Source organism: Burkholderia ubonensis subsp. mesacidophila, from assembly GCF_002097715.1.
Lineage (GTDB): Bacteria > Pseudomonadota > Gammaproteobacteria > Burkholderiales > Burkholderiaceae > Burkholderia > Burkholderia mesacidophila.
This window is the reverse complement of sequence record NZ_CP020737.1, coordinates 1,356,813-1,411,652: the sequence shown is the minus strand read 5'-3', so window position 1 is coordinate 1,411,652 and position 54,840 is coordinate 1,356,813. Positions and strand designations below refer to the sequence as shown.

Below are 54,840 nucleotides of genomic sequence, written 5' to 3'. Positions count from 1 at the left end.
GCGCGGACCGATAATGGAGCGCGCCGCCCTGCGGCAGCCCGTCTTCCAACCGTCCATTCCCGATTCGCCATGCCGATCTTCCAGCAACACGAGATTCACGAACTCCACGCCGGCGCGTCGCTCGTCCGGATCGCCCCGCAATTCGGCGGACGCCTGCTGTCGTGGCACGTCGACGGCGAACCCGTCATCTTCTGGCCGGACACCGCGGACTGGAGCCAGCTCGCGCGCGTGCGCGGCGGCAACCCGCTGCTGTTTCCGTTTCTGGGCCGGCACCGCGTCGACGGCGAACTCGGCCGCTGGCGCGACGCGTCGGGCGTGGTCCGCGACCTGCCGATGCACGGCTTCGCGCGCGACCTGCCGTTCGCGGCGCAGCCGTCCGCCGACGGCGCGGCGCTCGCGATGACGCTCGACGCGAACGATGCGCTGCGCGCGGGCTACCCGTTCGATTTCCGTTTCGAAGCGACGTACCGCCTCGTCGACGCGCACACGCTCGACGTCGCGCTGACGACGTCCAATCGCGGCGACGCGCCGCTGCCGTACTACGCGGGCCATCACTTCTACTTCGCGCTGCCGCACGCGGAGCGCGCGCAGACAACGCTCGAACTGCCGCCGACGCATCGGCGCGAACAGCGCCCCGACGGCGCCATCAGCGCGCCGGAGCCCGGCGAAGCGCGCTACGCGCTCGACGACGCGCGCATTCACGACCGCTTCCACTGCCTTGACGGCGCGCCGTCCGCCCCCGTGCGGATCGTGATGCCGGGCCGCCGCCGCACGATCGAGATCGCGCTCGACGTGCCGGGCTCGATCCCGTGGTACGCGGTCACGACCTGGACGGAAAAGCCGGAATCGGACTTCTACTGCGTCGAGCCGTGGCTCGGCCTGCCCGATGCGATCCACAACGGGCTCGGGCTGCGCATGCTCGCGCCGGGCGCGACCGAAACCGCGGCGCTGCGGATTCGCGTCAACCCGCTTGCAGCCTGACGTTTCGCGCACCGAACGGATGCCCGGCGGCGCCAAACTGCGCGCCGCGGGTCGAACCCGTTAAAATCTGACGTTTTGTGTCACCTGCCGCGCCCGCGCGCGGCGGGGTTTTGCGAGGTTCAATGTTCGGAACAACAACGAAGCGACTCATCGCGGCGTCGTTCGCCGCCCTGCTCGCCGCCTGCGGCTCCGCGCCGGTCGGCCCCGGGTTCTACCGCGTCGAGCGCGGCGACACGCTCTACAAGATCGCGCGCGAGAACCGCCAGTCGATGCAGAACATCGTGCGCTGGAACCAGATCTCGAACCCTGATGCGATCGAAGTCGGCCAGGTGCTGCGCGTCGCGCCGCCGCCCGGCACGACGACGACGTCGTCGGCGAGCGTCGGCACCGGCAGCGCGGGACGCAGCCGCCCGGCACCGTCCACGCCTTCCGCACCGGTCCAATCGCCCGTGAAGCCGGCCACCAGCATCGCGCTGATCTGGCCGGCCGCCGGCAACGTGGTGCGCACCTTCGACGGCGCGAAGTCCAAGGGAATCGACATCGCCAACTCGGCGGGCACGTCGGTGATCGCGGCGGCGCCGGGTGTCGTCGTCTACGCGGGGAACGGGCTTCGCGGCTACGGCAACCTGATCATCCTCAAGCACAACGCGGATTACCTGACGGCGTACGCGCACAATCGCGCGCTGCTCGTGAAGGAAGGCCAGTCGGTGACGCAAGGGCAGACGATCGCCGAGATGGGCAACACCGACAGCGATCGCGTCGCACTGCATTTCGAACTGCGCTACGGCGGCCGCTCGATCGATCCGTCGCGCTACCTGCCGGCCCGCTGACAGCCTGACGGATAGCGCCGGCGCGCATCAGGTGCGGTCGGGCTTGCGCGTGTTCGGGAGGGGGCGAATCAGCGCTTGCGCAGCCGGTCGAACACGCGACCGGTCAAGTGGCCGGACAACGGGTCGACGTGGCGCGCGAACGCCACCAGCGCCCCGATTCCGATCAGGCTGAACCCCGCAGCTATCAGAAGCATATCCATGGTCATTACAAGTATCAGCAGTGATCTTATGCGTCATTTCGGAATCGTGCATTGAACCGCGCATGCCGGCCGCGTCGGCATCGTGTCGAAGATCGCTTACAGTGTGACTCCGGACGCATGAATGCCGGTGCATGTCCGCACCCCGGCCTTCACGATCCGCGCCACGGAGACACCCGATGCTGCCCGCCGCCGACTGCTACGACACGCTGCTCTCCCGCTTCGCATGGGCCGTTCCGGCCCGCTACAACATCGCCGTCGACACCTGCGACAAATGGGCGGACGGCAGCGGCCGGCTCGCGCTGATCCACGAAACCGCGCAAGGCGACGTCTCGCGGCTGACGTTCGACGATCTGAAGAACGCCTCTAATCGACTCGCGAACAGCTTCGTGCGCGCCGGCCTGCGCCGCGGCGACCGGATCGGCATCTTCCTCGCCCAGGGCCCGGAAACGGCGGTCGCGCATCTCGCCGCCTACAAGCTCGGCGCGATCGCGGTGCCGCTGTTCACGCTGTTCGGCGCCGACGCGCTCGAGTACCGGCTTGCGAACAGTGACGCGGCGGCGCTCGTCACCGACGCCGCCGGCTATGCGAAGATCGCGCCGCTGCGCGCGCGGCTGCCGGCGCTGCGGATGCTCTATTGCATCGGCGACGATGCGCCCGACGCTGCCGGCGTGCTGCGCTACGACGCGGCGCTGGCCGCGGAACCCGCCGATTTTGCGCCGGCCGACACGGCGGCCGACGATCCGGCGGTGATCATCTACACGTCCGGCACGACCGGCAAGCCGAAAGGCGCGCTGCATGCGCACCGCGTGCTGCTCGGCCATCTGCCCGGCGTCGAGATGTCGCAGCAGTGCTTTCCGCGCGACGCGCGCCTGTTCTGGACGCCCGCCGACTGGGCGTGGATCGGCGGGCTGCTCGACGTGCTGCTGCCGTCCTGGCACCACGGCGTGCCGGTGCTCGCGCGCCGCTTCGAGAAATTCGACGGCGCAGCGGCATTCGACCTGATGGCCCGTCACGGCGTCACCCACGCATTCCTGCCGCCGACCGCGCTGAAGCTCATGCGCACCGTGCCGCGGCCGCGCGAGCGCTACGCGCTGTCGCTGAAATCGGTCGCGAGCGGCGGCGAATCGCTCGGCAGCGAGCTGACGGCCTGGGGACGCGACGCGCTCGGCGTCACGATCAATGAGTTCTACGGGCAGACCGAATGCAACATGGTGCTGTCATCGTGCGCGGCGCTGTTCGCGCCGCATCCGGGCGCGATCGGCAAGGCCGTGCCCGGCCACCGGGTCGCGATCGTCGACGCGCACGGCGCGCCGCTGCCGCCCGGCACCGAAGGCCGCATCGCGGTGCGCGGCCCGGACCCGGTGATGTTTCTCGAATACTGGCGCAACCCCGACGCGACGCGCGACAAGTTCGCCGGCGACTACCTGCTGACGGGCGACACGGGCGTGCTCGATGCCGACGGCTTCGTGCGCTTCGTCGGCCGCGACGACGACGTGATCACGAGCGCGGGCTACCGGATCGGTCCCGGCCCGATCGAGGATTGCCTGCTCACGCATCCCGCGGTGCGGATGGCGGCCGTGGTCGGCGTGCCCGACGCGACGCGCACCGAGATCGTCAAGGCGTTCGTCGTGCTGAACCCTGGCTACGCCGGCGACGACGCGCTCGTGCAGGCGCTGCAGGCGCACGTGAAGACGCGCCTCGCGGCGCACGAGTATCCGCGCGCGATCGCGTTCGTCGACGGCCTGCCGATGACGGCGACCGGCAAGATCGTGCGGCGCGCGCTGCGCGACGCCTGAGCCCGCGACCGGATGGTTTATAGTGGCGCACACGCAGTTTTTTGCAGAAATCCATGTCCTCCGAACACGAATCCGCTGCGGGCGCGTCGCATAGCCCGCTCTACGTCAAACTCCTCGGCGAAACCGCAAAGATCGACTGGTGCGATCTGGAGCGTTTCTTCGCACAGGGCAAGCTGCTTGCCGTCGCGCGCGACCTCGATCTCGTGAGCGTCGCCGAGGCGATCGCCGGCGACGACAAGGAACAGGTCACCCGCTGGCTTGCCGCCGGCCACGTCGCCCGAATGGAGGCGGACACCGCGCAGGACTACGCGGCGCGCAATCCGGAACTGTGGGCGGTCGTCGTCTCGCCGTGGATCTGCGTGCAGGAACGCGCCTGACGCGTTCGCCATGTCCGACTCCGCCTTATCGCCCGCGGCCGGCGCGCGCCCGACCGATGTGACGCATCGGCGCGTGCTCGCGCTCGCGTTCCCGATCGTCCTCGCGAACCTGACCCAGCCGATTCTCGGTGCAGTCGACACGGCTGTCGCCGGCCACCTCGACGGCGCACAGTACCTTGGCGGCGTCGCGCTCGGCGGACTGGTCTTCAATTTCGTGTTCTGGGGCTTCGGCTTCCTGCGGATGGGCACGACGGGCCTCGTCGCGCAGGCGCACGGCGCGCGCGACGACAACGGCATCCGGCTGAACGTGCTGCGCGCGCTGATCGCCGCGTTCGCGCTCGGCGCCGCGGTGCTGGCGCTGCAGGCGCCGCTGCTGTCAGTCGCGCTCACCGCGCTGGGCGGCAGCGACGCGGTGCGCGCCACGGCGCTCACGTACGGCCACGCGCGGATCTGGAGCGCCCCGTTCGCGCTCGCGAACTATGTCGTGCTCGGCTACCTGCTCGGGGTGCAGCGCGTCCGGCTCGCGCTCGTCGCTCAGGTGTTCATCAATGCGGTGAACATCGGCGCGGTGCTGCTGTACGTGTACGGCTTCGGCTGGGGCATCGCCGGCATCGGCGCCGCGACCGCCACCGCGGACGCGTGCGGCTTCGCGCTCGGCGCGTGGATGCTGTGGCGGCTGCGGCCGCGCGGCCTGCCGCCGCTCGCGGCGCGCGCGCTCGTCGACCGCGCCGCGCTCATGCGCCTCGTCGCGCTGAACCGCGACATCTTCATCCGCACGCTGTGCCTGCTGACCGCGTTCGGCTGGTTCGCGCACCTCGGCGCGAACCAGGGCGATGCGACGCTCGCGGCGAACGCGCTGCTGCTCAACTTCCAGACCTTCATGGCGTACGGCCTCGACGGCTTCGCGCATGCGGCCGAAGCGCTCGTCGGCGCGGCGGCCGGTGCGCGCGATCGCGCGGCGTTCCGGCGGGCGGTGCGCGTCACGCTGTTCTGGTCCGCGCTCGGCGCGCTGGCGTTCACGCTCGCCTACTGGACGGCGGGCGGCTGGATCGTCGCGCGCCTGACCGACCAGGCGGCGATCCGCGCGGTCGCGGACCGCTATCTGCCGTGGGCTGCGCTCTCGCCCGTCGTGTCCGTGTGGGGATTCCTGCTCGACGGCGTATTCATCGGCGCGACGCAGACACGCGCACTGCTGCGCGCGATGGTCGTGTCGTTCGCGGTGTTCGCCGCCGCCGCGCTCACCCTCGTCGGCCCGTTCGGCAACCACGGCCTCTGGCTCGCGCTGCTGCTGTTCATGGCCGCGCGCGGCGCGACACTGGCACGCTACCTGCCGGGCTTGTCGGCGCGGATCGGCGGCGACGCGCGGGCGACGCCGGCATCCTCTGCATAGGCGTTACTGCGTGGCGGACGGCGGCTCGGCCAGCATCGACGGCGGCGTCATGTCGGTCGGCACGCCGTGATAATCGGCCGGGTCCTGCGGCGGGTGGCCGCGGCGGGCCTGGCGGGGGTCGCTCGCGCAGCCGGCGAGGATCGCTGCGGCCAGCACGACCAGCACGAAACGGGTCATCAGGTCTTGCTCCGGAAAGGAACGCGCGCCTGCGGCGCGCTCGGGTCGGGCCGAGTCTAACGGATTTCCGCCTTCGAAGTGGCGACGCGCATGTCCTACTATGTACTGATGGCGCTGTGCCGTTGAAAGGAGGCTGCCATGACGTCTGAGGAAATCGCCGGCCTGATTGGCCTGTTCATCGGCCTGATGGTGCTGGTCGCCCTGTCGTACTTCGAGGCGCGCGAATACAAGCGCACTCACGGTGGCGAGGGCATGATCCACCACTGGATGGCAGAGCACCACCTGCTCGACTGGCGGCGCAAGCACTAAGCCATCCCGCCGCCCTTCCCGTCCCGACCGCGCGGAAGCGAGGTCGTCCTGAGCCGTGCCGTTCGGGCACGAAGGTTACGTCATATCGCGCAAAACAATGGGGGCTGGATTCGTCGTCACCGGCACTGTAAGGACTAGTACACAAACGAACACCGCCGTGCGGTCTGCCGCCGGCGGCGTTCTGGCGTGCGCCCGCCGCGCGGGCGCACGTCCGATCGATGCTCAGCCCAGGAAGTGGCGGGCGTAGCGCGCGTTGATGTCGGACAGGCGGAACAGCGTCAGGAAATCCGCGCAGTTGAAGTCCGGATCCCAGGCGGGTGCGCCGCAGATCTTCGCGCCGAGCCGCAGATAGCCCTTGATCAGCGGCGGCGGCGCGACGGCGGCGCCGGTCTGCAGTTCGTCGACCGGCAGCGCCGTGTGCGGGAACGCGCGATATTCGGGATCGGTCAGTGCGCTGGCCGGCAGCGACTGGTACAGGTTCGCCGCGTAGTGGCCGCCGTCGGCCATCGACACGCTCGCGCAGCCGAGCATCGTCTCGTAGCCGTTCTGCATCATGTACGCGCCGAGGCCGCCCCAGAGCGCCATGATGACCGCGCCGCTGCGGTAGTCGCTATGCACGCACGAGCGGCCGACCTCAACCATCTTGCCGCGCAGGTGCGTCAGGCGCGACAGGTCGAATTCCCCTTCCGCGTACAGGCGGCCGACACGGGCGGCCTCGTGCGGCGGCAGCACGCGATACGTGCCGACGACCTTCAGGGTATCGAGATCGCGGACCAGCAGGTGGTCGCAATAGGCATCGAAAGAATCCACGTCGAGACCGGCGGGACCGCTGACCTGCGCGCCCATCTCTTCGGCGAACACGCTGTAGCGCAGGCGCTGGGCCTCGCGCAGCTCGTCTTCCGTGCGCGCCCACTGGGCGCGCAGACGGAACTCCGCCGTGACGGTTTCAGCGGCGCGCGGCAGGTGGCGCCGCGTCGAGTCGAGGGGCAGCGAGGCAAAGGGGAGCGTAGGCGTCGGCAGTTCTCGCATTAGGCTTTCCTGATCGTAAGGAATAAGACGACATGCCCGCCAATGTAGTAATCGGCTGTGACCGTTACGTGGCAAGTCCGTGTCCGTTCAGTGACGTGTCGCCAAAATGACTTTAGCAGAAAGCTTGCCGAAACGTATGATCAAACCCTTCAAACCAGATCGGGCGTCAAGACAGCGCGCAGAAGGGCCTGCCGATTGCCGTTCCGCGTGCGGCTCGCGAGCCATACGATACCGCCTTTCTTGACGCTCCAGCTATCGTCGCTGCCGGCCACCAGCCGCGCGGCGACGCTGCCGAGCGTCGGCTGGTGGCCGACGATCACCACCGTCGGCGCGATGCCGTCCGGCCAGCCGGCCGCCGCGAGCACGTCGTCGACGTCCGCGCCGGGCGCGAGCGCTTCGACGGTCCGGTACTGGTCGGTCAGCGCCTCGACCGTCTGCACGGTGCGCGCCGCCGGGCTCGCGAGGATCACGCTGCTGGCTTCCAGCCTGCCGCGCAGCCACTTCGCCATCGCCTGCGCCTCCTTGCGCCCGCGAGCGGTCAGCTGGCGCGCGAGGTCGCTGGTCGCGTAGTCTTCTGCCTCGGCATGGCGCCACAGGATCAGATTCATCATGGTCATCTCCGTTGTTCGTGTCCGGTTTGCGCTCGCGGCGCGATTTCTTTCTTCGGGCGATTGACCGGATACGCCGTTCAAGGCTAGAATCTCTGGCTCGTCGGAGCGTAGCGCAGCCTGGTAGCGCATCTGATTTGGGATCAGAGGGTCGTAGGTTCGAATCCTATCGCTCCGACCACCGTACAAAAAGGGTTATAAGCCATCCAGCTTATAACCCTTTTCCTTTTTGTACGGCTTCCCGCCCCTCTCCGGCAGACCTGCCACCGCCCGCGCCGGAACACGCGATAATGTCCGCCAACAACCGTCACGACCGCATGAAAAACGTTCTTCGGACCGCTCTCTTCGGCGCGCTGCTGATACTGGCGGCGGCGCCGGGCATCGCATCCGCCAAATCGCTCGACGACGCGCTCGACTGCCATTCCAACGGCCACAAGTTCGTCGCGCCGCTGCTCGCCGCCGGCGACATCGAACGGGATCCGATGCACGTCGAGTCGAATTCGGTCAACGCGTTCCACACCGAGCACGATCTGACCGCCTACGGCTTCGGCGTCTACGTCGTGCTCGGCTATCAGGCGAACGACCCGATCTTCCGCCAGGGCAGCGGCACGCCGATCGGCGAATGGGCGTACGGGGTCGTGGTCAAGGGCATGAAGAGTTCGGTCGAGGCAGCCGTGCGCAAGGCCGGCAGCGACGCCACCGTCAAGCAGGCGTTCCCGTTCCTGACGGCGATCGTCTGCGCGTCGGACTGAGCGCAGCCGGCAGCGCCATCGCCCCGGGCCGCGCCGCCCGCGTCACGCGCCCGTGTACACCACGCGATACGGGATGCCGACCTTCTCCCATTCCGCCGCCTCCTGGCTGAGGCTGTAGTCGGTCAGCGGATTCTGCTCGACCCACGCGCCCGGCAGGCGCACTTCGTAGCCGCCCTTCTTCATCTGCGTGACCGAAATGTCCGGCAGCCCCGCATCAGTACGGCGCCGGCACAGCAGCGAGGCCAGCCGCAGACAGAACAGCAGCGGCCATTCGACCTCGCGCGCCTGCGACAGCTTGCCGAGCTTGCCCGCATGGCCGAGCACGAGCGCGGCGAGCCGCGCCTGGTCGGTGCGCGAGAAACCCGGCATGTCCGCGTTGCTCGCGATGTACGAGGAATGCTTGTGATACGCGCTGTGCGAAATCGACAGGCCGATCTCGTGCAGCGCCGCCGCCCAGCCGAGGAACATCCGGCTTTCCTCGCGGCGCTCGTCGTCCGGCTCGTCCTCGAGCTGGTCGTAGAAGCGCACCGACAGCGCGGCGATCCGCTCGGCCTGCGCACGATCGACGCCGTAGCGGCGCGTGAAGCCCTCGACGGTCACCGCGCGCATGTCCTCGTGCTGCGCGCGGCCGAGCAGGTCGTACAGCACGCCGAGGCGCAGCGCGCCGTCGGTCGTGTCGACGTAGTCGATGCCGAGCTCCTCGAACACCGCGAGCATGATCGCCAGCCCGCCCGCGAGCACCGGCACGCGATCGGGCTTCAGCGCGACGAGCTTCAGCCGGTTAACGTTCTCGGACTTGATCAGCGCGCGCTTCAGGCGTTCCAGCCCGCCGCGCGAAATCCCGTGCGACACGCCGGGATCGTTGAAGCCGTTCGCCTCGACGAGCTCGGCAAGCGCGCGCGCGGTGCCCGACGAGCCGATCGCCTGGTCCCACCCTGCCTTCTTGTAGTCGCCCGAGATGATCTGGATCTCGCGCTTCGCGGCGAGCTCGGCCTGCCGCATCGTGTATTCGTCGACGTTGCCGGCCGGGAAGAACGCGCGGCTGTGGCTCACGCAGCCGATGTACAGGCTTTCCATCACGAGCGGCGTGTAGTGCGAGCCGATGATGAATTCGGTCGAGCCGCCGCCGATGTCGACGACGAGCCGCTTGCCGGCGCTCGCCGGCACCGAATGCGCGGCGCCCGCATAGATCAGGCGCGCTTCTTCGCGGCCCGCGATCACCTCGATCGGGAAGCCGAGCGCCGCTTCGGCCTCGACGAGAAATTCGCTCGCGTTCTTCGCGACGCGCAGCGTGTTGGTCGCCACCGCGCGCACCTGATCCGGATGGAAATCGCGCAGCCGTTCGCCGAATCGCTTGAGCGCCTCCCAGCCACGCTCCTGCGACGCGCGATCGAGCATCTTGTCGCTCGACAGGCCCGCGGCCAGCCGCACCGGCTCGCGCAGGGCGTCGACAGGATAGATCTGGCTGCCCGCCGGCGTCTCCTCGATGCGCCCGACGATCAGCCGGAAGCTGTTCGAGCCGAGATCCACGGCAGCCAGCAAGTGGGGGTTGGTAACCATCAGAAGGGGGCTCCGTGCGCATGCGCCCGCGGCAACCGCCGCCGCGAGGCAGTGATTCAAAGGCGACATTTTAAGCGTGGAACGCCTGCCGGTGTCACGTTCGCCGGGCATGCACCCCGCAGCATTGTATATAGGCGAAACATTTATGAGACGAAAGGTTTCCAGCGTAGAATTTGCCGAATCCTTTCGACCCTTGTCATCTGCACGTCATCCCACCGTGAGAGTTTCCGAGCGTCCTTTCGAGTCATCGCCTGATCAGCCCCCTACTTTGCCGATGTCCGTCCGCTACCCGCTTCTCAATCGTGAACTCGGCATCCTTGGATTCAACGAACGCGTGCTCGCACAGGCGGCCGACCCGCATGTCCCGCTGCTGGAGCGCCTGCGCTTCATCTGCATCACGAGCAGCAATCTCGACGAATTCTTCGAAGTCCGGATGGCCGGCCTGCAGGAGCAGATCCGCGACAATCCCGGCGCGCTCACGCCCGACGGCATGTCGCTGCAACACGCCTACGATCTCGTCGTCGAGCGCGCGCAGCGGCTCGTGCACCGGCAATACACGATGCTGCACGAAACGGTGCTGCCGGCGCTCGAGCAGGAAGGCATCTACTTCCACAGCAGCGACACGTGGAACGACGAGCAGACCGAGTGGGCGCGGCGCTACTTCTTCGACGAGCTGCTGCCGGTGCTGACGCCGATCGGCCTCGATCCCGCCCACCCGTTTCCGCGCGTGCTGAACAAGAGCCTGAACTTCGTCGTCGAGCTCGAGGGCCGCGACGCGTTCGGCCGCCAGGCGGTGCTCGGCATCGTGCAGGCGCCGCGCGCGCTGCCGCGCGTCGTGCGCATGCCGCAGCCGCTGTCCGGGTTCGAACACGGCTTCGTGCTGTTGAGCTCGTTCATGCAGCGCTTCGTCGGCGAGCTGTTCCCGCAGCTCGTCGTGAAGAGCTGCAACCAGTTCCGCATCACGCGCAACAGCGAACTGTTCGTCGACGAAGACGAAATCACGAACCTGCGCGTCGCGCTGCAGGGCGAACTGCCCGCACGCCACCTCGGCAACGCGGTGCGCCTCGAGGTGTCCGCCGACACGCCGCCGCACATCGTGCGGCGCCTGCTCGAGGAAGGCGGGCTCGGCGAGAAGGACTGCTATCGGGTGATCGGTTCGGTGAACCTCGTGCGCCTGATGCAGATCCCCGATCTCGTCGACCGGCCTGACCTGAAATTCGCGCCGTTCACCGCGTCGATCCCGCCGGCGATCGCGAATGCGGCGACGATGTTCGACGCGATCGACGACGGCGACCTCCTGCTGCATCACCCGTACGAGAGCTTCCAGCCCGTGCTCGAGCTGCTGCAGCAGGCAGCGAAGGATCCGAGCGTCGTCGCGATCAAGCAGACGATCTACCGCACCGGCACCGACTCGCCGCTGATGGACGCGCTGATGGAAGCCGCGCGCAACGGCAAGGAAGTGACCGTCGTCGTCGAGCTGCTCGCGCGCTTCGACGAGGAAACCAACATCAACTGGGCCTCGCAGCTCGAAGCCGTCGGCGCGCACGTCGTGTACGGCGTGGTCGGGCACAAGTGCCACGCGAAGATGATGCTGATCGTGCGGCGCGTCGTGCAGGGCGGCAAGGCATCGCTGCGCCGCTACGTGCACCTCGGCACCGGCAACTACCATCCGCGCACCGCGCGCCTCTATTCCGACTTCGGGCTGATGACGGCCGACCAGAAGATCTGCGAGGACGTGCATCACGTGTTCCAGCAGCTGACCGGCATCGGCGGCGAGCTGACGCTGCACGAGCTGTGGCAGTCGCCGTTCACGCTGCATCCGCGCATCATCGACGGCATCCGCGCCGAAACCGAGAACGCGCGCGCCGGCAAGCGCGCGCGCATCGTCGCGAAGATGAACGCGCTGCTCGAACCGTCGGTGATCGCCGCGCTGTACGAAGCGTCGCAGGCGGGCGTGAAGGTCGACCTGATCGTGCGCGGCGTCTGCGCGCTGAAGCCGGGCGTGCCGGGGCTGTCGGACAACATCACGGTGCGCTCGATCGTCGGCCGCTTCCTCGAGCATCACCGCATCTACTACTTCCACGCGAACGGCGCGGAAGACGTGTACCTGTCGAGCGCGGACTGGATGGACCGCAATCTGTTCCGCCGCGTCGAGGTCGCGTTCCCGATCCGCGAGCGCAAGCTCAAGCGCCGCGTGATCGCGGAAGGCCTGTCGGTGTTCCTCGGCGACAACCAGTCCACATGGCTGATGCACAGCGACGGCCACTATCGCCGCCGCCGCGCGGGCAAGACGACGCGCAACGCACAGCTCGGCCTGCTCGCGAAGTTCTGCCCGTAACGCACGGCGCGCGGCCAAGAAAAAAGCGCAGCCTGGAAAACAGGCTGCGCTTTTTTGTCATCCCCGCCGGATCAGGCCTCGAACGCCGCCGGCTTCACGGTGACGGTCCGCACCGCCGGAAAGCGCGCGGTAAACGTGCTGCCGCGCCCTTCCTCGCTCTGGATGTACAGGTGCGCATCGTGCCGCTGCAGCACGTGCTTGACGATCGCGAGCCCGAGGCCGGTGCCGCCCGTGTCGCGCGACCTGCTGCGGTCGACGCGGTAGAAGCGTTCGGTCAGCCGCGGCAGGTCGGCGGCCGGAATGCCGAACCCGCTGTCGGTCACCGAGAACACCGCCTGCGCGCCTTCGCGCCGCCACGACACGATGATCTTGCCGCCCTCCGGCGTATAGCGGATCGCGTTGATCACGAGGTTCGCGAACGCGCTGAAGATTTCCGTCTGCGCACCGGCCACCGCAAGCGTGTCGTCGAGCGTGAACGAGACGTCGTGATGCCCGTTCGACAGCGACTGCGCATCTTCCTTCAGGTGGTCGAACACGGAACGCATGTCGATCGCGCGATCGGCGGCCGGCTTGCTGTCGCCTTCGAGCTTCGCGAGCACCAGCAGGTCGGTGACGATGTGCCGCATCCGCGACGCCTGCTGCTCCATCAGCTCGAGGTAGCGCGCGCGGTCCTCCTCGTTCAGCGGCAGCTCGCGCATCGTCTCGAGGAAGCCCGACAGCACGGTGAGCGGCGTCTTCAGCTCGTGCGACACGTTGGCGACGAAGTCGCGCCGCATCGCGTCGATGCGCTCGAGCTCGGTGATGTCCTGCGTCAGCAGCAGCTTGCGGTTCTCGCCGTACGGAAACACCTGCACCGCGAGCACGTTCTGCCGCGCGTCGCCCATCCCGTGCATCACGAGCATCTCCTCGTAGAGCTGAGCATTCAGGTAGCGGACGAAATCCGGATGCCGGACGAGGTTCGTGATGTGCTGGCGCAGGTCGCGCTTCGCATCGAGGCCGAAATGCACTTCGGCGATCGCGTTGCACCACTCGATCGTGTCGTGCTCGTCGAGCATCGCGACGCCGTTCGGCGACGCCTGGATCGCCTGGATGAAGCGCGAATGCTGCTGCTCGACCTGCCGCACCTGCGCATGCCACTGCTTCGCGAGCTTGTGCAGCCGGTAGTAGATCTCGCCCCAGATGCCGGGCGCGCTCGGCACTTCGCCGTACACCGGCGCGTCGAGCAGCCGCCACAGGCGCTGCGTATGGAACGTGCTGAAAAAACCCTGTGCGGCCAGCATCACGGCCGCGAACACGAGTCCGGCGGTCGGGCCGGCGAAGAAGCCGACCAGTACGCTGATCAGCACGAGCAACACGAGCGACACCAGGAAGCGCGCCCAGATGATGTTCATGATTCAGCGTCCGAAAAGTTGAAATGCCTGCGCGGCGCACGATGCGCCGCCCATGTGCGTCACGCGTGCTTCGCGAGCCGGTAGCCGCTGCCGCGGACCGTTTCGATCATGGCATCGCAACCCGCCGGCTTGAGCGCCGCGCGCAATCGTTTGATATGCACGTCGACGGTGCGTTCCTCGACGAACACGTGGTCGCCCCACACCTGGTCGAGCAGTTGCGTGCGGCTGTGCACGCGCTCGGGGTGGGTCATGAAGAAGTGCAGCAGGCGGAACTCGGTCGGGCCGAGATCGAGCTTGATCTCGCTGCCGTCAGCGTGCGCGGCGACCCGGTGCGTGGCCGGGTCGAGACGCAGCCCGTTGATCGACACGACGTCCTCGGTCAGCTGCGGCGCGCGGCGGCGCAGCACCGCCTTGATGCGCGCCATCAGCTCCTTCGGCGAGAACGGCTTCGTCACGTAGTCGTCCGCGCCGATCTCGAGGCCGAGCACCTTGTCCTGCTCGTCGCCGCGCGCGGTCAGCATGATGATCGGGATGTGCTTGGTCCGCTCGTTGTTGCGCAGGTCGCGCGCGAACGCGATGCCGGACTTGCCCGGCAGCATCCAGTCGAGCAGCACGAGATCGGGCAGCACGTCGCTGATCAGGTTCGCCGCCTGCTCCGCGTTGTACGCGCGGATCGGGCAGTGTCCGGCATGCTGGAGATTCACCGAGATCAGCTCGGATATCGCGGGTTCGTCTTCGATGACGAGAATGTTGCTGGGCATCGGCACCTCGTTGTTCGTCTTGTACCTGGACGGGTTAGCTGTTGGCTTCGCGATCGAGCGTGTCGCGCGGCTGGTGCCGCACGTCGGTGCCCTTCACGATGTAGATGATGAATTCGGCGAGGTTCTTCGCGTGGTCGCCGATCCGTTCGATCGCCTTCGCGATGAACAGGTATTCGAGGCCGACCGAGATCGTGCGCGGATCTTCCTGCATGTACGACACGAGCTTGCGCACGAACGCGCGGAATTCCTGGTCGATCTCCTTGTCGTCCTTGACGATCTGCGCGGCGGCCACCGTGTCGAGCCGCGCGAACGCGTCGAGCGCGCGGCGCAGGATCGTCACGGCCATCTCGCCCGACACCTTGATCTCGGCGATGTTGACCGCGCGCGCGGCCGGCTCGTCGATCAGGCGGCGCACGCGTTTCGCGATCTTCTCCGCCTCGTCGCCGGCGCGCTCGAGGTTCGTGATCGTTTTCGAGATCGACATCAGGAGGCGCAGGTCGCGCGCGGCCGGCTGGCGGCGCGCGATGATGTTGCCGCACTCCTGGTCGATCTCGACTTCCATCGTGTTCAGGATCTCTTCGTTCGCGATCACCTTCTCGGCCGCGTCGCGGTCGAATTCGTTCAGCGCGTGCATCGCGCCCGTGATCTGCGCCTCGACAAGCCCGCCCATCTCCAGCACCTTCGACGACACGGCATTGAGATCGGCGTCGAACTGGCTCGACAAATGTTTATCCGACATGGCTGTTGTTCTCCGTCATCAACCGAAGCGGCCGGTGATGTAGTCTTCCGTTTCCTTGCGTACCGGCTTGATGAAGATCTTCTCGGTCTCGCCGAATTCGATCAGCTCGCCCAGGTACATGTAGGCCGTGTAGTCCGAGCAGCGCGCCGCCTGCTGCATGTTGTGCGTGACGATCACGACCGTGTAGTCGCTCTTCAGCTCCGCGATCAGCTCTTCGATGCGGCCCGTCGAGATCGGGTCGAGCGCCGAGCACGGCTCGTCGAGCAGCAGCACTTCCGGACGGATCGCGATGCCGCGCGCGATGCACAGACGCTGCTGCTGGCCGCCGGACAGGCCGTAGCCGCTTTGACCCAGCTTGTCCTTCACTTCGTTCCACAGCGCGGCCTTCGTCAGCGCCCACTCGACGCGGTCGTCCATTTCCGAGCGCGTGAGCTTCTCGAACATTTTCACGCCGAACGCAATGTTGTCATAAATCGACATCGGGAACGGCGTCGGCTTCTGGAACACCATGCCGATCCGCGCGCGCAAGAGCGAGATGTCGCGCTTGGTGGTCAGCAGGTTCTCGCCGTCCATCAGGATCTCGCCTTCGGCGCGCTGCTCCGGATAGAGCGCGTACATCTTGTTGAACGTGCGCAGGAGCGTCGACTTGCCGCAGCCCGACGGGCCGATGAACGCCGTCACCTTCCCTTCGGGAATGCGCAGGTTGATGTTCTTCAGCGCGTGAAACTTGTTGTAGAAGAAGTTGAGGTTGTTGACCTCGATCTTCGCGTTCAGCGGCTCGAGCGGACGGCCGTCCGCCGCGCCATGCGTACCGGCAGGCGCGGCGACACGTTCGATGGGATTCAGGTGGCTTTCTGCCATATTCATCGGATTGCTCCGCCGTTACTGTTTCGAGAAGATCGAGCGCGCGAGGATGTTGAGTCCGAGCACGCCGAGCGTAATCAGGAACACGCCCGCCCACGCGAGCGACTGCCATTCCGCGAACGGGCTCATCGCGAACTTGAAGATCGTGACGGGCAGGTTCGCCATCGGCTGGCTCATGTCCCACGAGAAGAACTGGTTCGACAGCGCGGTGAACAGCAGCGGCGCCGTTTCGCCGGCGATCCGCGCGACCGCGAGCAGCACGCCGGTGATGATGCCGCCCACCGACGCGCGCAGCGTGATCTTCAGGATCATCCGCCACTTCGGCGTGCCGAGCGCGAAGGCCGCTTCACGCAGCGCGTTCGGCACGAGCTTCAGCATGTTCTCGGTCGTGCGGATCACGATCGGGATCTGCAGCAGCGCGAGCGCGATCACGCCGGCCCAGCCGGAGAAGCGGCCCGATTTCGCGACGACGAGCGCATAGACGAACAGGCCCACGACGATCGACGGCGCCGACAGCAGGATGTCGTTGATGAAGCGGATCGTGCTCGCGAGCGGGTTCTTCTTGCCGTATTCGGCGAGGTAGACGCCCGCCAGGATGCCGATCGGCGTGCCGACCAGCGTGCCGAAACCGACCAGCAGCAGGCTGCCGACGATCGCGTTCGCGAGACCGCCGCCCTCGGTGTTCGGCGGCGGGGTCGATTCGGTGAACATCTGCAGCGACAGGCCGCCGATGCCGAGGCGCAGCGTCGTGTAGAGGATCCACACGAGCCACATCAGGCCGAACACCATCGCGCCGAGCGACGCGGTGAGCGCGATCGCATTGACGATCTTGCGCTTGCGCTGGAGCCGGCTGCGCATCGCGTCGAGCACGGCGCCGTCCGGGCCGGGGAAGTTCAGTACAGGCTCGCTCATTTCTTGCCCTCTCCTTTCTCGAGACGCAGCAGCAGCAGTTTGGAGATGGCCAGCACGATGAAGGTGATCACGAACAGGATCAGGCCCAGTTCCATCAGCGCGGACGTATGCAGGCCGGGCGACGCTTCGGCGAACTCGTTCGCGAGCGCCGACGTGATGCTGTTGCCGGGCGAGAACAGCGACACGTTGTCGAGCAGGTTCGTGTTGCCGATCACGAACGTCACGGCCATCGTTTCGCCGAGCGCGCGGCCGAGGCCGAGCATCACGCCGCCGATCACGCCGGTCTTCGTATAGGGCAGCACGATCTTCCACATCACTTCCCAGGTCGTGCAGCCGATCCCGTAGGCCGATTCCTTCAGCAGCACGGGCGTGACCTCGAACACGTCGCGCATCACCGACGCGATGTACGGGATGATCATGATCGCGAGGATCACGCCGGCGGCGAGAATGCCGATGCCGATCGGCGGGCCGGCGAACAGCGCGCCGAGCACCGGCACGCCGTCGAACAGGCGGCCGATCGGCTTCTGGAAATAGGTGGCGAAGATCGGCGCGAACACGAGCAGCCCCCACATCCCGTAGACGATCGACGGGATCGCGGCGAGCAGTTCGATGGCGATGCCGAGCGGGCGGCGCAGCCAGACGGGCGACAGCTCGGTGAGGAACAGCGCGATGCCGAAGCTGACCGGCACCGCGATCACCAGCGCGATGACCGACGTCACGATGGTGCCGTAGATCGGCACGAGCGCGCCGTAGACATCCGAATTGGGATCCCATTCGGACTGCCACAGGAAGCCGAGGCCAAACTTCTGGATGGTCGGCATCGACGCAATGATCAGTGAAACGATGATGCCACCGAGGAGCAGCAGGGTGACGATCGCGGCGAGCCGGGCGAGGCCGCCGAACAGGATGTCGCCGAGGCGGCCGGGCGCGTGTTGCTGCGCGTTGCCGGCGGACCGGGAGGACACGTATGGAATATCAGACATGGGCGCCTGCTTCTGAATGCCGGGCGCCTTGACGCCCGGCCTTACCGCACAACACTGCCCGGCCTGCGCGGCCGGGCAGCGAACCGCTGTGACGCTTACTCCGTGGCGACCGGCTTGCCCGCCGCGTCCGTCACCTTGGTCTTCCACTGCTTGCGGATTTCCGCTTCGACCGCCGGCGGCAGCGAGATGTAGTCGAGGCTGTCAGCCGCCTTCTCGCCGTTCTTGAACGCCCAGCCGAAGAACTTCAGCGTTTCCGCGCCCTGCTCCGGCTTGTCCTGCTTCGCGTGCAGCAGCACGAACGTCGCGCCGACGACCGGCCATGCTTCCTTGCCCGGCTGGTTCGTCAGGATCTGGTAGAACGACTTCGACCAGTTCGCGCCGGCAGCAGCGGCCTTGAAGGTTTCCGTCTTCGGCTCGACCACCGTGCCCGTCGAATTCTTCAGCGCGGTGTAGACCATGCTGTTCTTCTTCGCGTACGCCCATTCGACGTAGCCGATCGCGCCCGGCAGACGCTGCACGAATGCCGCGACGCCGTCGTTGCCCTTGCCGCCCGTGCCCGTCGGCCAGTTGACCGTCGTGCCTTCGCCGACCTTCGACTTCCACTCGTCGTTGACCTTCGACAGGTAGTTCGTCCAGATGAAGCTCGTGCCCGAGCCGTCCGCACGGCGCACGACCGCAATGTCGGTATCCGGCAGCTTGACCTTCGGGTTCAGCGCGGCGATCGCCGGGTCGTTCCACTTCTTGATCTTGCCGAGGTAGATGTCGCCGAGCACCGGGCCCGACAGCGTCAGTTCACCTGCCTTCACGCCCGGCACGTTGATGACCGGCACCACGCCGCCGACCACCGTCGGGAACTGGAACAGGCCGTCCTTCGCGAGCTCGTCGTCCTTCAGCGGTGCGTCCGAACCGGCAAAATCGACCGTCTTCGCATTGATCTGCTTCAGGCCGCCCGACGAGCCGATGCCCTGGTAGTTGATCTTCGCGCCGCCGGCCTGCTGGTAATCGGCAGCCCATTTCGTGTAGATCGGCATCGCGAACGTGCTGCCTGCGCCCGTGATGTCGGCAGCGTGCGCAGCAACAGCGAAGAGTGCGCCAGCCAGGCCGGCAATCGCGGTTTGCATCAATTTCATGAGACCTCCAGTGTGTGAGCGGATGACTACGGCACCGCGAAGGTTAGGGGCTGCTCATGACGGTAATGTGACAATCGATGAAACTGGCGTGACAGTAACATGACTACTTGAAAGGCAACACAGGGCGGCGAAACGGACGTGCGCGGGCGGCGCCGGCACCGGCACCGGGAGAATAGGCAATAAATGCCGGGGAGGGAAAGGCGGGAAATGTGCGTCCGATCCCGCTTCGACAGCGGTCGATCAGGCGGGCGGATTGTACCCTGCTCGCGCCGACACGCGGCACATCCGGACCCGACGCGCCCCGCCCCGGGATTCAGGGGTCGGAAGCGGACTTCGGCGCGGCGTCGGGCTGGCGGCAACGATGCGGCCGTCATACTGGCCTTGATGCGGGCCTGCGTGCGACGCACGGCCGACAGGCAACCGGCGGCCGTGCGCACATGCGTCGGCCGCCGGCCAGGTTCAGGCGGTCGCGGCGCGCACCGCGTCGGCGATCGCCTCGGCGTGACGACTCGCGTCCGCCGCCTGCTCGGCCTCGACCATCACGCGCAGCACGGGCTCGGTGCCCGATGCGCGGATCAGTACGCGGCCGCTGCCGGCCAGCGCCTGTTCCGCGGCCTCGATCGCGGCGCGGATCGACGCATTGCCCTTCCAGTCCGCGCCGGGCTTCATCCGCACGTTGATCAGCTTCTGCGGGAACAGCGTGACGCCTTCGAGCATCTGCGCGAGCGTGCGGCCGCTGCGCTTCAGCGCCGCGAGCACCAGCAGCGCCGAGACGATACCGTCGCCGGTCGTATGGCGGTCGAGCGACAGGATGTGACCCGACCCTTCCGCGCCGAGCTGCCAGCCGTGCTCGCGCAGCTGCTCGAGCACGTAGCGGTCGCCGACCGCCGCGCGCACGAACTGCACGCCCTCGCGTTTCAACGCGACTTCGACGGCGAGATTCGTCATCAGCGTTCCCACCGCCCCTTCGACTTGACCGTTAGTCGCGATTCGGTCCTTGACCAGCACGTACAGCAGTTCGTCGCCGTTGAACAGCCGCCCGGTCGCGTCGACGACCTGCAGGCGGTCCGCGTCGCCGTCGAGCGCGATGCCGAGGTCGGCATGATTCGCCCGCACCGCGCGCACCAGCGCATCGGGCGCGGTCGCGCCGACGCCGTCGTTGATGTTGAAGCCGTTCGGCGCGACGCCGATCGGGATCACGTCCGCACCCAGTTCGTGGAACACGTGCGGCGCGACCTGGTACGCGGCGCCGTGCGCGCAGTCGACGACGAGCTTCATCCCGCGCAGGTCGAATGCCGCCGGGAACGTGCTCTTGCAGAACTCGATGTAGCGGCCGGCCGCGTCGTCGAGGCGGCGCGCCTTGCCGAGCCCGTCCGACGGCGCGCACTCGAGCGGCTTGCCGAGCCACGCCCCGATCGCGGCTTCGGTTTCGTCGGGCAGCTTGTTGCCGTCCGCCGAGAAGAACTTGATGCCGTTGTCGTGATACGGATTGTGCGACGCGCTGATCACGACGCCCGCCGACAGGCGCAGCGCGCGCGTCAGGTACGCGACGCCCGGCGTCGGCATCGGGCCGGCCAGCATCACGTCGACGCCGGCCGCGGAGAACCCCGCCTCCAGCGCCGCCTCGAGCATGTAGCCCGACACGCGCGTGTCCTTGCCGATCAGCACGGTCGGGCGCGCACCCGCTGCGACGTCAGCCGAGCCGGCCAGCACCTTGCCCGCCGCATAGCCGAGCCGCAATACGAAATCGGGCGTGATCGGCGCTTCGCCGACGGTGCCGCGGATGCCGTCCGTACCGAAGTATCGACGTCCCATAATGAGTGTTCCTCCTGTTTTGACTTATCGCTGCCGCGCGGCCCCGCGCACGGCATTCCAGATCTTCAGCGCGTCGACCGTTTCCGCGACGTCGTGCACCCGCACGATCGCGGCGCCCCGCTCCACTGCGCACAGCGCAGCCGCGACGCTCGCCGTGACGCGCTCGCTCGGCGGCTTGCCGCCGATCACCGCGCCGAGCATCGACTTGCGCGACATCCCCGCGAGAATCGGGTAAGGCCGGCCGTCGGGCCGCGCGGGCGTCGTATCGGGCAGCGCGGCGAGCAGCGCATAGTTGTGTTCGATCACCGCCTTGCCGAACCCGAAACCGGGGTCGACACAGATGCGTTCCGCCGCGACGCCGGCGTCCATCAATGCTTGCGCACGCTCGGCGAGGAAATCGCGCACGTCGGCGACCACGTCGCGATAGTCGGGCTCGTGCACCTGCATCGTCCGCGGCTCGCCGAGCATGTGCATCGCACACAGGCCGCAGTCGCCGTCGCGCACCGCGTCGATCGCGCCGGCCTGGCGAAAGCCCCAGATGTCGTTGATCAGGTCCGCGCCGGCGGCCAGCGCCGCGCGCATCACGGCTGGCTTGTAGGTATCGATCGACAACGGCACGTTCAGCGGACGCAAGGCCTCGACCAGCGGAATCACGCGCGCGAGCTCCTCGTCGAGCGGCACCGGCGGCGCGCCCGGGCGGGTCGATTCGCCGCCGATGTCGAGGATGTCGGCGCCGTCGGCAAGCATCCGCTCGGCCTGGCGCAGCGCATCGTCATGGGCGAGGAAGCGGCCGCCGTCGGAGAACGAGTCGGGCGTCGCGTTGAGGATGCCCATCACGAGCGGGCGTTCGAACGTCAGCGTGAAGCGGCCGCACCGGAGCGGCGCCGGAATGAATGTGGGGGATGCTGGATCGGACACGAGCAACAAACGTGGAATGAATGCAAAACGGGCCGGTGTGAAAGCCACACCAGCCCGTGAACGGTACGACAGCGGAGATTAGGCCGGCGACGCAGGCGCCGGCGCGTTGCCCGGCTTGACCTCGGCGCCGGTGCCGCCCGACGATGCATCGCCGCCGACGGTCGGCGAGCTCTTCGGCGAGCGCGGCGGACGGCCCTCCATGATGTCGTTGATCTGATCGGCGTCGATCGTCTCCCACTCCATCAGCGCGGCGGTCATCGCCTCGACCTTGTCGCGGTTCTCCTCCAGCAGGCGGCGAGCAAGGCTGTACTGGTCATCCAGCACGCGGCGGATTTCCGCATCGACCTTTTGCTGCGTCGCTTCCGAAATCGTCCGCGTGAAGCCGCGGCCGAACGGGCTTGCGTCGTTCTCGTCGTCGACATAGACCATCGGGCCGAGCGCGTCGGTCATGCCGAACCGGGCCACCATCGCACGCGCCGTCTGCGTCGCCTTGTTGAAGTCGTCCGACGCGCCGGTGCTGACGAGGTCCATGAACAGCTCTTCGGCCACGCGGCCACCGAACAGGATCGCGAGGCGGTCCAGCAGGTAGTCCTTCGAATATGTCTCGTTGTCGTGCTCCGGCAGCTGCCACGTGACGCCCAGCGCACGGCCGCGCGGGATGATCGTGACCTTGTGTACCGGATCGGCCTTCGGCAGCAGCTTCGCGATCACCGCGTGGCCCGACTCGTGGTAGGCGGTCGCGCGCTTCGCTTCCTCGCGGATCACCGCGGACTTGCGCTCCGGACCCATGAAGATCTTGTCCTTCGCGTCCTCGAAGTCCTGCATCTCGACGATGCGCTTGCCGCGACGCGCGGCGAACAGCGCCGCCTCGTTGACGAGGTTCGCGAGATCGGCGCCCGAGAAGCCCGGCGTGCCGCGCGCGATCACTGCCGCGTCGACGTCGTTCGCGATCGGCACCTTGCGCAGGTGGACGCGCATGATCTGCTCGCGGCCGCGGATGTCCGGCAGGCCGACGTAGACCTGGCGGTCGAAACGGCCCGGACGCAGCAACGCCTTGTCGAGCACGTCGGAACGGTTGGTCGCGGCGATCACGATCACGCCCGAATTCGCTTCGAAGCCGTCCATCTCGACGAGCATCTGGTTCAGCGTCTGCTCGCGCTCGTCGTTGCCGCCGCCCATGCCGGCGCCGCGATGACGGCCGACCGCGTCGATTTCGTCGATGAACACGATGCACGGCGCATGCTTCTTCGCCTGCTCGAACATGTCGCGCACGCGGGCCGCGCCGACGCCGACGAACATTTCGACGAAGTCGGAGCCCGAGATGCTGAAGAACGGCACCTTCGCTTCACCCGCGATCGCGCGGGCGAGCAACGTCTTGCCGGTGCCCGGAGGGCCGACCAGCAGCACGCCGCGCGGAATGCGGCCGCCAAGCTTCTGGAATTTCTGGGGATCGCGCAGGAAGTCGACGAGCTCGGACACTTCTTCCTTCGCTTCGTCGCAGCCCGCGACGTCGGAGAAGTTGACCGCGTTGTTGTTCTCGTCGATCAGCCGCGCGCGCGACTTGCCGAACGAGAATGCGCCGCCTTTGCCGCCGCCCTGCATCTGCCGCATCATGTAGAACCAGAAACCGATGATCAGGATCGTCGGCCCGAGATAGTACAGCGCGGACATCAGCGCGCTCGGCTCGTCGTCGGCCTTGCCGCTGACCTGCACGCCATACTTCATCAGATCGCCGACCATCCAGATGTCGCCGGGCGACACGATCTGGTATTTCTGGCCATCAGCCGGAGTGACGGTGAGGTTGCGCCCCTGCACGACGACAGTCTTGACCTTGCCGTTCTTGGCGTCGTCCATGAACTGCGAATAGGACACGCCTTCCTGGACGCGGGGCTTGTCGAACTGCTTGAACACCGTAAACAGCACCAGTGCAATCACCAGCCACACTGCTGCCTTCGAAAACATATTGTTGTTCAAAGCACCACTCCTTCACTCGTAGACGAGCGCCTACATTTTCCTTGCGGCGCCCCTCAGGCATTCTAATCCAGTCCGACCACCCCTGCCATAAGCATTGACAACCGTCGCGATAGCGAACGGCTTGTCTGGCAAGGGCCGGAGCCCGTTTACGGCCCCCGGCTCCGCGTCAGCGCGGATGCTTCAGGTGCCGCCCCAAGATGAACGTTTCGGACGATTTGTCGCGGGACGCCTTGGGCTTGCGCGGCGCGACAACCTTAAACTGCTGCTTGAATTTCTCGACAATCTGGCTGTAGCCGCTGCCGTGGAAGCACTTCACCAGCAGCGCGCCATCCGGCTTCAGATGATTCTGCGAGAATTCGAGCGCGAGATCGCATATGTGCTCGATGCGCGCCGCATCCGCGGAGGCGACCCCGGACAGGTTGGGGGCCATGTCGGAAATTACAAGGTCCACCGGCCGGCCTTCGAGGACGGCCTCCAGTTGATGAAGCACCTCGTCCTCGCGGAAGTCGCCCTGGATGAAGTGCACGTCGGCGATCGGCTCCATCGGCAGCATGTCGAGCGCGACGATCGTGCCGTCGATCCCGCCTTCGCGCGCCGCGTCGCGTTTCTTGCCCTGCGCGAGCTTGTTGCGCGCGTACTGGCTCCAGCTGCCGGGCGCCGCGCCGAGGTCGACGATCACCTGGCCGGGACGAATCAGCTTGTCCTGTTCGTCGATTTCCTTCAGTTTGTAAGCGGCGCGCGCGCGATAGCCCTCCCGCTGCGCCATTTTGACGTACGGGTCGTTGATGTGGTCGTGCAGCCAGTGCTGGTTGAAGCGGTTCTTTGCCATTCGAGAGAGAGATTACTGCCATTTGCTTCGTGAAGCCGCGCTTTTGGCGGATAATACGCGTCTTCTTCGCGCGGCTGCGGCCTCAATCAGGCCCAAGCCGCGATTTTACGTGGTTTCGGCGCGCGGCTGACACGGCAGATGCCGGTGTTGCGCGCCCTTATTTTGAATTCGACATTCCATGCCAGCCCTTTCGCTTACTCCCGCCGAGCGCTCCGCGCTGCGCTCCGAAGCCCATGCGCTCAAGCCCGTCGTGCTGATCGGCGCCGAGGGGCTCACCGACGCGGTCCTGAAGGAAATCAAGGTGCACCTCGACGCGCACCAGCTGATCAAGATCCGCGTGTTCGGCGACGAGCGCGACGCACGCATCGCGATCTACGACGAAATCTGCGACCGGCTGAACGCCGCGCCGATCCAGCATATCGGCAAGCTGCTCGTGATCTGGAAGCCCGAGGCAGCCGAGCCGGCGCCGGCTCGCGGCCGCCGCAGCGGCGCCCTGCCGAGCGCGGCCGAAGCCGCCGCCGACACGAAGGGCCGTGCACCGCGCACCGTGAAGGTCGTCAAGGTGTCGCCGAACGCGAGCCCGGTGCGCCGGCCGAAGCCGGTGAAGGTCACGGTGCGCGGCAACGAACGCGTGACCGCAGGCGGCACCGTCAAGCGCGCGAAAAAGCGCCAGGCGAGCACCAAGCGGCCGTTCCAGGACAAGTAAGCCCGTCCGGGCGCCCGGCCCGCGGCGCTTATGCGTCGCGCGCCGGCAACCGCCAGATCAGCATCAGCCCGAGCACGCTCTCGACCAGGTAGAACAGGCTCGAGACGCCGTGCAGCATCCCGAAGCGGCTCGCATACGGCGAGTTCGCGATGTCGGTGCCCGCCTCCATCGCGGCCACGCGCAGCGCGTTCATGAACGGCTGCAGCGCGAAATACCCGATCAGCACGCAGCCGATCATCGCCGCGAGAATCCACCGCACGCGGCGGTATTCGTCATGGCCGCGCCGCACCTGCTGGTTCGACAGCACGAGCAGCAGCACCCCGCACACCACACCGAGGACCGCTTCGATGCGGAACAGCTGGGCAGCCACCGAGCCGGCCGTCATTCGCTCCAGCGAACGAAACAGCACGGGCGCGACCGCATACCCGATCGTCAGCAGGCTGCCGACCCAGACGGCCGACAGCAGACGGAACACGCGATGCGGCATCGTGTCGCTCCGCGTCAGATGTAGCTGACCGAGATGATTTCGTATTCGCGCACGCCGCTCGGCGCCTGCACGGCCGCGACGTCGCCCTCGGACTTGCCGATCAGCGCACGCGCGATCGGCGAGCTGACCGAGATCAGGCCGTGATCGAGGTCTGCCTCGTCGTCGCCGACGATCTGGTACTTGACGGTGTCACCCGATTCGAGATCCTCGAGCTCGACCGTTGCCGCGAACACCACGCGGCCGTCGGCATCCAGCGAGGACGGATCGATGACCTGCGCGGCCGACAGCTTCGATTCGATTTCCGCGATGCGGCCCTCGATGAAGCCCTGCTTTTCCTTGGCTGCGTCGTATTCGGCGTTTTCGGACAGGTCGCCCTGTGCGCGCGCCTCCGCAATCGCATTGATCACGGCCGGCCGCTCGACGGACTTGAGGCGCTGCAATTCATCGCGCAGTTGGTCTGCGCCACGCTTTGTCAACGGAATGGTGCTCATAAACGGCTCAATCAATAAAACGGCTATAAAAAAAATCACCGCGATTAAGCGCATTCCCGATACACCGGGAACGCCGCTTAATCGCGGCACGTGTTGCTTCGACAGGTAACTGACCGCTTAGTTTAGGCGAGCGTGAAGACCTTGTAAATCATAGACTTCCAGGTTCTTCAGGTAGCGCAAGCCTTCGACGGCCGCGCGCGCGCCCGACATCGTCGTGTAGTACGTGACCTTGTGCGCCTGCGCGCTCATCCGGATCGAACGCGAATCGGCAATCGCCTGGCGGGTCTCGTCGACCGTCGTGAAAACGAGCGCGATTTCGCCGTTCTTGATCATGTCGACGATGTGCGGACGGCCGTCCTTCACCTTGTTGACGACCTTCACCGGCACGCCGGCCGCTTCGATCGCGGCTGCCGTGCCCTTCGTCGCGACGATCGGGTAGCCGAGGTCGTGCAGCATGCGCGCGACTTCGACCGCCTTCGGCTTGTCCGCGTCCATCACGGTCAACAGCACCGTGCCCGACTCCGGCAGGCGTGAACCGGCCGCGAGCTGCGACTTGAACAGCGCCTCGCCGAACGTCTGGCCGACGCCCATCACTTCACCGGTCGAACGCATTTCCGGTCCGAGCACCGGGTCGACGGTCGGGAACTTGACGAACGGGAACACCGCTTCCTTCACGCTGAAGTACGGCGGCTCGACTTCCTTCGTCACGCCCTGCTGCGCGAGCTTCTGGCCGACCATCGCGCGTGCCGCGATCTTCGCGAGCGGCAGGCTCGTCGCCTTCGACACGTACGGCACCGTGCGCGATGCGCGCGGGTTCACTTCCAGCACGTAGATGATGTCTTCCTTCGAGCCGTCAGCTTGCGGCACCTGCTGGATCGCGAACTGCACGTTCATCAGGCCGATCACGTTCAGCGCCTTCGCCATCGCGGCCGTCTGGCGCTTCAGCTCGACAACGGTTTCCTTCGACAGCGAGTACGGCGGCAGCGAGCATGCCGAGTCGCCCGAATGGACGCCCGCCTGCTCGATGTGCTCCATCACGCCGCCGATGAACACGGCTTCGCCGTCGCAGATGCAGTCGACATCGCACTCGATCGCGTCGTTCAGGAAGCGGTCGAGCAGCACCGGCGAATCGTTCGACACCTTCACGGCCTCGCGCATGTAGCGCTCGAGGTCGCGCGGCTCGTGGACGATTTCCATCGCACGGCCGCCCAGCACGTACGACGGGCGCACGACGAGCGGGTAGCCGATCTCGGCCGCCAGTGCGAGCGCTTCGTCTTCGGCGCGCGCGGTGCGGTTCGGCGGCTGGCGCAGGCCGAGGTCCTGCAGCAGCTTCTGGAAGCGTTCGCGGTCTTCGGCCGCGTCGATCATGTCCGGCGACGTGCCGATGATCGGCACGCCATGCGCCTCGAGATCGAGCGCGAGCTTCAGCGGCGTCTGGCCGCCGTACTGGACGATCACGCCGACCGGCTTTTCCTTGTCGACGATCTCGAGCACGTCCTCGAGCGTCAGCGGCTCGAAGTACAGGCGGTCGGACGTGTCATAGTCGGTCGACACCGTTTCCGGGTTGCAGTTGACCATGATGGTCTCGTAGCCGTCCTCGCGCATCGCGAGCGCCGCGTGCACGCAGCAGTAGTCGAACTCGATGCCCTGGCCGATCCGGTTCGGGCCGCCGCCCAGCACCATGATCTTCTTGTTGCTGGTCGGCTGCGCCTCGCACTCTTCCTCGTAGGTCGAGTACATGTAGGCCGTCTTCGTCGCGAACTCGGCCGCGCAGGTGTCGACGCGCTTGTAGACCGGGCGCACGTTCAGCTCGAGACGGCGCGCGCGCACGTCGGCCGGCGTCGCGCCGAGCAGCTTCGCGAGGCGGCGGTCGGAGAAGCCGCTCTGCTTCAGGTAGCGCAACTCGTCGAACGACAGCGACGCGACCGTGCGGCCCGCCAGCGCCTTTTCCTTCAGGACGATCTGCTCGATCTGCGCGAGGAACCACGGGTCGATCGCGGTTTCCGCGAAGATTTCCTCGGCCGTCATGCCGATGCGGAACGCGTCGCCGACATACCAGATGCGGTCCGGGCCCGGCTCGTGGATCTCGATCGCGATCTCGTCGCGGTCGGTCGACTTCTCGTCGAGACCGTCGACGCCGACCTCGAGGCCGCGCAGCGCCTTCTGGAACGATTCCTGGAACGTGCGGCCGATCGCCATCACTTCGCCGACCGACTTCATCTGCGTCGTCAGGCGCGAATCGGCTTCGCGGAACTTCTCGAACGCGAAGCGCGGGATCTTCGTGACGACGTAGTCGATCGTCGGCTCGAACGACGCCGGCGTCTGGCCGCCGGTGATCTCGTTCTTCAGCTCGTCGAGCGTGTAGCCGACCGCCAGCTTCGCCGCGACCTTCGCGATCGGGAAGCCGGTTGCCTTCGACGCGAGCGCCGACGAACGCGACACACGCGGGTTCATCTCGATGACGACCATGCGGCCGTCCTTCGGGTTGATCGAGAACTGCACGTTCGAGCCGCCGGTGTCGACGCCGATCTCGCGCAGCACCGCGAGCGATGCGTTGCGCAGGATCTGGTATTCCTTGTCGGTGAGCGTCTGCGCCGGCGCGACCGTGATCGAGTCGCCGGTGTGCACGCCCATCGGATCGAGGTTCTCGATCGAGCAGACGATGATGCAGTTGTCGGCGCGGTCGCGCACGACTTCCATCTCGTATTCCTTCCAGCCGAGCAGCGACTCTTCGATCAGCAGCTCGCGCGTCGGCGACAGGTCGAGGCCGCGCCGGCAGATCTCTTCGAACTCTTCGCGGTTATACGCGATGCCGCCGCCCGAGCCACCGAGCGTGAACGACGGACGGATCACGACCGGGTAGCCGCTGCCGCCGGTGGCCGCCATGATCTCGGCGTGCACCTGGGTCGCCTCTTCCATCGAGTGCGCGACGCCCGACTTCGCGGAGCCGAGACCGATCTTGGTCATCGCGTCCTTGAACTTCTGGCGGTCTTCCGCCTTGTCGATCGCCTCCGGCGACGCGCCGATCAGCTCGACGCCGAACTTCTCGAGCACGCCGTGGTGATGCAGGTCGAGCGCGCAATTCAGCGCGGTCTGGCCGCCCATCGTCGGCAGGATCGCGTCCGGGCGCTCCTTCTCGATGATGCGCGCGACGACTTCCCACGTGATCGGCTCGATGTAGGTCACGTCGGCCGTGTTCGGGTCGGTCATGATCGTCGCCGGGTTGCTGTTGACGAGGATGACCTTGTAGCCCTCCTCACGCAACGCCTTGCATGCCTGCGCGCCCGAATAGTCGAACTCGCACGCCTGGCCGATGATGATCGGGCCGGCGCCGATGATGAGGATGCTGTTGATGTCTGTGCGTTTTGGCATGGCTTGTAAATTCAATAAGTAATCGTTGTCGTGGGGCGGCCGACTGCGCTCAGCTCATCGTCGCGAGCGCCAGCTTCACCGAGAAGCCGATGAACAGCCCGCCCACGCTGCTCGCCGCGCCCGCCGCGAGCCTGCGGCGGCGGCGGAAATGCTCGGCGAGCCGCGCGCCCGCGAAGATCAGCGTGCTCAGGTACAGGAAGCTCGCGCACTGCGCGATCGCTCCGAGCACGAAGAACGGCAGCGCGGGATGCGGGAACGCCGGATCGACGAACTGGATGAAAAACGAGATGAAGAACAGGATCGCCTTCGGGTTCAGGAGGCTCACGACCAGCGCCTTGCGGAACGGTCGGTCGCCGTCGACCGCACGCGGCGTGTCGGCTACCGCACCGGCCGGCGCGCGCAGCTTGCGCCACGCGCCGCGCAGCATCCCGGCGCCGATGTAGAGCAGATACGCGGCGCCGCCGTACTTGACGACCGAGAACAGCAGCGGATTCGCCTTCAGCAGCGACGCGACGCCGGCGGCGGACAGCACCATCAGCACCGTGTCGCCGAGGAACACGCCACAGGCCGCGCGATAGCCGGCCTTTACGCCGCGCTGCGCCGCGAGCGACAGCACGTACATCGAGTTCGGCCCCGGCAACAGGATGATGAAGACCACGCCGATGACGTAGGTCCAGAGATCCGTGATGCCGAGTGCATGACCGAACATGATGCGAGCCTCCCGCTTCCGGGCAAGTTAAGCGCTGCGCTGCTTCGCCGCGTCCATCAGCGCGGTGAAGCGGTCGAACAGGTAGCCGATGTCGTGCGGGCCCGGCGACGCTTCCGGGTGGCCCTGGAAGCAGAACGCCGGCTTGTCGGTCAGCTCGAAGCCCTGCAGCGTGCCGTCGAACAGCGACACGTGCGTCGCGCGCGCGTTGGCCGGCAGCGAATCGGCGTCGACCGCGAACCCGTGGTTCTGCGACGTGATCACCACGCGGCCGTCGCCGAGATCCTTCACCGGGTGGTTCGCGCCGTGGTGGCCCGTCTTCATCTTGAGCGTCTTCGCGCCGACCGCGAGGCCCATGATCTGGTGGCCGAGGCAGATGCCGAAGGTCGGCACGCCGCGCTCGATGAATTCCTTCGTGGCCGCGATCGCGTAGTCGCACGGCTCCGGATCGCCGGGGCCGTTCGACAGGAAGACGCCGTCCGGATTCAGCGCGAGCGCATCCGCCGCGCTCGCCTGCGCCGGCAGCACCGTCACGTGGCAGCCGCGCTCCGCGAGCATGCGCAGGATGTTGTACTTGACGCCGAAGTCGTACGCGACGACGCGGTACTTCGGCGCTTCCTGCATCCCGTAGCCGCTGCCGAGCTTCCATTCGGTCTGCTTCCACTCGAACGGCTTGGCGGTCGACACGACCTTCGCGAGATCCATGCCGGCGAGGCCCGGGAACGAGCGCGCGAGCTCGATCGCCTTCACCTCGTCGGTCGAGCCGGCGAGGATGCAGCCGTTCTGCGCGCCCTTGTCGCGCAGGATGCGGGTCAGCTTGCGGGTATCGATGCCGGCGATCGCGACGACGCCTTCGTCGCGCAGGTAGTCGCCGAGCGTGCGGTCCATGCGGAAGTTCGATGCGAGATCGGGCAGGTCGCGCACGATCAGGCCGGCGGCATGGACTTTCGTCGCTTCGACGTCCTCGGCGTTCACGCCGACGTTGCCGATATGCGGATAGGTGAGCGTAACGATCTGCCGCGCGTAGCTCGGATCAGTCAGGATTTCCTGATAGCCGGTGATCGCGGTATTGAACACGACTTCGCCGATCGTATGGCCAGCGGCACCGATCGAATAACCACGAAAGACCGTGCCGTCGGCGAGTGCAAGCAAAGCGGGAGAAAAAGACGGCAACACGGGAGGCTCCTTGGGGAACACCCTGCTGCCGACCTGTCTACCCTGCCGCGCAAGCGTCGCGCTGCGTGGACGCGCGCGTTGGCTTGCGTCACGCGCCTGGCGGTGTCGAGTCGCGAAACCGGCGCGCAGCGTGCGGGGTTTCGCGGCATCGCCCGACAGGCGGCGTGCGGCGGAGGAACGGGATGAGTGAGGTAGGCGCTAGGGTGCGAGGTTGATCAGCACAAACTTTCAAATTATAGCGTGAAAATGACCCTGCTTTCAATGCCACGGGCCGCCGATTCCATTGATCACGCGCCTTTCTTCTTTTTCAGTGCCCGGGCCTTCCGGCGTCCGTCGCGCACGCTGCGGCCCCGTTTCCGGAACCACGTCACGCTCCAGCGTACCCCTCTATCGGCTCGCTTGACCAGAGGCGACCACCGGCGCGGGCCACGCGTACCAGACCGCGCTTGCGACCTGCAGCACGAGCAGCACGCTCCACGCGGCGAGGTGCGCGGCGGCCGGATAGCGGCCGTCGACCGCCGGCCAGTGCGACAGCACCGCGCCGACGCCAATCTGGAACGCGAAGATCAGCACGAAGATCACGAGCGTCAGCGTCGTGTTCGCGCGACCGATCAGGTGTGCAGGGAAATGCCCGGCCATCACTGCGTAGGTCAGGATCCCGACCCCGCCGAACATCCCGTACGCGGCCCACAGCACCGCCGCCGGCAGCGGCGCGCGCACGACGATCGCGACCTGCGTCGCGACGAACAGCGCCATCCCGACGCCGCAGAACGCATAGACGGACACGCCGCGCCGCTCCAGCGCCCGCGCGGCGGCGCCGAACCCGACGCAGCCGGCCATCATCGCGAAACCGAGCACCGACACGAGGCGCGCGGCGTGCTGCGCATCGAACCCGGCGACGTCGCGCAGGTACGGCCCGACCCACAGCGACTGCATCGCGTAGAACACGCCCTGCGTGACGACCGAGAACGACCCGATCTTCCAGAACGCGCGGCTCGACAGAATGTGCCAGGTGCCCTTGAACTGGCTGACGAGCCCGCCCTGGTGGCGGGTCTGCTTCGGATTGGGCGCGCCGAGCCAGATCGCGGCCGCGACCGCGAGCGTCATCACCGCGAGCCCGGCGCACACCGCGCGCCAGCTCGTCCAGCCGAGCAGCCAGGTGAGCGGCGAGCCGACCACCACGCCGCCGAAGCCGCCGACCGCCATCACGAGCCCGTTGACGAGCGGCAGCCGGCCGATCGGGAAATGCTCGGCGAGCGCCTTGAACGCCGCGCCGAGACAGACGGATACGCCGACACCGATCAGCAGCCGGCCGGCCATCATCGCGCCGAGGCCATGCGCGGCGCCGAACACCGCGGCGCCCGCGGCCGCGAACAGCAGCATGCCCGCCGCCACGCGGCGCGAGCCGAAATGGTCGAGCAGCACGCCGGCCGGGATCTGCGCACCGGCGAAGCCGAGGAAATAGAGACTGGTGAGCAGGCCGAGGTCGGCGGCCGACAGCCCGAGTTCATGCGTGACGAACGGCGCGAAGCCGAGATTGACGCCGCGAAACACGTAGGACACGAAATACCCGAGCGCGAACAGCCCGAGCACCCTCACCTGCACCGACGACATGGCCTCTCCCTTTGTCCTCTGTCATGTTGCGCGGCCGCGCGCCGCGCACAAACGAAAACGCCGTCACCTCGGTGACGGCGTTTCGTCGGATGATACGACATCCGGGCCGCGCGGGCGACTGCCCGCGCGCCTGCTTACTTCTTCTTGCCCTTGTGGGGCGCGGCCGCCTTCGCCTTCGCCGCCGGCTTCGCGGCGCCGCGCTTCGCGCCGCGCGCGGCCTTGCCGCCGGTAGACAGGCTCGCGCGCTCGACGCGCGCGCCGCCGACCGACGTCGCGATCTTCTCGGGCCCCGGCTCCGCCGGCACCGCGCGGCCGACCGGCACGTGCAGCACGAGCGCCTGGCCCGGCATCGCGAGGTCGCGATGCGTGCGGTTCCACGCCTTCAGCTGGCCGACCGACACGCCGTAGCGGCTCGCGATCGCCGCCATCGACTGCTTGCGGCGCACGCGGATCAGCATCTTGCGCGTGTCCGGCACGTCGGGCTCCATCGCCAGCACGCCGTTTTCCGCGACGTCCGCGCTGATGTCCTCGTCATCGTCGTCGCCGCGCGGCACGACGATCGTCGAACCCGGCTTCAGGCGCATGCCGGCGGGAATCTTGTTCACCGACATCAGCGTATCCGCGTCGACGCCGATCTTCTCGGCGATCGCCGCCGGACGCGCGCGCTCGGTGACCGTATAGGTGGTCCACGACGACAGCTGGCCGTCGTACGACTTCAGGCTCTTCTCGAACGCCGACGCGTTGTCGAACGGCAGCAGGATCTGCGGCTCGGTCGCGCCGAGGATCACCGGCTTCGCGAACGACGGGTTGAGCGACTTGAATTCGTCGAGCGGCAGGTTCGCGAGCTTCGCGGCGACCGTCACGTCGATGTCGCGCGACGTCGTGACCGTCACGAAATACGGGTGGTTCGGGATGTCCGGCAGCGCGAGGCCGTACTGCTGCGGATTCGCGATGATGTTCTTGACCGCCTGCAGCTTCGGCACGTAGTTGCGCGTCTCGTTCGGTATCCGCAGGCTCAGGTAGTCGGTCGGCAGGCCGGCCGCCTGGTTGCGCGCGATCGCGCGCTGCAGGTTGCCCTCGCCCCAGTTGTACGCGGCCAGCGCGAGATACCAGTCGCCGAACATGTCATGCAGGCGCGACAGGTAGTCGAGCGCCGCGCTCGTCGACGCGAGCACGTCGCGCCGCTCGTCCTGCCACATGTTCCGCTTCAGGTTGTACGTGCGGCCGGTGCCCGGCATGAACTGCCACATGCCCGCCGCCTTCGCGACCGACAGCGCCTGCGGGTTGTAGGCCGACTCGATGAACGGCAGCAGCGCGAGCTCGGTCGGCATGTGGCGCGACTCGAGCTCCTCGACGATGTGATACAGGTACTTCTGCGAACGCTCGGTCATGCGCTGCACATAATCCGGGCGCTGCGTATACCAGGTGGTCTGCATGTCGACGAGGTCGGTCTGCAGGTCGGGCATCTGGAAACCGCGGCGGATGCGCGCCCACAGATCGGAGTCGGCGCTGGTCAGGTCGCCGACCGACTGCTTGTCGACGTCGACGGTTTCTTTGGCGGTGGCGGACTTGCGCAGGTAGGTTGACGTCGCCTCGGCATCGGCGGCGGAATTGGCGACAGGTCCCTGGCTCGCGCACGCGGCGAGCAGCAGGACCAGCATCGCGCTCAATAAAAGTCGCATGAAAATCTCGGCTTCCGACGGCTGAAAATTGCAGGCGATACTACGGAAGTGCGTGCTTCACGTCAATAAAAACACCGAAAACTCAGCGAAATCCGATATTTGGTGCAAATTTTACAGACTCCGGTTGAGCTTTGGAGTCCTCCGGAAAACTTTCATCGGAACCGGTTTTTCCACTCCCGCAGCAGCCTGAACGCAGTCAGGCGATCCGGCACCGATTCATGCAACTGCGCTTCGAGCGTCGCCTGGATCTCCGCGCTGTCCGCGCGCAGGAACGGATTCACTGCGCGCTCGTGGGCAATCGTCGTCGGCAGCGTCGGCACGCCGCGCGCCCGGCGCTCGGCCGCCTCGTCGCGCCACGCCGCGAGCGCCGCGTTGCCCGGCTCGCACGCGAGCGCGAAGCGGATGTTCGACAGCGTGTACTCGTGCGCGCAGTGCACGCGCGTGTCGCCCGGCAGCGCCGCGAGCGCGTCGAGCGACTCGAGCATCTGCGCGGGCGTGCCCTCGAACAGGCGGCCACAGCCGCACGAGAACAGCGTGTCGCCGCAGAACACGTGCGGCGCCGCGGCGCCGTGACCGGCCGCCTGGAAGTAAGCAATGTGGCCGCGCGTATGGCCGGGCACGTCGAGCACGTCGAACGCCAGCGCAGGCGCATCGAGCGTCACCCGGTCGCCGCCGCGCAGCGGGTGCGTGACCACGCCGATTTCCTCGCCGGCCGGGCCGTAAACGGCAAGCGGCGCATCGTCCGGCTGGCTATCGATCAGGTCGGTGACACCACCGACATGGTCGGCATGGTGGTGGGTGAGTAAAATAGCGGTCAACCGCCAGCCTCTTTCGGAGAGAGCCCGGCGCACCGGAGCGGCTTCGCCCGGATCGACGGCGATCGCTTCGCTGCCGTCCGACACGAGCCAGATGTAGTTGTCCTCGAATGCCGGTACCGGCATGTATTCCAGCTCGTTCATGGGCGTGCATTCATCGCTATGTCTGATCGACAAATTATAGACTGGCCCGCCTGGACCGACTCGCCTCCCGGCCGCTACGTGCTGGGCTGGGAGCAGGCGCAGCTCGACCGCGTCGTGTCCGACGTGTTCGGGTTCCACGCGCTGCAGCTCGGGCTGCCGCAACTCGACGCGCTGCGCGAGAACCGCATGCCGTATCGCGGCCTCGTGCTCGATCCGGCGAGCGGCGCAAGCGCGCCCTACCAGTATCCGCTGGCGCGCGAGGCGCACGCGCCCGACCATGCGCCGTCCGGTCGCAGCACCACGTGGTGCGACCTGCTCGACCTGCCGTTCGAGTCGCAGAGCGTCGACCTGATCGTGATGCCGCATACGCTCGAGTTCACGTCCGATCCGCACCGCCTGCTGCGCGAGGCCGAACGCGTGCTGATGCCGGAGGGCCAGCTCGTGATCACCGGCTTCAATTCGCTCAGCCTGTGGGGGATGCGTCAGTCGTTCGGCAAAATGGCGAACCGGCCGTTCGTGCCGGCTGCGCGCGACCAGATCGCGTTCATCCGGCTGAAGGACTGGATCAAGCTGCTCGGCTTCGACCTCGAACGCGGCCGCTTCGGCTGCTATCGGCCGCCGCTCGTCTCCGACCAATGGCTCGCCCGCTACGGCTTCATGGAGGCCGCGGGCGACCGCTGGTGGCCAATTTTCGGCGCCGTCTACATGGTGACGGCCGTCAAGCGCGTGCGCGGCATGCGCCTCGTCGGCCAGATCAAGGTGAAAAAGCCCGTGCTCGCGCCGGGCCTCACGCCGGCGGCCTCCCCGACCACCCATCAAGAACAGTCATGACAACCGATACCATCGACATCTATACCGACGGCGCCTGCAAGGGCAACCCCGGCCCCGGCGGCTGGGGCGCGCTGCTGCGCTACGGCGACCGCGAAAAGGAAATGTTCGGCGGCGAGCCGAACACGACCAACAACCGCATGGAGCTGATGGCCGTGATCGCCGCGCTCGAGGCGCTGAAGCGCGAATGCCGCGTAGTCGTGCACACCGATTCGCAGTACGTGCAGAAAGGCATCAGCGAGTGGATCCACGGCTGGAAGAAGAAAGGCTGGGTCACCGCGTCGAAGACGCCCGTGAAGAACGCCGACCTCTGGAAGCGGCTCGACGCGGTCGTCGCGCAGCACCAGGTCGAATGGCGCTGGGTCAAGGGCCACGCCGGCCACCCGGAGAACGAGCGCGCGGACGCGCTCGCGAACCGCGGCGTCGAATCGCTCGCAGCCTGACCGTCCCTCCGTTTTCCGCTGATATTTCCGACATGCGCCAGATCATTCTCGATACCGAAACCACCGGCCTGAACCCCCGCACGGGCGACCGCCTCATCGAAATCGGCTGCGTCGAGCTGCTGAACCGGCGGCTCACCGGCAACAACCTGCACTTCTACGTGAACCCCGAGCGCGACAGCGATCCGGGTGCGCTGGCGGTGCACGGCCTCACGACCGAATTCCTCAGCGACAAGCCGAAGTTCGCGGAAGTCGCCGACCAGATCCGCGACTTCGTCAAGGACGCGGAGCTGATCATCCACAACGCGCCGTTCGACCTCGGCTTCCTCGACGCCGAATTCGCGCGGCTCGACCTGCCGCCGTTCACCGAGCATTGCGGGGGCGTGATCGACACGCTCGTGCAGGCCAAGCAGATGTTCCCCGGCAAGCGCAACTCGCTCGACGCGCTGTGCGACCGCTTCGGCATCAGCAACGCGCACCGGACGCTGCACGGCGCACTGCTCGACTCGGAACTGCTCGCCGAGGTGTACCTCGCGATGACGCGCGGCCAGGACAGCCTCGTCATCGACATGCTCGACGACGACGCGGCCGACGGCGGCGCGGCCAACGGCCAGCGCGTGTCGCTCGCGTCGCTCGACCTGCCGGTGCCGGCCGCGAGCGACGACGAGCTCGCCGCGCACCAGGCCCAGCTCGACGGCCTCGACAAGGCGGTCAAGGGCACCTGCGTGTGGCGCCAGGCGCCGGCGGCCGGCGACGCGTCGTAACACGGCCGCCCCGCGGCCGGGCGCTCACGCGCGCGGCTGCAGCGCGATGACGGCCATCCCGGCCAGCGCGAGCAGCGCGCCGGCGGCGTCCCAGCGGGTCAGCGCGACGCCGTCGACCGCGCGCAGCCACACGAGCGCAACCGCGATGTACATCCCGCCGTACGCGGCGTAGGTGCGCCCCGCCGCGCTCGGATGCAGCGTCAGCAGCCACGCGAACAGCGCGAGCGACACCGCCGCGGGCGCCAGCAGCCACACCGGCCGCCCCGCCTTCAGCACGAGCCACGGCAGGTAACAGCCGACGATTTCGGCCAGCGCGGTGGCGGCGAACAGCGCCGCGACTTTCATCAGTTCAGACATCCCGGATCCTCATCGTTTCGGCCCCTCTGGCGGGGCCTGCACGGCCCCGCCGCGCGCCGCCGATCATACCGGAGCGAGCCCCGCCACACGGGCATTTCGCGGCAATTTGCACGATCATCCGTCATCGTGCTATCATGTCGCCTGTTTCAACATTCAATCTCTGTCATTTCGATTTTGAGGGAAGTTCGTCCGCGTTTTGCGGGCCGGCGCTTCGCTCGAAATTGCATCCACAGGAAAGCACGCCCGTCGGGCCTGTTTTTCTCGTTTCACGCGCCCTCCCGGGGCGTCTGCCGCACGCATCACGCGGCTCCTTCTTCATGAGCGCCATGTCGCAACGGCCCGCCGGGCCCGCGCCGAAGCAGCCCCTTTCGCAGTAAGCGCTTAATGGCCTGCCCCGACGCGACGCGTGCGACACCGCGCTTGCCGGCAAACCGTGTCGGACGTCCGCGTCCGGCGCAGTCAAAGGAGTGCATGACCTTGACCGCAACGCACGTCAGCCCGACCGCTGCTTCTTCCACCCCGTCGTCCGACGACGCCCCACTTGCCGCCGACGACATTACCGTCGTCGACCAGAGCCTCCTGAAGCGCGCCGTGAGCGCGATGGCCATCGGCAATGCGATGGAATGGTTCGATTTCGGCGTCTACAGCTACATCGCCGTCACGCTCGGCAAGGTGTTCTTCCCGTCCAGCAGCCCGTCCGCGCAGTTGCTCGCGACCTTCGGCACGTTCGCCGCGGCATTCCTCGTGCGCCCGCTCGGCGGCATGGTGTTCGGCCCGCTCGGCGACCGCATAGGCCGCCAGCGCGTGCTCGCGATGACGATGATCATGATGGCCGTCGGCACCTTCGCGATCGGCCTGATCCCGAGCTACGCGTCGATCGGCATCATGGCGCCCGTGCTGCTGCTCGTCGCCCGCCTCGTGCAGGGCTTCTCGACCGGCGGCGAATACGGCGGCGCCGCGACCTTCATCGCCGAGTTCTCGACCGACAAGCGCCGCGGCTTCATGGGCAGCTTCCTCGAGTTCGGCACGCTGATCGGCTACGTGCTGGGCGCGGGCGTCGTCGCGCTGCTGACGGCGTCGCTGTCGCAGGAGGCACTGCTGTCGTGGGGCTGGCGCGTGCCGTTCCTGATCGCGGGCCCGCTCGGCCTGATCGGCCTCTACATCCGGATGAAGCTCGAGGAAACGCCCGCGTTCAAGCGCCAGGCCGAGGCCCGCGAAGCGCAGGACAAGGCCGTGCCGAAGGCGCGCTTCCGCGAGACGCTGCTCGCCAACTGGCGCGCGCTGCTGCTGTGCGTCGGCCTCGTGCTGATCTTCAACGTGACCGACTACATGGTGCTGTCGTACCTGCCGAGCTTCATGTCGTCGACGCTGCATTTCGACGAATCGCACAGCCTGGTGCTGGTGCTGCTCGTGATGGTGCTGATGATGCCGCTGACGCTCGCCGCCGGCCGCCTGTCCGACAAGGTCGGCCGCAAGCCCGTGATGCTCGCCGGCTGCGTCGGCCTGCTCGCGCTGTCGATCCCGTCGATGATGCTGATCCACACCGGCACCATGGCGGCCGTGTTCGGCGGCCTGCTGATGCTCGGCGTGCTGCTGTCGTGCTTCACGGGCGTGATGCCGTCGGCGCTGCCGGCGCTGTTCCCGACCGAAATCCGCTACGGCGCGCTCGCGATCGGCTTCAACGTGTCGGTGTCGCTGTTCGGCGGCACGACGCCGCTCGTGACCGCGTGGCTCGTCGACACGACCGGCAACCTGATGATGCCCGCGTATTACATGATGGGCGCCGCGATGATCGGCATCGTGTCGGTGCTGGCGCTGGCCGAAACCGCCCGCCAGCCGCTCAAGGGCTCGCCGCCGGCCGTCGCGTCGCGCCGCGAAGCGCATCAGCTCGCGCGCCAGCTGCGCGACGACGAAGACGACGTGGGCATTTACAGCGTGGCATCCACCGCGCGCGCCTGAACGCGCTGCCCCAAATGACAGGCCCCGGCATTGCCGGGGCCCGATCGAACGGCCGGTTGCCCGGCCCGAACGCCCGACCGGCGCTGCGCCGGCCGGGCTTTTTCATGCTTGCCGCACCGCCGCGTTCATGCGTGCGCGTCGCAATGACGGCAGAAGATCAGCGCACGAGAGCGCGACACCGCCGCCTGCGCGCCGCGCGCCGCGACGATCAGGCCGACCTGCGAGAGATTGAAATCGCGCTCGACCATCAGCTGCGTCAGCGCGGCAAGCGGCAACACGACGGACGGGTGGAACAGGCTCGATTCGATCAGGGCTTTCATCGTCAACTCCATCAGGCAACGCGGTATCCGATGGAGTGAATTCTAGGGACGACCGAGGTCCGGATAAATCGCCTGAAAGCGAAGTCACTTGTCAGCTGCGGTAAACAATCGACGTGACAATCGCCGGATCAGCGGCACGGCGGGGAGGAACCATGCCCCCCGATCCCATGCGTGCGCTAGTCGAGCGGCGTCTCGACGAACGCCGGCAGCGCCTCCGCACGCGCCGAATGCGCTGCGAGCGCAGGATAACGGGCCGGATCGATTCGGGCGAGCGCCGGATAGTCGGCCGCCATGAACTGCGTGAAGCGCCACGCGACCGCGACCGTCACGTCGGCCTGCATCACGCGCGCGCCGCCGAGCCAGCCGTCCACGCCCGCAACTTGCTTTTCCAGCTCGCCGTACGCCGCCTCGAGCTGGCCGAGCACGCGGTCGAGCCACGGCTGGTGCTGCTTGTCAGCCGGACGCAGGCCGTGCTCGTAGACGACCTGCACCGTCTTCTCCGCCGCCGCCAGCGCGAAGCCGACCGGCACGAGCGCGCGCAGCCGCGCGTCGGGCGCCTCGGGCAGCAGGCGCCGCTCAAGCGCGACGAGGTGATCGAAATAGTCGACGATCAGGGACGAATCGACCAGTATCGCGCCGTCGTCGGCGACGAGCGTCGGCGCCTTGACGACCGGGTTGATCGACTTGAACGTGTCGAATTGCCGGAACACCGACACCGACTGGTGTTCGAACGGCAGGTCGAGCAGCTTCGCCGAAATCGCGGCGCGCCGCACGAACGGGGAATCCAGCATGCCGATCAGCTTCATCGCAAAAACTCCGCTTGAGGGAATGGGACCGACGACTGTAGCAGCGTCCGGCGCATGCGCCTAGCGCGGCCACGGCCGCGCGGCGCGAACCCGGTACAAACGCGGCCCCCGCCGCGCACGAACAGTGGCCATAATGCAGGTTCGCCCATCGTCACCGGAAGGTTCGCCATGTGGTATGCCCTGTTCGAACAGCAGCGGCAATGGCTGCGCACCTGGCGCGCCGTTACCCGGGACGCATTCGACGCGTGGCCGGTGGCGCCGCTGCCGCACGCCGCGTCGTCGTGCTACGCCGACCTGTTCGAGCCCCTGCTCGGCCCGGCGGCCGACCCGCCGCCATTCGCGATCGGGTCGGGCGACGTCGCCGAGCGCCTCGTCGCCCGGACGCCGTTCTGCAGCCTGCACCGCTTTTCGCGCGACGCGCGGGCGGCCCGCGCCGTGCTGCTGTGCGCACCGCTCGCCGGCCACGCGGCCGTGATGATGCGGGAGACCGTCGAGGCGCTGCTCGACGACGGCGACGTCTGCATCACCGACTGGGCCAACGCGCGTGACGTGCCGCCCGCCGCGGGCCGCTTCGGCCTCGACGAATACGTGGCGATGCTGGACGGGTTCGTCGAGTCCCTCGCGCACGACGGCCGGCCGCTGCACGTCGTCGCCGTCTGCCAGGCCACGTTCCCGGCGCTGGGCGCCCTCGCGCTGCGCGCGCAGCGCGGGCTCGCGCCGCCGGCGAGCATCACGCTGGTCGGCGGGCCGCTCGACGCGCGGCGCAATCCGAGCACGCTCGGCATCGCGGCCGCGTCGCACTCGCTCGACTGGTGCCGCCGGCATCTGATCGACGTCGTGCCGGCCGGGTTCGCCGGGCACGGCCGGCACGTGTTTCCAACCTACCTGCAGCAGGCCGAGATCGCGATCGTCTACCCGCACCGCTACCTGTCGCTGCTCGACCGCTACACGCAGGCGGCATGGCGCCTGGATGGGCGCGCGATGACGGACGCGCGCCGCGCGCTGCACGAATACACCGCGCTGCTCGACATGCCCGCCGAATACTTTCTGGATACCGTCGACATCGTGTTCCAGCGCGCGTGTCTCGCGCTGGGCGCATGGCGCGTGCGCGACGTCCCTGTCGACCCGGCCGCGCTGCGCGCCACGACGCTGCTGACGGTCGAGGGCACCCGCGATGCCGTCACCGGCGCCGGGCAGACGCATGCCGCGCATGCGCTCTGCAGCGGTCTCGCGCCCGGCGAGCGGCATCGGCTCGACGTCGACGAATGCGATCATTACGGGCTGTTCACGGGCGCGCGCTGGCTCGACGACGTGCATCCGGCGCTGCAGGCCGTGTTCGCGCAGGCCGAGACGCCGCGCGCGACGCGGCACTGAGCCGGGCATCAAGCCGGTATCAAGCAGGCGCCGCTCCGCCGTCCGGCGCGCGGCGCGCCGCGTCGAGCAGTACGCGCACCTCGTCGTCGCTCGTCTGCTCGAAATGCGCGTAGAACTGGCTGATCCCGAAGAACGACAGCGGATGCGACACCACGACGAACGCGTCGGCCAGATCGTCGAACTTGCGCTGCACGCCGGCGGGCGCGACCGGCGCCGCGGCCACCACGCGGGCCGGGCGGCGCTCGCGCAGCGCCTGCAGCGCCTGCAACGCGACACGCATCGATGCGCCGGTCGCGATGCCGTCGTCGACGACGATCACCGTGCGCCCTTCGATCGGCACCGGCGGCCACGCGCCGCGGTACAGCGCCTCGCGGCGCTGCAGTTCGACGGTTTCGCGCGCGATCACGTCGGCGAGCTGCGCGTCCGACACGTCCATCGACCCGATCACCGAGCGCTGCAGATAGATCGCGCCGCCGGTCGCGATCGCGCCCATCGCGAGCTCGGGATCGTACGGCACGCCGAGCTTGCGCACGACCAGCACGTCGAGCGGCGCGTCCAGCGCGCGGGCGACCGGAAACGCGACCGGCACGCCGCCGCGCGGCAACGCGAGCACCACGACGTCGGTGCGCCCCGCGTACTCGTGCAATGCGTCGGCGAGCTGGCGGCCCGCATCGGCGCGATCGAGAAAACGATCCATCACGATCCGCCCCTTCCGTTCGCCGGCGCCCGATCGCGCATGCGCTGCGATCACGCCGACGTTACGTCAATGAGCATGGTGCATGCGATCCGCCAATTCAAGCGCGCCGATGGAAGTTGCACGCGCCGCCTGCGTGCCCGGTTCCATGCAGACGAATGCGCGGGCAGCGCGACGGCGTCGTCGCGTCAGAGCCCGCCCGCACGCCGGTACAAACGCCAGAACGATTGCGCATAGGATTGCGCGAGTTCGGGCGCGCGCTCGAACACGTTCACCGTTTCGGCGTGCGCCGGCGCACTGTCCGACAGCGTCGTCAGCACGACGTTGTCGTCGACGATCACGAACCGCGGCGCCGGTGCGTCGAGCCGCGTGTCGATCGCGACATCGATGCCCGCACCCTTCAGGTAGCCCGCGCCGCTGTACTTGCCGGCCCGCGCGGAGCGCGCCAGCACGACCCGCACCTCGACCCCGCGCCCGCGCGCGTCGCGCAGCGCGCCGGCCACCGCCGGCGGCACGTACGCGTAACCGGCCAGCAGCACGCGGCGCTGCGCGTTGCGGATCAGGCCGACGGTCGCGTCGGCCGCGGCGTTGTCATACGAAAAATACGCGCCGACCGACGCGGCGTCGGACGGAATCGGGGTGGCATGGGCGGTTGCCGCGCAGCACAGCGCGGCGAAGAGGAAAGCGGCGGGTTTCATGGCGGGCGCCATTGTAGCGATGCCATTTCGCGTGGCAAGCGCGCGCCGCCACGCTGCTGCGCCGGCGCAACACGGCGCGCCGGCAACGGGCGCGCTCAGCGTGCCGCGACGCGTGCGAGCCAGCTCGTCGCGCCGTCGATCGAACGGAAATCGGCGAGGCTGCGCGCCGGCAGCGCCGGATACGCGCCGGCCGCCATCTCGGCCAGTGCGCGGCCCGGGCCGAGTTCGAGAAAGGCCGTCGCGCCGGCCTCCACGCAAGCGGCGAGACAGGCCGCCCATTCGACCGGCTCGGCGATCTGGCGCGCGAGCTTGTCGAGCCCGTCGGCGACATCGAGCACCGACGCGCCGTCGATGCCCGCAAACAGCCGCGCGCCCGGCAGCGGCCGCCGCACGCGCACCGCGGCCAGCGATGCGCGAAACGCCGGCACCGCCGGCGCGAGCCGCGGCGTATGCGACGCGATGCGCACGCCTACCGGCGCCACGCGCGGCGCGCCGTCGCGCGACGCGTCCGCGGCTGCCGCCTCGACGTCGTCGCGCCGGCCGGCGATCACGAACGCGTCGCCCGGGTTGGCGATCGCGATCGCCGCGCCGCGGTTCGCGCACAAGCGCGCGAGATGGGTACGCGGCAAGCCGCGCACGAACGCCATCCGTTCGTCGCCGCCGCTCGCGGCGTCCATCGCGCGGGCGCGCGCATCGGCGAGGTCGAGCGCGTCGTGCGGATCGATCAGGCCCGCGACGCTCCACGACGCGACCTCGCCGACGCTGTAGCCGGCGATGCAGCGCCGGCGCGGCCACGCGGCTTCAAGCAGCGCGGCCGCGGCGAGCGCCTGCAGCGTGCACAGGATCTGCGCCGCGCGGTTTTCGTGCAGCGCAAACGGTGCGGCGTCGCGCACCCACGCGCGCGGGTCGCCGCCGAGCAGCCGGCCCGCGTGCGCGAACAGCGCGTCGGCCTGCGGCACGGCGCCGGTCAGGTCGAACATGTCCGCGCGCTGGCCGCCTTGCCCGGAGCACAGGATCACGAGCGTCATCGCGCCGCCCCGTCGCATTCCAGCAGGTTGACGAACACGCTCATCGCGAGCAGGTCGGCCGCGCCGCCCGGGCTCAGCCGCCGCGCGACGAACGCGCGATGCGCGGCGGCGGCGCGGCTGCGCCAGTCGGGCGCACGCACGCCGCCGCGCGCGACGAACGCGCGCGCGGTCGCCTGCGCGAACGCGAGGCCCGCCTGCCCGCCCCGGTGCAGCAGGTTCGTATCGTCGAGCGCGGCGATCAGTGCAAAGCACGCGTCGACGCGCGCCGCTTCCCGGTCGCCCGGCACGTCGCGCGCCGCACGGCGCAGCGCGAGCAGCCCGACCCGATACACGGTTTCGAATCCGCCGGCCGCTTCGCCGCGCGCGCCGCCGACGCCGTAGCGGCGGCTCGCGCGTTCGCCGTGGCTGCCGGGCAGCCGCGGCCCGCCGAGAATGTCCGCGCCCCAGCGGCGCGCGACCGACGCGCCGAGCGTCGGGCCGTGCGGCGCCGCATCCGGCCTGCCGCGACGGCCCGCCGCCGCGCACAGCAACCCGAGCCCGAAGATCGCGCCGCGATGCGTGTTGACGCCGCCCGTCGCGGCGAGCATCGCGTGCTCGGCGCGCAGGCCGATCTTGCGCAGCGCGGCCATTTCCGCGTCGCGCGCGCCCGCGTCGGCCAGTTCCGCGAAATACGGCCGCAATGCCTGCGCGCTGCGCGCGAACGTCGACGCATCCATGTCCGCATGGCTGCCTGCATCGACGTGGCTGACGAGCCCCGGTTTCGGATAGGTCTCGATCTCGAGCAGCAGGCTGCGCTCGGCGAGCGCCGCGATGCGTTCGGCCTCGGACTGCGCCGCCGGCAGCGCGCACAGCAGCACTGCAGCGCTCATTGCACGCTCCCGGCGAGGAAGCCTGCGGCCGAACCGAGTGCGACGCCGTCGGCCGTCTTGATCGCGACGTCCGGCAAGCCGGCGTGCAGTTCGCGCCAGTTGACGCCCGCGCCGTCGTCGCGCAGCAGTTCGCCGTCGACGTGCATCGGCGCGTGTGCGTCGATCGCCGCGAGTCCGTCGAGCAGCGTCGCGGCGTGCGCAATGCCCGGCAGCGGAAAGAACACGTCGAGATCCGACGCGCCGGTCAGGTACGGTTCGCCCGTCAGCGCCTGCCACGCGAGGCTGCCGAACACGCGCCCCTGCACGCCGCAGCGCGCGCCGAGCCCATCGAGGTCGAGCAGCGGTTGCCGCCACGCGGCGGGCGCGGCGCCGAGCACCGCGGCGAATGCCGGCGGCGCGCCGACCGACGCGAGCGCATCCGCGCCGACGCTGACCGCGATGCGCCGCTTGCCCGCCGACGGCGGCAGCGGGATGCCGAGCGGCACGCCGGAGTCACCGGACTCACCGGGCAGCGTGCGACGCACGACGAGCGGCCAGCCGCGTTCCGCCCATCGGCACACGGGCGCGTCGGCGGCGAGCGCCGCGTCGCGCGCGAACAGCGCCGCCCACCCCGCCGCCGTCAGCGTGACGAGGGTGTGGCGCCGCAGCGGCGCGTCACTGCGCGGCGCGAGCGAGTTCATATACGCGCTGCGCGACGTCCGCCGCGACCGGCCGGCCGCGCACGGCGCGCCGGTCGACGCGGTCGGCCGGGCGGTCGAGCCATTCGGCGACCTGCGCGTCGAGCCCGCGGGCCGGATCGAGCACCGCATCGACCGCGCCCATCTTCACGAGGTTGTCGAGCCCCGGCGCGAACACCGGCGTCGAGCGTGCCTTCTCCTTCAGCACGTCGAGCGGCAGCTTCGTCACGCGCGCCATCGACGGCAGGTCCATCACTTCGGGATCAGCGCCCGGCACCGCGAGCAGCGCGCGCGTCGCGAGCGCGGTCGCGATGAACGCGCCGGCCGCCGTGTGGCCGTACAGCAGGCCGATCGTCCGGTGCCCGGCGAGGTCCGCGTGCATCAGGCACTTCGCGAGATGCGACAGGCCTTCGTTCAGGCCGAGCAGTTCGTCGCGCTTGCTCATTCGCTGGCTGTCGCTGTCGACGAGCACGAGGATCGGCGTCGCGCCGCCGCGCTCGAGCGTGGCAAGCACATGCGACGCGAGCCGCAGCGCTTCGTCGATGCCGAACGGCAGCCGATCGGCGACGCCGATTACGTCGACGCGCGTGCCGGCCAGCTCCGCGTGGCCGGACAGCAGGCCGCCGTCGCGCACGATCGCGTGACCGTGCGGAAACAGCGACACGAGGACTTCATCGAGCGTCATGCGAAGACTCCTGGAGTTGGTCGGCAAGCGCGGCGAACGCAGCGTCCGGCATGCCGGGAATTTCCTCCGGCGCGCTCGCGCCGAGCGTGCGCCACACGTCGAGCGCATCGGCGCACGCGCCGAATCGCGCGACCCGCGCTTCGAGCCGCGCCTGTTCCGCGCGCAGCATCGCCGCGTCGAACGCCGGCGCGCGGCCGATCAGCTCGAGCGCAGCCGCGCGGAATGCGTCGGGCGTATCGGCGACGTAGCGGTCCGCGCCGCCGATCAGCCGCCGGTGCTTGCCGCCCATCGTGCGCCAGATCAGCGCACGGTCCTTCGCGTCGAATTCCTCGACGCCGCGATTGGTTTCGATCACTTCCGGCCCGGACACGCTGATGCGGCCCTGCTCCGACACCGCGAGCGCCGAGCAGCACGCGGCAAGCAGCCCGCCGCCGCCGTAGCAGCCGGCGCGCCCGCCGATCAGCCCGATCACCGGCACGCCGGCCGCGCGCGCGTCGACCAGCGCGCGCATGATCTCGGCGATCGCGAGCTCGCCCGCGTTCGCTTCCTGCAGCCGCACGCCGCCGGTGTCGAATAGGATCAGCACCGGCGCCGACGCCAGCTCGCGCGCGGCGCGCAGCAGGCCCGTGAGCTTCGCGCCGTGCACTTCGCCGAACGCGCCGCCCATGAAGCGGCCTTCCTGCGCGGCGACCAGCACCGGCTTGCCGTCGAGCAGGCCGCGCCCGACGACCATCCCGTCGTCGAATTGCTGCGGCAGGTCGAACAGCGGCAGATGCGGGCTCGTCACGCGCTCGGCCGGACCGAGGAATTCGATGAAGCTGCCCGCGTCGAGTAGGCCGTCGATGCGTTGCCGCGCGGAGGCCTCGTACCAGCTCGATGCATTTGCGACGAACGCGGGCGCGTCGCGGGTCATGTCGCGAGGATCGCTCATGCAGCCTCCCCTTCGATCGCGCGCACCGCCTGCGCGAGCCGCAGCGACACCATGTCGGGCCGCGCGCCGCCGTCGTTGATCGACAGCTTCAGGCCGCCCGGCGCGCGCCGCTCGACGAAATCGGACACCACCGCCTGCCAGACCGCGCCGAAGCCGACCGCAGCTGTCCGGATGTCGATCTCGCACGCGTTGCCCGGCAGCACCCGTTCGACCAGCACTTCGAGATTGCCGGACGCGACCACGCCGACGAGCGCCGTGGCCAGTTCGCCCTTCGCGCGCGTGCGCGCGGTGAAGCGATAGTTCAACTGTTCCATTACCGTGTCCTTACCAGTTGCGGAACCGCGCCGGCGGCGCGTACAGCCCGCCCGACCAGTGCACGAGATCCTTGATCGAGCGCGCGGCGAGCCAGCGGCGGTCCGCGTCGAGCGGATCGATGCCGAGATCCTCCGGGCGCCGGATCACGCCGCGCTCGCGCAGCCGCTCGACCATCTTCCGGTCGCGGCCGCGGCCGACTTCCGTATAGCCCGCGACGCCGCGAATCGCCTGCTCGCGCTCGTCCTTGTCGCGACACATCAGCAGGTTCGCGATCCCTTCCTCGGTGACGATGTGCGTGACGTCGTCGCCGTACACCATGATCGGCGCGAGATCGAGCTGCAGCTTGTCGGCGAGCTTCAGCGCGTCGAGCTTCTCGACGAACATCGGCACGTTCTTGTCGCCGAAGGTCTCGCCGATCTGCACGACGAGCTTGCGGCCGCGCCGCAGCGCCGCCGGCGTGTCGGGGTCGCTTTCCGCGCCGGCCTTCAGCCACGGCTCGCTCGGATGGCGTCGGCCGCGCGCGTCGCTGCCCATGTTCGGCGCGCCGCCGAAGCCGGCGATGCGCTCGGCCGTGACCGTCGACGAATGGCCGGACAGGTCGATCTGCAGCGTCGAGCCGATGAACATGTCGCACGCGTAGAGGCCGGCCGTCTGGCAGAACGCGCGGTTCGAGCGCAGCGAGCCGTCGGGGCCGGTGAACCACACGTCGGAGCGCGCGCGGATGTAGTCGTCCATCCCGACCTCGGAGCCGAAGCAGTGGATCTGCTCGACCCAGCCCGACTCGATCGCGGGGATCAGCGTCGGGTGCGGATTGAGCGCCCAGTGCGTGCCGACCTTGCCCTTCAGCCCGAGCTTCTCGCCGTAGGTCGGCAGCAGCAGCTCGATCGCGGCGGTGTTGAAGCCGATCCCGTGGTTCAGGCGCTTGATGCCGTACGGCTGGTAGATGCCCTTGAGCGCGAGCATCGCGGTCAGGATCTGGGTCTCGGTGATCGCGGCCGGGTCGCGCGTGAACAGCGGCTCGACATAGAACGGCCGCCCGGCCTCGACGACGAAATGCACGCGGTCGCCCGGGATGTCGACGCGCGGCACCTTGTCGACGATGCGATCGACCTGCGCGATCACGATGCCGTCCTTGAAGGCGGTGGCCTCGACGACCGTCGGCGTGTCCTCGGTGTTCGGGCCCGTGTACAGGTTGCCGTCGGCGTCGGCGCTGACCGCGGCGATCAGCGCGACCTGCGGCGTGAGGTCGATGAAGTAGCGCGCGAACAGTTCGAGATAGGTGTGCACCGCGCCGAGCGCGATCTTGCCGCCGAACAGCAGCTTCGCGATCCGCTGCGACTGCGGGCCCGAATACGCGAAATCGAGGCGCTTCGCGATGCCGCGCTCGAATACGTCGAGATGCTCGGGCAGTACGACGCCCGACTGCACCATGTGCAGGTCGTGCACCTTCGCGCTGTCGACGTCGGCGAGCGCCGTCGCGAGCAGGTCGGCCTGCTTCTGGTTGTCGCCTTCGAGGCAGACCCGGTCGCCGGGCCGCAGGACCGCTTCCAGCAATGCCACGGCGTCGCGCGCGTCGACCCGCTTGCCCTGCGCGAAAGGCGCGCCGGCCGCGAGGCGTGCATCGCGCGCAAGTCGCGCGTGATTCCATCCCGTCATAGAGTTCTCCTGCCAAGCCTGCTCGTGATTCGGTTCAGCGGCATTCTAAGCCGGCCGCCGCCGCCGATTGATGATGATGTCCAATGCGACCCAGAGGCCGCCGCGATGGGTGGGCTCACGCGCCGACCAGCGCGCGCGTCGTGAAGAACAGCACCGACGGCCCGAGCAGGCAGCCGACGCCGGTATGGAACGTCGCGACCAGCGCGCCGTAAGGCACGAGCCGGCGGTCGGTCGCGGCGAGGCCCGCGCTCACGCCGCTCACGGTGCCCGCGAGGCCGCCGAAGATCATCGCGGAGCGCGGCGTCTTCAGCCCCATGAAATTGGCCGCGAGCGGCGTGCCGACCATCACGATGATCGCCTTCACGAGCCCGGTCGCGATGCTGAGCGCGATTACGTCCGAGCTCGCGCCGATCGCCGCGCCCGTGACCGGCCCGACGATGTAGGTGACCGCGCCCGCGCCGATCGTCGTCATGCTGACCGCATCGGTATAGCCGAACGCGCGGGCGACGCACGCGCCGACGATGAACGGCAGCACGGTGCCGAGCAGGAGCGACAGCACGCCGACCAGCCCGGCCTTCTTCGCCTCGGCCGGCTGCACTTCGAACGCGGTCGCGACGATCGCGAAATCGCGCAGCATCGCGCCACCCATCAGGCCGACGCCGGCGAACAGCGGCACGTCGGCGATCCCCTTCTCGCCGCCGGTGAACGCGCCGCCGGCATACGCGAGCGCGAGGCCGATCAGGATCGCGATCGCCGAGCCGTGCACGCGGCCGAACGTGAGCTTGCGCGACGCGATCGACGCGAGCCACATGACCAGGCCGACCAGCGCGAACGACGCGACGAGACCGTTGTGGGCGACGGTTTTTTCGAGCATCTGTAGCATCGCGGCCTCCGTCATTGCTGGTCGAATTGCGGGACGACGGCGAACGCCGTGTCGTCGCGGCCGGTGCGCGCGAGCACCGCGATGCAGCCCGCGCAGATCACGACCGCGCCGACGGCGGCCAGCAGCGCGACCGGCCCGCCCTTCAGCGCGGCGACGACGTTCTGGTTCGCGGCCATCGCGACGACGACCGGGATGTACATCGCGCCCCAGAAGCCGACGCCCGCCTCGGTCTCCTTCGGCAGCCAGCCGCGGCGGTGCAGGGTCAGGCGCAGGCCGATCAGCAGCAGCATCGCGATGCCGACGCCGCCGACGTTGGTCTTCACGCCGATCGCGGCGCCCAGCAGGTCGCCGAGGAACAGCCCGGCCAGGTGGCAGAACGCCAGCAGCGCGGTTCCGTAGATGATCATGAGTCTCGTCTCCTTCCAGGTGTCTGCCGCGACGGTGCGCCGCGGCCCCGGCGGCTCGTCGTGCGAGCGCATTCTCGGGCGGTCGATGGGATGATGCGGCTTCGGGTCCGCGCCCGGATGCCGTAGACTGCCCGAAGCAGCCGCCGGCGCGGGGCGTGAACCGATACTAGCGCCGCAAAATCCGGCCATTTATGAAGTTGTCGAAACCGATTCAGTGGGTTTAGCAATGCGTCCGTTACCGCCCGAGCTGCTGCGCAGCTTCGTCGCCGTCGCCCAGTCCGGCAGCTTCACCGCCGCGTCCGAGCGCGTGAACCTGTCGCAGTCCACCGTCAGCCAGCACATCCGCCGCCTCGAGGAGCTGCTCGACCGGCCGCTGTTCGAGCGCGACACCCGCAACGTGCGCCTGTCGCAGCACGGCGATGCCCTCTTCCGCTATGCGGTGCGCATCCTCGAGCTGATGGACGAGGCCGTCACGTCGGTGTGCGGGCCGCCGCTGTCGGGCAAGGTGCGGCTCGCGATGTCGGAGGATTTCGCGTCGGCGCACCTGACCGCCGCGCTCGCGAGCTTCGTGCAGCGCAACCCGGAAGTCGAGCTGGCGATCGCGACCGGGCTGTCCGGCGACCTGTTCGACGCGCTCGACGAAGGCCGCCACGACCTGGTGTTCGCGAAACGGATCGCCGGCAGCCGGCGCGGCCGCGTGATCCGCAGCGAGCCGCTGTACTGGTGCACCGGCCCCGATTCGCGGATCACCGGCCACGAGGCCGTGCTGCCGCTCGCCATGCATCCGGAGCCGAGCGTGTCGCGGCGCCGGGTGCTCGAAACGCTCGATGCGATCGGCCGGCCGTACCGGATCGCGGTGGTGAGCAGCAGCGTCGCGGTGCTGCGTGCGGCCGCCAGCGCGGGGCTCGGGGTCAGCGCGTTCGCGGGCTACGTGATCCCGGCCGGACTCGCGCGGCTCGACGCGGGGCTGCCCGAGCTCGGCGAGCTCGAATACGTGATCGACCGCCCCGCCGCCGCGTCGCGCTCGACGCTCGCGCTGGAGGCGACGCTGGTCGCCGCCGCGGCCGAGCTGTAAGGCGGGGGCGCAACGCCCCGGCCGGGCGGCCTGCCCCGCGCCCGCCGCCGCTGACAATCCTGCCCGGGACGCGTCAGCGTCCGCGCAGCACCCGCTCGCGACAATGGGACCCATCGGAACGCACGGCCTTGCGCCGCCCGTCCGTTGTCCCGTCCCCTCTTTCGGAGCGCTCCATGAACGTAATGCGATTCGTCGTCGCGGCTGCCGCCGCCGCGCTGCTGTCCCCCGCCTTTGCCCAGACCGATGCGACGCCGCCCGCGCAGGGCAAGAACCGCGCGGAAGTCCTCGCCGAACTGAAGCAGGCCTATCTCGAGGGCGACTTGCCGACCACCGACGCCGACTATCCGCCGAGCGACGCGACCCGCGCGCGCAACCGCGAGCGGCTCGACGCCGTGCGGCCCGCGTGGGCGATGCAGGCGCGGCAGCCGGCGTCACAGCAGTAAGCGCCGCGCGCGCCGCAACCGCTCAGGGCAGGAAGCTGCGCCGCCGCGCGTCGATCAGCTCGACGAGCAGCCGGTCGCGTTCGGCCGCGAGTTCCTGCATCGAGCGCGCACCCTGGATCGAGCCGAGTTCGTCGATCAGCTTGCGGTCGACGTCCGGATCGAACGACGGCGTGCCGAGATCGTCCCACCAGCTCGTCATCGGGCCGGACAGATGCTCGAGGAAGTGCGCGATCCCGCCCGCGCCGCCGCCGAGGTGATAGGTCAGGCACTGCCCCATCAGCCCCCAGCGCAGCCCCGGCCCCCATGCGACCGCCTTGTCCGCGTCGGCGACGCTGACGACGCCCTCGCCGACGAGGTGATACACCTCGCGGAACAGCGCGGCCGCGAGCCGGTTCGCGACGTGGCCGGCCATCTCCTTGTTGAGGACGATCGTCTCCTTGCCGAGCGCGTCGTAGAACGCCTTCGCGCGCGCGATCGTGTCCGGGGCGGTGACCGCGCCGCCGACCAGCTCGACGAGCGGGATCAGGTGCGGCGGATTGAACGGATGCGCGATCAGGCAGCGCTCCGGGTGCTTCGCGCACGCGGTCTGGATGTCGGACATCTTGAGGCCCGACGAGCTCGAGGCGATCAGCACGTGCGCGGGCAGCGCGTCGTCCAACTGCCGGTACAGCTCACGCTTCAGGTCGAGCCGCTCGGGGCCGTTCTCCTGCACGAAATCGACGCCATCGAGCGCGCGCGGCAGGTCGGCGTCGAACGCGAGCCGCTGCGTCAGCGCCGCGGCCTCGTCGCCGAGAAACGCGGCGAGCGCGTCGCGCAGCCGCGTTTCGGCGTCCGGTGCGGGATCGGTCGCGACGACGTCGAATCCCTTCGACAGATAGAAAGCCGCCCAGCTCGCGCCAATCACGCCGGCGCCGACGACGGCGATGCGTCGGATGTTCTTGTTCATGTCGTTACGTTTCCTTGGATGGCGCGGCGATTGTCGCATCGATTCGTGCGCGCGCACCTGACGCAGCCCCCTTGAAATGCGCGGCGGCGGCCACTAATTACGTGCCGTGAGCGCAGTCGCGCACTACGCGCTGCGCGTTTCGACGACCTGAAGCACGTCTGGCCGACGAGCCTGCGCGCGTCGCGCAGCGGCGTCGCCAGCCCGTCTGTTACGGAGGACACGACCATGAGCGGTTTCCCATTCGGCAACGACATCTTCAATGAACTGGCCCGCATGCAGCGCCAGATGACGGACCTGTTCGGCGAAGCGCCGTCGAGCATCCGCGCGGCGCGGCAAGGCGCGTTCCCCGCGCTGAACGTCGGCGCGACCGACGATGCGATCGAGATCGTCGTGTTCGCGCCCGGCATGGCCGCGGCGGACTTCGACGTGTCGATCGACAAGGACCTGCTGACGATCAGCGGCGAACGCAAGCCCGCGCCGCGCAGCAAAGGCGACGACGTGCGCACGTATGCGCAGGAGCGCTTCCACGGCGCGTTCCGCCGCGTCGTCGAGCTGCCGCGCAACGCCGACGCCGACAACGTGAGCGCGCGCTACGAGAACGGCTGCCTGCTGATCCGCGTCGGCCGGCGCGAAACGTCGAAGCCGCGCGCGATCGCGGTCCACTGATCACGAGGAGATCGAAATGAACACCAGCCAGCCACTTGCCGAACGTCAATCGGCCAACGTCCAGCCCGGCGCCGCTGCAACGACCGCGCGTCAACCCGCGCTCGCGCCGGCCGTCGACATCGTCGAGGACCGCCACGGCGTCACGCTGCGCGCGGACCTGCCC

The 54,840-nt window shown here is 68.4% G+C and carries 57 protein-coding genes and 1 tRNA gene (1 of these 58 cut by a window edge); 19 read left to right on the top strand and 39 right to left on the bottom strand.

Features of this window, described 5'->3' with window-relative positions; genetic code table 11:
• Positions 1-69: 69 nt before the first annotated feature.
• Positions 70-981 carry an aldose epimerase family protein gene (locus B7P44_RS06770; RefSeq protein WP_084902066.1) on the top strand — a complete coding sequence of 304 codons (912 nt, stop codon included), beginning with the start codon at positions 70-72 and terminating at the stop codon, positions 979-981.
• A gap of 122 nt (positions 982-1,103) precedes the next feature.
• The gene (locus B7P44_RS06765; protein WP_084902064.1) at positions 1,104-1,811 is read left to right on the top strand and encodes a peptidoglycan DD-metalloendopeptidase family protein; all 708 of its coding nucleotides are present in this window, start codon (positions 1,104-1,106) and stop codon (positions 1,809-1,811) included.
• Between the two features lie 68 nt (positions 1,812-1,879).
• On the opposite strand, the gene B7P44_RS36190 is transcribed toward B7P44_RS06765, so the two are convergent.
• Positions 1,880-2,017 (bottom strand): hypothetical protein, encoded by a 138-nt coding sequence (locus tag B7P44_RS36190; protein ID WP_157721048.1) that lies wholly within the window; start codon positions 2,015-2,017, stop codon positions 1,880-1,882.
• A gap of 170 nt (positions 2,018-2,187) precedes the next feature.
• On the opposite strand from B7P44_RS36190, the gene B7P44_RS06760 reads away from it, so the two are divergent.
• The 3 genes from B7P44_RS06760 to B7P44_RS06750 are packed head-to-tail and all read left to right on the top strand — an operon-like array spanning position 2,188 to position 5,574.
• Positions 2,188-3,807, top strand: a complete 1,620-nt coding sequence (locus B7P44_RS06760) for an acyl-CoA synthetase (protein WP_084902061.1) — start codon at positions 2,188-2,190, stop codon at positions 3,805-3,807.
• 53 nt (positions 3,808-3,860) lie between these two features.
• Positions 3,861-4,184: a DUF2288 domain-containing protein gene (locus tag B7P44_RS06755; protein WP_059483675.1), complete on the top strand. Its 324-nt coding sequence runs from the start codon at positions 3,861-3,863 to the stop codon at positions 4,182-4,184.
• A gap of 10 nt (positions 4,185-4,194) precedes the next feature.
• A complete protein-coding gene (locus tag B7P44_RS06750) occupies positions 4,195-5,574 on the top strand; it encodes an MATE family efflux transporter (RefSeq protein WP_084902059.1) in 1,380 nt (459 codons plus the stop codon).
• A gap of 3 nt (positions 5,575-5,577) precedes the next feature.
• On the opposite strand, the gene B7P44_RS37095 is transcribed toward B7P44_RS06750, so the two are convergent.
• On the bottom strand, positions 5,578-5,751 hold the full coding sequence (locus B7P44_RS37095; protein WP_088511419.1) for a hypothetical protein: 174 nt from the start codon (positions 5,749-5,751) through the stop codon (positions 5,578-5,580).
• A 138-nt stretch (positions 5,752-5,889) separates the two neighbouring features.
• On the opposite strand from B7P44_RS37095, the gene B7P44_RS37090 reads away from it, so the two are divergent.
• The gene (locus B7P44_RS37090) at positions 5,890-6,060 is read left to right on the top strand and encodes a hypothetical protein (protein WP_167389798.1); all 171 of its coding nucleotides are present in this window, start codon (positions 5,890-5,892) and stop codon (positions 6,058-6,060) included.
• A 222-nt stretch (positions 6,061-6,282) separates the two neighbouring features.
• On the opposite strand, the gene B7P44_RS06745 is transcribed toward B7P44_RS37090, so the two are convergent.
• A complete protein-coding gene (locus tag B7P44_RS06745) occupies positions 6,283-7,089 on the bottom strand; it encodes a GNAT family N-acetyltransferase (protein WP_084902057.1) in 807 nt (268 codons plus the stop codon).
• 149 nt (positions 7,090-7,238) lie between these two features.
• Positions 7,239-7,700, bottom strand: coding sequence for a phosphohistidine phosphatase SixA (gene sixA / locus B7P44_RS06740; protein WP_157721047.1), 462 nt, complete (start codon positions 7,698-7,700; stop codon positions 7,239-7,241).
• A gap of 101 nt (positions 7,701-7,801) precedes the next feature.
• Here sixA and B7P44_RS06735 point away from each other — a divergent pair.
• Together B7P44_RS06735 and B7P44_RS06730 are read left to right on the top strand one after the other, a co-directional pair.
• Positions 7,802-7,878 (top strand) — tRNA-Pro (locus tag B7P44_RS06735).
• A gap of 136 nt (positions 7,879-8,014) precedes the next feature.
• On the top strand, positions 8,015-8,449 hold the full coding sequence (locus tag B7P44_RS06730; RefSeq protein WP_084906480.1) for a hypothetical protein: 435 nt from the start codon (positions 8,015-8,017) through the stop codon (positions 8,447-8,449).
• Positions 8,450-8,491: 42 nt separating this feature from the next.
• On the opposite strand, the gene ppx is transcribed toward B7P44_RS06730, so the two are convergent.
• Positions 8,492-10,009, bottom strand: coding sequence for an exopolyphosphatase (gene ppx, locus B7P44_RS06725; RefSeq protein ID WP_084902052.1), 1,518 nt, complete (start codon positions 10,007-10,009; stop codon positions 8,492-8,494).
• A gap of 274 nt (positions 10,010-10,283) precedes the next feature.
• Here ppx and ppk1 point away from each other — a divergent pair, with 274 nt between their 5' ends.
• Positions 10,284-12,347 (top strand): polyphosphate kinase 1, encoded by a 2,064-nt coding sequence (ppk1, locus tag B7P44_RS06720; protein ID WP_084902049.1) that lies wholly within the window; start codon positions 10,284-10,286, stop codon positions 12,345-12,347.
• Positions 12,348-12,418: 71 nt separating this feature from the next.
• Here ppk1 and phoR read toward each other — a convergent pair whose 3' ends face one another.
• From phoR to B7P44_RS06660, 11 genes are all read right to left on the bottom strand, one after another.
• Complete coding sequence (phoR, locus tag B7P44_RS06715; RefSeq protein WP_084902046.1) at positions 12,419-13,738, bottom strand: phosphate regulon sensor histidine kinase PhoR; 1,320 nt, start codon at positions 13,736-13,738, stop codon at positions 12,419-12,421.
• Between the two features lie 59 nt (positions 13,739-13,797).
• A complete protein-coding gene (gene phoB, locus B7P44_RS06710; RefSeq protein WP_010092659.1) occupies positions 13,798-14,499 on the bottom strand; it encodes a phosphate regulon transcriptional regulator PhoB in 702 nt (233 codons plus the stop codon).
• Positions 14,500-14,533: 34 nt separating this feature from the next.
• Entirely contained in the window at positions 14,534-15,238 is a 705-nt protein-coding gene (gene phoU, locus B7P44_RS06705) for a phosphate signaling complex protein PhoU (RefSeq protein WP_084902043.1), read from the bottom strand.
• Positions 15,239-15,256: 18 nt separating this feature from the next.
• Complete coding sequence (gene pstB, locus B7P44_RS06700) at positions 15,257-16,105, bottom strand: phosphate ABC transporter ATP-binding protein PstB (protein ID WP_084902040.1); 849 nt, start codon at positions 16,103-16,105, stop codon at positions 15,257-15,259.
• 15 nt (positions 16,106-16,120) lie between these two features.
• Positions 16,121-17,014, bottom strand: coding sequence for a phosphate ABC transporter permease PstA (pstA, locus tag B7P44_RS06695; protein ID WP_084902038.1), 894 nt, complete (start codon positions 17,012-17,014; stop codon positions 16,121-16,123).
• Entirely contained in the window at positions 17,011-17,997 is a 987-nt protein-coding gene (pstC, locus tag B7P44_RS06690) for a phosphate ABC transporter permease PstC (protein ID WP_084902035.1), read from the bottom strand. The genes pstA and pstC overlap by 4 nt, the downstream gene beginning before the upstream one ends.
• 95 nt (positions 17,998-18,092) lie before the next feature.
• Complete coding sequence (pstS, locus tag B7P44_RS06685; RefSeq protein WP_084902033.1) at positions 18,093-19,127, bottom strand: phosphate ABC transporter substrate-binding protein PstS; 1,035 nt, start codon at positions 19,125-19,127, stop codon at positions 18,093-18,095.
• A gap of 459 nt (positions 19,128-19,586) precedes the next feature.
• Positions 19,587-20,942: a phosphoglucosamine mutase gene (gene glmM / locus B7P44_RS06675; RefSeq protein WP_084902030.1), complete on the bottom strand. Its 1,356-nt coding sequence runs from the start codon at positions 20,940-20,942 to the stop codon at positions 19,587-19,589.
• A gap of 24 nt (positions 20,943-20,966) precedes the next feature.
• Positions 20,967-21,866: a dihydropteroate synthase gene (gene folP / locus B7P44_RS06670; RefSeq protein ID WP_088511474.1), complete on the bottom strand. Its 900-nt coding sequence runs from the start codon at positions 21,864-21,866 to the stop codon at positions 20,967-20,969.
• Positions 21,867-21,938: 72 nt separating this feature from the next.
• Positions 21,939-23,834, bottom strand: coding sequence for an ATP-dependent zinc metalloprotease FtsH (ftsH, locus tag B7P44_RS06665; protein ID WP_084902028.1), 1,896 nt, complete (start codon positions 23,832-23,834; stop codon positions 21,939-21,941).
• 166 nt (positions 23,835-24,000) lie between these two features.
• Positions 24,001-24,663, bottom strand: a complete 663-nt coding sequence (locus B7P44_RS06660; protein WP_084902025.1) for an RlmE family RNA methyltransferase — start codon at positions 24,661-24,663, stop codon at positions 24,001-24,003.
• 178 nt (positions 24,664-24,841) lie between these two features.
• Here B7P44_RS06660 and B7P44_RS06655 point away from each other — a divergent pair, with 178 nt between their 5' ends.
• Complete coding sequence (locus B7P44_RS06655; protein ID WP_084902023.1) at positions 24,842-25,369, top strand: YhbY family RNA-binding protein; 528 nt, start codon at positions 24,842-24,844, stop codon at positions 25,367-25,369.
• 28 nt (positions 25,370-25,397) lie between these two features.
• Here B7P44_RS06655 and B7P44_RS06650 read toward each other — a convergent pair whose 3' ends face one another.
• The 8 genes from B7P44_RS06650 to gloB form a co-directional block, all read right to left on the bottom strand.
• Positions 25,398-25,856, bottom strand: coding sequence for a DUF4149 domain-containing protein (locus tag B7P44_RS06650; RefSeq protein ID WP_084902020.1), 459 nt, complete (start codon positions 25,854-25,856; stop codon positions 25,398-25,400).
• 14 nt (positions 25,857-25,870) lie between these two features.
• Complete coding sequence (gene greA, locus B7P44_RS06645) at positions 25,871-26,347, bottom strand: transcription elongation factor GreA (protein WP_084902018.1); 477 nt, start codon at positions 26,345-26,347, stop codon at positions 25,871-25,873.
• 117 nt (positions 26,348-26,464) lie between these two features.
• Positions 26,465-29,719 (bottom strand): carbamoyl-phosphate synthase large subunit, encoded by a 3,255-nt coding sequence (carB, locus tag B7P44_RS06640; RefSeq protein ID WP_084902015.1) that lies wholly within the window; start codon positions 29,717-29,719, stop codon positions 26,465-26,467.
• Between the two features lie 49 nt (positions 29,720-29,768).
• Complete coding sequence (gene leuE / locus B7P44_RS06635) at positions 29,769-30,428, bottom strand: leucine efflux protein LeuE (protein WP_084902013.1); 660 nt, start codon at positions 30,426-30,428, stop codon at positions 29,769-29,771.
• Between the two features lie 27 nt (positions 30,429-30,455).
• Positions 30,456-31,601, bottom strand: a complete 1,146-nt coding sequence (gene carA / locus B7P44_RS06630; RefSeq protein ID WP_084902010.1) for a glutamine-hydrolyzing carbamoyl-phosphate synthase small subunit — start codon at positions 31,599-31,601, stop codon at positions 30,456-30,458.
• 387 nt (positions 31,602-31,988) lie between these two features.
• Complete coding sequence (locus B7P44_RS06620) at positions 31,989-33,215, bottom strand: MFS transporter (RefSeq protein ID WP_084902008.1); 1,227 nt, start codon at positions 33,213-33,215, stop codon at positions 31,989-31,991.
• Between the two features lie 134 nt (positions 33,216-33,349).
• Positions 33,350-34,897, bottom strand: coding sequence for a transglycosylase SLT domain-containing protein (locus B7P44_RS06615; protein ID WP_084902005.1), 1,548 nt, complete (start codon positions 34,895-34,897; stop codon positions 33,350-33,352).
• A gap of 152 nt (positions 34,898-35,049) precedes the next feature.
• Positions 35,050-35,856, bottom strand: a complete 807-nt coding sequence (gene gloB / locus B7P44_RS06610; RefSeq protein ID WP_084902001.1) for a hydroxyacylglutathione hydrolase — start codon at positions 35,854-35,856, stop codon at positions 35,050-35,052.
• Between the two features lie 18 nt (positions 35,857-35,874).
• On the opposite strand from gloB, the gene B7P44_RS06605 reads away from it, so the two are divergent.
• From B7P44_RS06605 to dnaQ, 3 genes are read left to right on the top strand one after another with little or no spacing between them, the layout of a single operon-like run.
• Entirely contained in the window at positions 35,875-36,687 is an 813-nt protein-coding gene (locus B7P44_RS06605) for a class I SAM-dependent methyltransferase (protein ID WP_084901998.1), read from the top strand.
• Complete coding sequence (rnhA, locus tag B7P44_RS06600) at positions 36,684-37,127, top strand: ribonuclease HI (RefSeq protein WP_084901996.1); 444 nt, start codon at positions 36,684-36,686, stop codon at positions 37,125-37,127. Before B7P44_RS06605 ends, rnhA begins: the two co-directional genes overlap by 4 nt.
• Before the next feature lie 32 nt (positions 37,128-37,159).
• Positions 37,160-37,888 (top strand): DNA polymerase III subunit epsilon, encoded by a 729-nt coding sequence (dnaQ, locus tag B7P44_RS06595; RefSeq protein ID WP_084901993.1) that lies wholly within the window; start codon positions 37,160-37,162, stop codon positions 37,886-37,888.
• 24 nt (positions 37,889-37,912) lie between these two features.
• On the opposite strand, the gene B7P44_RS06590 is transcribed toward dnaQ, so the two are convergent.
• Complete coding sequence (locus B7P44_RS06590; RefSeq protein WP_084901991.1) at positions 37,913-38,245, bottom strand: YnfA family protein; 333 nt, start codon at positions 38,243-38,245, stop codon at positions 37,913-37,915.
• A gap of 471 nt (positions 38,246-38,716) precedes the next feature.
• Between B7P44_RS06590 and proP the strand changes: the two genes are divergently transcribed.
• A complete protein-coding gene (gene proP / locus B7P44_RS06580) occupies positions 38,717-40,204 on the top strand; it encodes a glycine betaine/L-proline transporter ProP (RefSeq protein WP_084901989.1) in 1,488 nt (495 codons plus the stop codon).
• A gap of 125 nt (positions 40,205-40,329) precedes the next feature.
• Here the strand turns inward: proP and B7P44_RS06575 are convergent, their stop codons facing one another.
• Positions 40,330-40,524, bottom strand: a complete 195-nt coding sequence (locus tag B7P44_RS06575) for a hypothetical protein (protein WP_084906476.1) — start codon at positions 40,522-40,524, stop codon at positions 40,330-40,332.
• Between the two features lie 176 nt (positions 40,525-40,700).
• Positions 40,701-41,330 carry a glutathione S-transferase gene (locus tag B7P44_RS06570; RefSeq protein ID WP_084901986.1) on the bottom strand — a complete coding sequence of 210 codons (630 nt, stop codon included), beginning with the start codon at positions 41,328-41,330 and terminating at the stop codon, positions 40,701-40,703.
• A gap of 168 nt (positions 41,331-41,498) precedes the next feature.
• Here B7P44_RS06570 and B7P44_RS06565 point away from each other — a divergent pair, with 168 nt between their 5' ends.
• Complete coding sequence (locus tag B7P44_RS06565) at positions 41,499-42,704, top strand: polyhydroxyalkanoate depolymerase (protein ID WP_084901984.1); 1,206 nt, start codon at positions 41,499-41,501, stop codon at positions 42,702-42,704.
• A 19-nt stretch (positions 42,705-42,723) separates the two neighbouring features.
• On the opposite strand, the gene B7P44_RS06560 is transcribed toward B7P44_RS06565, so the two are convergent.
• The 11 genes from B7P44_RS06560 to madL form a co-directional block, all read right to left on the bottom strand.
• Positions 42,724-43,401: a phosphoribosyltransferase gene (locus B7P44_RS06560; protein WP_193834358.1), complete on the bottom strand. Its 678-nt coding sequence runs from the start codon at positions 43,399-43,401 to the stop codon at positions 42,724-42,726.
• Positions 43,402-43,586: 185 nt separating this feature from the next.
• Positions 43,587-44,108 (bottom strand): phospholipase D-like domain-containing protein, encoded by a 522-nt coding sequence (locus tag B7P44_RS06555; protein ID WP_084901981.1) that lies wholly within the window; start codon positions 44,106-44,108, stop codon positions 43,587-43,589.
• A gap of 83 nt (positions 44,109-44,191) precedes the next feature.
• Complete coding sequence (locus B7P44_RS06550; RefSeq protein ID WP_084906472.1) at positions 44,192-45,124, bottom strand: acyltransferase domain-containing protein; 933 nt, start codon at positions 45,122-45,124, stop codon at positions 44,192-44,194.
• Positions 45,121-45,993: a triphosphoribosyl-dephospho-CoA synthase MdcB gene (gene mdcB, locus B7P44_RS06545; protein WP_084901979.1), complete on the bottom strand. Its 873-nt coding sequence runs from the start codon at positions 45,991-45,993 to the stop codon at positions 45,121-45,123. The genes B7P44_RS06550 and mdcB overlap by 4 nt, the downstream gene beginning before the upstream one ends.
• A complete protein-coding gene (mdcG, locus tag B7P44_RS06540) occupies positions 45,990-46,673 on the bottom strand; it encodes a malonate decarboxylase holo-[acyl-carrier-protein] synthase (RefSeq protein WP_084901977.1) in 684 nt (227 codons plus the stop codon). The genes mdcB and mdcG overlap by 4 nt, the downstream gene beginning before the upstream one ends.
• Positions 46,648-47,355 carry a biotin-independent malonate decarboxylase subunit gamma gene (mdcE, locus tag B7P44_RS06535; RefSeq protein WP_084901975.1) on the bottom strand — a complete coding sequence of 236 codons (708 nt, stop codon included), beginning with the start codon at positions 47,353-47,355 and terminating at the stop codon, positions 46,648-46,650. The genes mdcG and mdcE overlap by 26 nt, the downstream gene beginning before the upstream one ends.
• The gene (locus B7P44_RS06530) at positions 47,342-48,286 is read right to left on the bottom strand and encodes a biotin-independent malonate decarboxylase subunit beta (protein ID WP_084901972.1); all 945 of its coding nucleotides are present in this window, start codon (positions 48,284-48,286) and stop codon (positions 47,342-47,344) included. Before B7P44_RS06530 ends, mdcE begins: the two co-directional genes overlap by 14 nt.
• A complete protein-coding gene (gene mdcC / locus B7P44_RS06525; RefSeq protein ID WP_084901970.1) occupies positions 48,283-48,600 on the bottom strand; it encodes a malonate decarboxylase acyl carrier protein in 318 nt (105 codons plus the stop codon). Before mdcC ends, B7P44_RS06530 begins: the two co-directional genes overlap by 4 nt.
• A 10-nt stretch (positions 48,601-48,610) precedes the next feature.
• Positions 48,611-50,257 (bottom strand): malonate decarboxylase subunit alpha, encoded by a 1,647-nt coding sequence (mdcA, locus tag B7P44_RS06520; protein ID WP_084901967.1) that lies wholly within the window; start codon positions 50,255-50,257, stop codon positions 48,611-48,613.
• A 115-nt stretch (positions 50,258-50,372) separates the two neighbouring features.
• A complete protein-coding gene (gene madM, locus B7P44_RS06515; protein WP_084906470.1) occupies positions 50,373-51,140 on the bottom strand; it encodes a malonate transporter subunit MadM in 768 nt (255 codons plus the stop codon).
• A gap of 11 nt (positions 51,141-51,151) precedes the next feature.
• Positions 51,152-51,547 carry a malonate transporter subunit MadL gene (gene madL, locus B7P44_RS06510; protein WP_084906469.1) on the bottom strand — a complete coding sequence of 132 codons (396 nt, stop codon included), beginning with the start codon at positions 51,545-51,547 and terminating at the stop codon, positions 51,152-51,154.
• A gap of 226 nt (positions 51,548-51,773) precedes the next feature.
• Here madL and B7P44_RS06505 point away from each other — a divergent pair, with 226 nt between their 5' ends.
• Positions 51,774-52,622 (top strand): LysR substrate-binding domain-containing protein, encoded by an 849-nt coding sequence (locus B7P44_RS06505; RefSeq protein ID WP_084901965.1) that lies wholly within the window; start codon positions 51,774-51,776, stop codon positions 52,620-52,622.
• 173 nt (positions 52,623-52,795) lie between these two features.
• Positions 52,796-53,065, top strand: a complete 270-nt coding sequence (locus B7P44_RS06500; protein WP_084901962.1) for a DUF4148 domain-containing protein — start codon at positions 52,796-52,798, stop codon at positions 53,063-53,065.
• A 22-nt stretch (positions 53,066-53,087) separates the two neighbouring features.
• On the opposite strand, the gene B7P44_RS06495 is transcribed toward B7P44_RS06500, so the two are convergent.
• Complete coding sequence (locus tag B7P44_RS06495) at positions 53,088-54,011, bottom strand: 3-hydroxyacyl-CoA dehydrogenase NAD-binding domain-containing protein (protein WP_084901960.1); 924 nt, start codon at positions 54,009-54,011, stop codon at positions 53,088-53,090.
• A gap of 225 nt (positions 54,012-54,236) precedes the next feature.
• Here B7P44_RS06495 and B7P44_RS06490 point away from each other — a divergent pair, with 225 nt between their 5' ends.
• Together B7P44_RS06490 and B7P44_RS06485 are read left to right on the top strand one after the other, a co-directional pair.
• The gene (locus B7P44_RS06490) at positions 54,237-54,677 is read left to right on the top strand and encodes an Hsp20/alpha crystallin family protein (protein ID WP_084901957.1); all 441 of its coding nucleotides are present in this window, start codon (positions 54,237-54,239) and stop codon (positions 54,675-54,677) included.
• A 16-nt stretch (positions 54,678-54,693) separates the two neighbouring features.
• A protein-coding gene (locus B7P44_RS06485; protein ID WP_084901955.1) for an Hsp20/alpha crystallin family protein crosses the window boundary here: on the top strand, positions 54,694-54,840 show its start. It continues 267 nt past the right edge of the window; 147 of the gene's 414 nt are visible here — the first part of the coding sequence; its start codon is at positions 54,694-54,696; the stop codon falls past the right edge of the window.

Bases quoted from the DNA above. Each gene is read 5' to 3' on its own strand.
- B7P44_RS06770 (WP_084902066.1), top strand. From the start codon at position 70: ATGCCGATCTTCCAGCAACACGAGATTCACGAACTCCACGCCGGCGCG.
- B7P44_RS06765 (WP_084902064.1), top strand. From the start codon at position 1,104: ATGTTCGGAACAACAACGAAGCGACTCATCGCGGCGTCGTTCGCCGCC.
- B7P44_RS36190 (WP_157721048.1), bottom strand. From the start codon at position 2,017: ATGACCATGGATATGCTTCTGATAGCTGCGGGGTTCAGCCTGATCGGA.
- B7P44_RS06760 (WP_084902061.1), top strand. From the start codon at position 2,188: ATGCTGCCCGCCGCCGACTGCTACGACACGCTGCTCTCCCGCTTCGCA.
- B7P44_RS06755 (WP_059483675.1), top strand. From the start codon at position 3,861: ATGTCCTCCGAACACGAATCCGCTGCGGGCGCGTCGCATAGCCCGCTC.
- B7P44_RS06750 (WP_084902059.1), top strand. From the start codon at position 4,195: ATGTCCGACTCCGCCTTATCGCCCGCGGCCGGCGCGCGCCCGACCGAT.
- B7P44_RS37095 (WP_088511419.1), bottom strand. From the start codon at position 5,751: ATGACCCGTTTCGTGCTGGTCGTGCTGGCCGCAGCGATCCTCGCCGGC.
- B7P44_RS37090 (WP_167389798.1), top strand. From the start codon at position 5,890: ATGACGTCTGAGGAAATCGCCGGCCTGATTGGCCTGTTCATCGGCCTG.
- B7P44_RS06745 (WP_084902057.1), bottom strand. From the start codon at position 7,089: ATGCGAGAACTGCCGACGCCTACGCTCCCCTTTGCCTCGCTGCCCCTC.
- sixA (WP_157721047.1), bottom strand. From the start codon at position 7,700: ATGATGAATCTGATCCTGTGGCGCCATGCCGAGGCAGAAGACTACGCG.
- B7P44_RS06730 (WP_084906480.1), top strand. From the start codon at position 8,015: ATGAAAAACGTTCTTCGGACCGCTCTCTTCGGCGCGCTGCTGATACTG.
- ppx (WP_084902052.1), bottom strand. From the start codon at position 10,009: ATGGTTACCAACCCCCACTTGCTGGCTGCCGTGGATCTCGGCTCGAAC.
- ppk1 (WP_084902049.1), top strand. From the start codon at position 10,284: ATGTCCGTCCGCTACCCGCTTCTCAATCGTGAACTCGGCATCCTTGGA.
- phoR (WP_084902046.1), bottom strand. From the start codon at position 13,738: ATGAACATCATCTGGGCGCGCTTCCTGGTGTCGCTCGTGTTGCTCGTG.
- phoB (WP_010092659.1), bottom strand. From the start codon at position 14,499: ATGCCCAGCAACATTCTCGTCATCGAAGACGAACCCGCGATATCCGAG.
- phoU (WP_084902043.1), bottom strand. From the start codon at position 15,238: ATGTCGGATAAACATTTGTCGAGCCAGTTCGACGCCGATCTCAATGCC.
- pstB (WP_084902040.1), bottom strand. From the start codon at position 16,105: ATGAATATGGCAGAAAGCCACCTGAATCCCATCGAACGTGTCGCCGCG.
- pstA (WP_084902038.1), bottom strand. From the start codon at position 17,014: ATGAGCGAGCCTGTACTGAACTTCCCCGGCCCGGACGGCGCCGTGCTC.
- pstC (WP_084902035.1), bottom strand. From the start codon at position 17,997: ATGTCTGATATTCCATACGTGTCCTCCCGGTCCGCCGGCAACGCGCAG.
- pstS (WP_084902033.1), bottom strand. From the start codon at position 19,127: ATGAAATTGATGCAAACCGCGATTGCCGGCCTGGCTGGCGCACTCTTC.
- glmM (WP_084902030.1), bottom strand. From the start codon at position 20,942: ATGGGACGTCGATACTTCGGTACGGACGGCATCCGCGGCACCGTCGGC.
- B7P44_RS06660 (WP_084902025.1), bottom strand. From the start codon at position 24,663: ATGGCAAAGAACCGCTTCAACCAGCACTGGCTGCACGACCACATCAAC.
- B7P44_RS06655 (WP_084902023.1), top strand. From the start codon at position 24,842: ATGCCAGCCCTTTCGCTTACTCCCGCCGAGCGCTCCGCGCTGCGCTCC.
- B7P44_RS06650 (WP_084902020.1), bottom strand. From the start codon at position 25,856: ATGCCGCATCGCGTGTTCCGTCTGCTGTCGGCCGTCTGGGTCGGCAGC.
- greA (WP_084902018.1), bottom strand. From the start codon at position 26,347: ATGAGCACCATTCCGTTGACAAAGCGTGGCGCAGACCAACTGCGCGAT.
- carB (WP_084902015.1), bottom strand. From the start codon at position 29,719: ATGCCAAAACGCACAGACATCAACAGCATCCTCATCATCGGCGCCGGC.
- leuE (WP_084902013.1), bottom strand. From the start codon at position 30,428: ATGTTCGGTCATGCACTCGGCATCACGGATCTCTGGACCTACGTCATC.
- B7P44_RS06620 (WP_084902008.1), bottom strand. From the start codon at position 33,215: ATGTCGTCGGTGCAGGTGAGGGTGCTCGGGCTGTTCGCGCTCGGGTAT.
- B7P44_RS06615 (WP_084902005.1), bottom strand. From the start codon at position 34,897: ATGCGACTTTTATTGAGCGCGATGCTGGTCCTGCTGCTCGCCGCGTGC.
- gloB (WP_084902001.1), bottom strand. From the start codon at position 35,856: ATGAACGAGCTGGAATACATGCCGGTACCGGCATTCGAGGACAACTAC.
- B7P44_RS06605 (WP_084901998.1), top strand. From the start codon at position 35,875: ATGTCTGATCGACAAATTATAGACTGGCCCGCCTGGACCGACTCGCCT.
- rnhA (WP_084901996.1), top strand. From the start codon at position 36,684: ATGACAACCGATACCATCGACATCTATACCGACGGCGCCTGCAAGGGC.
- dnaQ (WP_084901993.1), top strand. From the start codon at position 37,160: ATGCGCCAGATCATTCTCGATACCGAAACCACCGGCCTGAACCCCCGC.
- B7P44_RS06590 (WP_084901991.1), bottom strand. From the start codon at position 38,245: ATGTCTGAACTGATGAAAGTCGCGGCGCTGTTCGCCGCCACCGCGCTG.
- proP (WP_084901989.1), top strand. From the start codon at position 38,717: ATGACCTTGACCGCAACGCACGTCAGCCCGACCGCTGCTTCTTCCACC.
- B7P44_RS06575 (WP_084906476.1), bottom strand. From the start codon at position 40,524: ATGAAAGCCCTGATCGAATCGAGCCTGTTCCACCCGTCCGTCGTGTTG.
- B7P44_RS06570 (WP_084901986.1), bottom strand. From the start codon at position 41,330: ATGAAGCTGATCGGCATGCTGGATTCCCCGTTCGTGCGGCGCGCCGCG.
- B7P44_RS06565 (WP_084901984.1), top strand. From the start codon at position 41,499: ATGTGGTATGCCCTGTTCGAACAGCAGCGGCAATGGCTGCGCACCTGG.
- B7P44_RS06560 (WP_193834358.1), bottom strand. From the start codon at position 43,401: ATGGATCGTTTTCTCGATCGCGCCGATGCGGGCCGCCAGCTCGCCGAC.
- B7P44_RS06555 (WP_084901981.1), bottom strand. From the start codon at position 44,108: ATGGCGCCCGCCATGAAACCCGCCGCTTTCCTCTTCGCCGCGCTGTGC.
- B7P44_RS06550 (WP_084906472.1), bottom strand. From the start codon at position 45,124: ATGACGCTCGTGATCCTGTGCTCCGGGCAAGGCGGCCAGCGCGCGGAC.
- mdcB (WP_084901979.1), bottom strand. From the start codon at position 45,993: ATGAGCGCTGCAGTGCTGCTGTGCGCGCTGCCGGCGGCGCAGTCCGAG.
- mdcG (WP_084901977.1), bottom strand. From the start codon at position 46,673: ATGAACTCGCTCGCGCCGCGCAGTGACGCGCCGCTGCGGCGCCACACC.
- mdcE (WP_084901975.1), bottom strand. From the start codon at position 47,355: ATGACGCTCGATGAAGTCCTCGTGTCGCTGTTTCCGCACGGTCACGCG.
- B7P44_RS06530 (WP_084901972.1), bottom strand. From the start codon at position 48,286: ATGAGCGATCCTCGCGACATGACCCGCGACGCGCCCGCGTTCGTCGCA.
- mdcC (WP_084901970.1), bottom strand. From the start codon at position 48,600: ATGGAACAGTTGAACTATCGCTTCACCGCGCGCACGCGCGCGAAGGGC.
- mdcA (WP_084901967.1), bottom strand. From the start codon at position 50,257: ATGACGGGATGGAATCACGCGCGACTTGCGCGCGATGCACGCCTCGCG.
- madM (WP_084906470.1), bottom strand. From the start codon at position 51,140: ATGCTACAGATGCTCGAAAAAACCGTCGCCCACAACGGTCTCGTCGCG.
- madL (WP_084906469.1), bottom strand. From the start codon at position 51,547: ATGATCATCTACGGAACCGCGCTGCTGGCGTTCTGCCACCTGGCCGGG.
- B7P44_RS06505 (WP_084901965.1), top strand. From the start codon at position 51,774: ATGCGTCCGTTACCGCCCGAGCTGCTGCGCAGCTTCGTCGCCGTCGCC.
- B7P44_RS06500 (WP_084901962.1), top strand. From the start codon at position 52,796: ATGAACGTAATGCGATTCGTCGTCGCGGCTGCCGCCGCCGCGCTGCTG.
- B7P44_RS06495 (WP_084901960.1), bottom strand. From the start codon at position 54,011: ATGAACAAGAACATCCGACGCATCGCCGTCGTCGGCGCCGGCGTGATT.
- B7P44_RS06490 (WP_084901957.1), top strand. From the start codon at position 54,237: ATGAGCGGTTTCCCATTCGGCAACGACATCTTCAATGAACTGGCCCGC.